This is a genomic window from Helicobacter pylori SA37A (assembly GCF_000476015.1).
Lineage (GTDB): Bacteria > Campylobacterota > Campylobacteria > Campylobacterales > Helicobacteraceae > Helicobacter > Helicobacter pylori_DB.
On the sequence record NZ_CBOO010000009.1, the window covers coordinates 1 to 57671 of the forward strand.

Annotated in this window: 60 protein-coding genes and 1 pseudogene (1 of these 61 running past the window's edge); 32 read left to right on the forward strand and 29 right to left on the reverse strand. The window is 39.2% G+C overall.

Features of this window, described 5'->3' with window-relative positions; translation table 11 throughout:
* From QT76_RS08400 to QT76_RS05325, 7 genes are all read left to right on the forward strand, one after another.
* Positions 1-300: DUF5675 family protein (locus QT76_RS08400; protein WP_033616884.1), on the forward strand; the 300-nt coding region annotated here is incomplete at its 5' end.
* A 2-nt stretch (positions 301-302) separates the two neighbouring features.
* A complete protein-coding gene (locus QT76_RS05300; protein WP_033616886.1) occupies positions 303-1100 on the forward strand; it encodes a hypothetical protein in 798 nt (265 codons plus the stop codon).
* Positions 1100-1675, forward strand: coding sequence for a hypothetical protein (locus QT76_RS05305; RefSeq protein ID WP_033616887.1), 576 nt, complete (start codon positions 1100-1102; stop codon positions 1673-1675). Before QT76_RS05300 ends, QT76_RS05305 begins: the two co-directional genes overlap by 1 nt.
* Positions 1676-1678: 3 nt before the next feature.
* Positions 1679-2005: a hypothetical protein gene (locus QT76_RS05310; protein ID WP_033616888.1), complete on the forward strand. Its 327-nt coding sequence runs from the start codon at positions 1679-1681 to the stop codon at positions 2003-2005.
* A gap of 55 nt (positions 2006-2060) precedes the next feature.
* Positions 2061-2942, forward strand: a complete 882-nt coding sequence (locus tag QT76_RS05315; protein WP_033616890.1) for a hypothetical protein — start codon at positions 2061-2063, stop codon at positions 2940-2942.
* Between the two features lie 15 nt (positions 2943-2957).
* Positions 2958-3782 carry a hypothetical protein gene (locus tag QT76_RS05320; RefSeq protein WP_033616891.1) on the forward strand — a complete coding sequence of 275 codons (825 nt, stop codon included), beginning with the start codon at positions 2958-2960 and terminating at the stop codon, positions 3780-3782.
* Positions 3782-4597 (forward strand): hypothetical protein, encoded by an 816-nt coding sequence (locus QT76_RS05325; protein WP_033616892.1) that lies wholly within the window; start codon positions 3782-3784, stop codon positions 4595-4597. The genes QT76_RS05320 and QT76_RS05325 overlap by 1 nt, the downstream gene beginning before the upstream one ends.
* A 660-nt stretch (positions 4598-5257) precedes the next feature.
* On the opposite strand, the gene lpxD is transcribed toward QT76_RS05325, so the two are convergent.
* From lpxD to QT76_RS05340, 3 genes are read right to left on the reverse strand one after another with little or no spacing between them, the layout of a single operon-like run.
* Entirely contained in the window at positions 5258-6268 is a 1011-nt protein-coding gene (gene lpxD / locus QT76_RS05330) for a UDP-3-O-(3-hydroxymyristoyl)glucosamine N-acyltransferase (RefSeq protein ID WP_033616894.1), read from the reverse strand.
* Between the two features lie 9 nt (positions 6269-6277).
* Positions 6278-7105 (reverse strand): enoyl-ACP reductase FabI, encoded by an 828-nt coding sequence (gene fabI, locus QT76_RS05335; RefSeq protein WP_033616895.1) that lies wholly within the window; start codon positions 7103-7105, stop codon positions 6278-6280.
* A 9-nt stretch (positions 7106-7114) separates the two neighbouring features.
* The gene (locus QT76_RS05340) at positions 7115-7819 is read right to left on the reverse strand and encodes a triose-phosphate isomerase (RefSeq protein WP_033616896.1); all 705 of its coding nucleotides are present in this window, start codon (positions 7817-7819) and stop codon (positions 7115-7117) included.
* Between the two features lie 214 nt (positions 7820-8033).
* On the opposite strand from QT76_RS05340, the gene QT76_RS05345 reads away from it, so the two are divergent.
* Genes QT76_RS05345 through clsC form a run of 4 tightly spaced genes read left to right on the forward strand, consistent with a single transcriptional unit; the run spans position 8034 to position 13214 of the window.
* Complete coding sequence (locus QT76_RS05345; protein WP_001183651.1) at positions 8034-8801, forward strand: fumarate reductase cytochrome b subunit; 768 nt, start codon at positions 8034-8036, stop codon at positions 8799-8801.
* 9 nt (positions 8802-8810) lie between these two features.
* Complete coding sequence (locus tag QT76_RS05350) at positions 8811-10955, forward strand: fumarate reductase flavoprotein subunit (RefSeq protein ID WP_033616897.1); 2145 nt, start codon at positions 8811-8813, stop codon at positions 10953-10955.
* Positions 10948-11685: a fumarate reductase iron-sulfur subunit gene (locus QT76_RS05355; protein WP_001282432.1), complete on the forward strand. Its 738-nt coding sequence runs from the start codon at positions 10948-10950 to the stop codon at positions 11683-11685. The genes QT76_RS05350 and QT76_RS05355 overlap by 8 nt, the downstream gene beginning before the upstream one ends.
* Positions 11686-11705: 20 nt before the next feature.
* Positions 11706-13214 (forward strand): cardiolipin synthase ClsC, encoded by a 1509-nt coding sequence (gene clsC, locus QT76_RS05360; RefSeq protein WP_033616898.1) that lies wholly within the window; start codon positions 11706-11708, stop codon positions 13212-13214.
* Positions 13215-13219: 5 nt separating this feature from the next.
* On the opposite strand, the gene QT76_RS05365 is transcribed toward clsC, so the two are convergent.
* Positions 13220-13753, reverse strand: coding sequence for a TIGR00645 family protein (locus tag QT76_RS05365; protein ID WP_000890445.1), 534 nt, complete (start codon positions 13751-13753; stop codon positions 13220-13222).
* Between the two features lie 156 nt (positions 13754-13909).
* Here QT76_RS05365 and QT76_RS05370 point away from each other — a divergent pair.
* Positions 13910-15613, forward strand: a pseudogene (locus QT76_RS05370) (DUF262 domain-containing protein).
* A gap of 688 nt (positions 15614-16301) precedes the next feature.
* Here QT76_RS05370 and QT76_RS05375 read toward each other — a convergent pair.
* Genes QT76_RS05375 through QT76_RS05395 form a run of 5 tightly spaced genes read right to left on the reverse strand, consistent with a single transcriptional unit; the run spans position 16302 to position 21146 of the window.
* Complete coding sequence (locus QT76_RS05375) at positions 16302-17105, reverse strand: SPOR domain-containing protein (RefSeq protein ID WP_033616900.1); 804 nt, start codon at positions 17103-17105, stop codon at positions 16302-16304.
* 21 nt (positions 17106-17126) lie between these two features.
* Complete coding sequence (locus tag QT76_RS05380; protein WP_000138071.1) at positions 17127-17669, reverse strand: DUF1882 domain-containing protein; 543 nt, start codon at positions 17667-17669, stop codon at positions 17127-17129.
* A 10-nt stretch (positions 17670-17679) separates the two neighbouring features.
* The gene (locus tag QT76_RS05385; RefSeq protein WP_033616901.1) at positions 17680-18930 is read right to left on the reverse strand and encodes a serine hydroxymethyltransferase; all 1251 of its coding nucleotides are present in this window, start codon (positions 18928-18930) and stop codon (positions 17680-17682) included.
* Positions 18930-20435, reverse strand: coding sequence for a lysine--tRNA ligase (lysS, locus tag QT76_RS05390; protein WP_033616902.1), 1506 nt, complete (start codon positions 20433-20435; stop codon positions 18930-18932). Before lysS ends, QT76_RS05385 begins: the two co-directional genes overlap by 1 nt.
* Positions 20436-20444: 9 nt before the next feature.
* Positions 20445-21146: a CvpA family protein gene (locus tag QT76_RS05395; RefSeq protein ID WP_033616903.1), complete on the reverse strand. Its 702-nt coding sequence runs from the start codon at positions 21144-21146 to the stop codon at positions 20445-20447.
* Between the two features lie 229 nt (positions 21147-21375).
* Between QT76_RS05395 and QT76_RS05400 the strand changes: the two genes are divergently transcribed.
* Genes QT76_RS05400 through pseI form a run of 3 tightly spaced genes read left to right on the forward strand, consistent with a single transcriptional unit; the run spans position 21376 to position 24317 of the window.
* On the forward strand, positions 21376-22653 hold the full coding sequence (locus tag QT76_RS05400) for an apolipoprotein N-acyltransferase (RefSeq protein ID WP_033616948.1): 1278 nt from the start codon (positions 21376-21378) through the stop codon (positions 22651-22653).
* Positions 22650-23291 (forward strand): ABC transporter ATP-binding protein, encoded by a 642-nt coding sequence (locus tag QT76_RS05405; RefSeq protein WP_033616905.1) that lies wholly within the window; start codon positions 22650-22652, stop codon positions 23289-23291. Before QT76_RS05400 ends, QT76_RS05405 begins: the two co-directional genes overlap by 4 nt.
* 3 nt (positions 23292-23294) lie before the next feature.
* The gene (gene pseI / locus QT76_RS05410; RefSeq protein ID WP_033616906.1) at positions 23295-24317 is read left to right on the forward strand and encodes a pseudaminic acid synthase; all 1023 of its coding nucleotides are present in this window, start codon (positions 23295-23297) and stop codon (positions 24315-24317) included.
* Between the two features lie 534 nt (positions 24318-24851).
* On the opposite strand, the gene efp is transcribed toward pseI, so the two are convergent.
* The 3 genes from efp to cbf2 are packed head-to-tail and all read right to left on the reverse strand — an operon-like array spanning position 24852 to position 27272.
* A complete protein-coding gene (gene efp / locus QT76_RS05415; protein ID WP_000974267.1) occupies positions 24852-25415 on the reverse strand; it encodes an elongation factor P in 564 nt (187 codons plus the stop codon).
* 21 nt (positions 25416-25436) lie between these two features.
* Positions 25437-26360, reverse strand: a complete 924-nt coding sequence (locus tag QT76_RS05420; RefSeq protein ID WP_000960451.1) for a class II fructose-bisphosphate aldolase — start codon at positions 26358-26360, stop codon at positions 25437-25439.
* 12 nt (positions 26361-26372) lie between these two features.
* Complete coding sequence (cbf2, locus tag QT76_RS05425; RefSeq protein ID WP_033614570.1) at positions 26373-27272, reverse strand: peptidylprolyl isomerase CBF2; 900 nt, start codon at positions 27270-27272, stop codon at positions 26373-26375.
* A gap of 144 nt (positions 27273-27416) precedes the next feature.
* Here cbf2 and QT76_RS08540 point away from each other — a divergent pair, with 144 nt between their 5' ends.
* The 13 genes from QT76_RS08540 (at position 27417) to QT76_RS05490 (ending at position 38565) form a co-directional block, all read left to right on the forward strand.
* Complete coding sequence (locus QT76_RS08540; RefSeq protein ID WP_033616907.1) at positions 27417-27635, forward strand: hypothetical protein; 219 nt, start codon at positions 27417-27419, stop codon at positions 27633-27635.
* 107 nt (positions 27636-27742) lie between these two features.
* A complete protein-coding gene (locus QT76_RS05435; protein ID WP_033616908.1) occupies positions 27743-28471 on the forward strand; it encodes an EI24 domain-containing protein in 729 nt (242 codons plus the stop codon).
* Positions 28465-29232 carry a flagellar biosynthetic protein FliR gene (fliR, locus tag QT76_RS05440; RefSeq protein ID WP_033616909.1) on the forward strand — a complete coding sequence of 256 codons (768 nt, stop codon included), beginning with the start codon at positions 28465-28467 and terminating at the stop codon, positions 29230-29232. The genes QT76_RS05435 and fliR overlap by 7 nt, the downstream gene beginning before the upstream one ends.
* Before the next feature lie 9 nt (positions 29233-29241).
* A complete protein-coding gene (locus QT76_RS05445) occupies positions 29242-30417 on the forward strand; it encodes a molybdopterin molybdotransferase MoeA (protein WP_033616910.1) in 1176 nt (391 codons plus the stop codon).
* 60 nt (positions 30418-30477) lie between these two features.
* Positions 30478-31569: a peptide chain release factor 2 gene (gene prfB / locus QT76_RS05450; RefSeq protein ID WP_033616911.1), complete on the forward strand. Its 1092-nt coding sequence runs from the start codon at positions 30478-30480 to the stop codon at positions 31567-31569.
* Positions 31570-31638: 69 nt separating this feature from the next.
* Positions 31639-32370, forward strand: coding sequence for a protein phosphatase CheZ (cheZ, locus tag QT76_RS05455; RefSeq protein WP_033616912.1), 732 nt, complete (start codon positions 31639-31641; stop codon positions 32368-32370).
* Positions 32371-32372: 2 nt separating this feature from the next.
* Positions 32373-33641 (forward strand): peptidase U32 family protein, encoded by a 1269-nt coding sequence (locus QT76_RS05460; protein WP_033616913.1) that lies wholly within the window; start codon positions 32373-32375, stop codon positions 33639-33641.
* Between the two features lie 46 nt (positions 33642-33687).
* Positions 33688-33951: a tetratricopeptide repeat protein gene (locus tag QT76_RS05465; RefSeq protein ID WP_024368841.1), complete on the forward strand. Its 264-nt coding sequence runs from the start codon at positions 33688-33690 to the stop codon at positions 33949-33951.
* Positions 33942-34412 (forward strand): CiaD-like domain-containing protein, encoded by a 471-nt coding sequence (locus tag QT76_RS05470; protein ID WP_033616914.1) that lies wholly within the window; start codon positions 33942-33944, stop codon positions 34410-34412. The genes QT76_RS05465 and QT76_RS05470 overlap by 10 nt, the downstream gene beginning before the upstream one ends.
* Before the next feature lie 404 nt (positions 34413-34816).
* Positions 34817-35494 (forward strand): acid response regulator transcription factor ArsR, encoded by a 678-nt coding sequence (gene arsR / locus QT76_RS05475; protein WP_033616915.1) that lies wholly within the window; start codon positions 34817-34819, stop codon positions 35492-35494.
* Positions 35495-35517: 23 nt separating this feature from the next.
* Positions 35518-36849, forward strand: coding sequence for an acid-sensing histidine kinase ArsS (gene arsS, locus QT76_RS05480; protein WP_033616916.1), 1332 nt, complete (start codon positions 35518-35520; stop codon positions 36847-36849).
* Between the two features lie 21 nt (positions 36850-36870).
* Positions 36871-37842: a porphobilinogen synthase gene (hemB, locus tag QT76_RS05485; protein WP_033616917.1), complete on the forward strand. Its 972-nt coding sequence runs from the start codon at positions 36871-36873 to the stop codon at positions 37840-37842.
* A complete protein-coding gene (locus QT76_RS05490; protein WP_033616918.1) occupies positions 37843-38565 on the forward strand; it encodes a YebC/PmpR family DNA-binding transcriptional regulator in 723 nt (240 codons plus the stop codon).
* 767 nt (positions 38566-39332) lie between these two features.
* Here QT76_RS05490 and QT76_RS05500 read toward each other — a convergent pair.
* The gene (locus QT76_RS05500) at positions 39333-40250 is read right to left on the reverse strand and encodes a tetratricopeptide repeat protein (RefSeq protein ID WP_033616920.1); all 918 of its coding nucleotides are present in this window, start codon (positions 40248-40250) and stop codon (positions 39333-39335) included.
* Between the two features lie 154 nt (positions 40251-40404).
* On the opposite strand from QT76_RS05500, the gene rfaJ reads away from it, so the two are divergent.
* Positions 40405-41508 (forward strand): HP0159 family lipopolysaccharide 1,6-glucosyltransferase, encoded by a 1104-nt coding sequence (gene rfaJ / locus QT76_RS05505; RefSeq protein WP_033616922.1) that lies wholly within the window; start codon positions 40405-40407, stop codon positions 41506-41508.
* Here the strand turns inward: rfaJ and QT76_RS05510 are convergent.
* Genes QT76_RS05510 through recA form a run of 6 tightly spaced genes read right to left on the reverse strand, consistent with a single transcriptional unit; the run spans position 41505 to position 46192 of the window.
* Positions 41505-42461: a PDC sensor domain-containing protein gene (locus tag QT76_RS05510; protein ID WP_033616923.1), complete on the reverse strand. Its 957-nt coding sequence runs from the start codon at positions 42459-42461 to the stop codon at positions 41505-41507. The two genes, rfaJ and QT76_RS05510, sit on opposite strands and share 4 nt — an antisense overlap.
* A gap of 21 nt (positions 42462-42482) precedes the next feature.
* Complete coding sequence (locus tag QT76_RS05515; protein ID WP_001164289.1) at positions 42483-42971, reverse strand: shikimate kinase; 489 nt, start codon at positions 42969-42971, stop codon at positions 42483-42485.
* A 4-nt stretch (positions 42972-42975) separates the two neighbouring features.
* Positions 42976-43572 carry an AMIN domain-containing protein gene (locus QT76_RS05520; protein WP_001901258.1) on the reverse strand — a complete coding sequence of 199 codons (597 nt, stop codon included), beginning with the start codon at positions 43570-43572 and terminating at the stop codon, positions 42976-42978.
* 17 nt (positions 43573-43589) lie between these two features.
* Positions 43590-43865, reverse strand: a complete 276-nt coding sequence (locus QT76_RS05525; protein WP_033616924.1) for a hypothetical protein — start codon at positions 43863-43865, stop codon at positions 43590-43592.
* Positions 43858-45138 (reverse strand): phosphopyruvate hydratase, encoded by a 1281-nt coding sequence (eno, locus tag QT76_RS05530; RefSeq protein ID WP_033616925.1) that lies wholly within the window; start codon positions 45136-45138, stop codon positions 43858-43860. The genes QT76_RS05525 and eno overlap by 8 nt, the downstream gene beginning before the upstream one ends.
* 10 nt (positions 45139-45148) lie before the next feature.
* Positions 45149-46192, reverse strand: a complete 1044-nt coding sequence (gene recA / locus QT76_RS05535) for a recombinase RecA (RefSeq protein WP_000963112.1) — start codon at positions 46190-46192, stop codon at positions 45149-45151.
* Positions 46193-46290: 98 nt separating this feature from the next.
* Between recA and QT76_RS05540 the strand changes: the two genes are divergently transcribed.
* Positions 46291-47154: a menaquinone biosynthesis family protein gene (locus tag QT76_RS05540; RefSeq protein WP_033616926.1), complete on the forward strand. Its 864-nt coding sequence runs from the start codon at positions 46291-46293 to the stop codon at positions 47152-47154.
* On the opposite strand, the gene QT76_RS05545 is transcribed toward QT76_RS05540, so the two are convergent.
* From QT76_RS05545 to ccoN, 8 genes are all read right to left on the reverse strand, one after another.
* Complete coding sequence (locus QT76_RS05545; protein WP_033616927.1) at positions 47151-47918, reverse strand: hypothetical protein; 768 nt, start codon at positions 47916-47918, stop codon at positions 47151-47153. The genes QT76_RS05540 and QT76_RS05545 overlap by 4 nt on opposite strands.
* 87 nt (positions 47919-48005) lie before the next feature.
* The gene (locus QT76_RS05550; protein ID WP_033616929.1) at positions 48006-48587 is read right to left on the reverse strand and encodes a hypothetical protein; all 582 of its coding nucleotides are present in this window, start codon (positions 48585-48587) and stop codon (positions 48006-48008) included.
* Positions 48588-48599: 12 nt separating this feature from the next.
* Positions 48600-49187 (reverse strand): hypothetical protein, encoded by a 588-nt coding sequence (locus tag QT76_RS05555; RefSeq protein ID WP_033616930.1) that lies wholly within the window; start codon positions 49185-49187, stop codon positions 48600-48602.
* A 100-nt stretch (positions 49188-49287) separates the two neighbouring features.
* Positions 49288-49494: a DUF4006 family protein gene (locus QT76_RS05560; protein WP_000670499.1), complete on the reverse strand. Its 207-nt coding sequence runs from the start codon at positions 49492-49494 to the stop codon at positions 49288-49290.
* A 10-nt stretch (positions 49495-49504) separates the two neighbouring features.
* Positions 49505-50383, reverse strand: coding sequence for a cytochrome-c oxidase, cbb3-type subunit III (gene ccoP / locus QT76_RS05565; protein ID WP_000346895.1), 879 nt, complete (start codon positions 50381-50383; stop codon positions 49505-49507).
* A 1-nt stretch (position 50384) separates the two neighbouring features.
* Positions 50385-50603: a cytochrome c oxidase, cbb3-type, CcoQ subunit gene (locus tag QT76_RS05570; RefSeq protein WP_001864632.1), complete on the reverse strand. Its 219-nt coding sequence runs from the start codon at positions 50601-50603 to the stop codon at positions 50385-50387.
* A 10-nt stretch (positions 50604-50613) separates the two neighbouring features.
* Positions 50614-51312: a cytochrome-c oxidase, cbb3-type subunit II gene (gene ccoO / locus QT76_RS05575; RefSeq protein ID WP_000490777.1), complete on the reverse strand. Its 699-nt coding sequence runs from the start codon at positions 51310-51312 to the stop codon at positions 50614-50616.
* A 12-nt stretch (positions 51313-51324) separates the two neighbouring features.
* A complete protein-coding gene (gene ccoN, locus QT76_RS05580) occupies positions 51325-52791 on the reverse strand; it encodes a cytochrome-c oxidase, cbb3-type subunit I (protein ID WP_001157672.1) in 1467 nt (488 codons plus the stop codon).
* A gap of 169 nt (positions 52792-52960) precedes the next feature.
* On the opposite strand from ccoN, the gene QT76_RS05585 reads away from it, so the two are divergent.
* Both QT76_RS05585 and QT76_RS05590 read left to right on the forward strand, forming a co-directional pair.
* Positions 52961-54409 carry a DASS family sodium-coupled anion symporter gene (locus QT76_RS05585; RefSeq protein ID WP_033616931.1) on the forward strand — a complete coding sequence of 483 codons (1449 nt, stop codon included), beginning with the start codon at positions 52961-52963 and terminating at the stop codon, positions 54407-54409.
* On the forward strand, positions 54410-55396 hold the full coding sequence (locus tag QT76_RS05590) for an adenine-specific DNA glycosylase (RefSeq protein WP_080242444.1): 987 nt from the start codon (positions 54410-54412) through the stop codon (positions 55394-55396).
* A gap of 23 nt (positions 55397-55419) precedes the next feature.
* On the opposite strand, the gene QT76_RS05595 is transcribed toward QT76_RS05590, so the two are convergent.
* Together QT76_RS05595 and QT76_RS05600 are read right to left on the reverse strand one after the other, a co-directional pair.
* Complete coding sequence (locus QT76_RS05595) at positions 55420-57075, reverse strand: L-lactate permease (RefSeq protein ID WP_033616932.1); 1656 nt, start codon at positions 57073-57075, stop codon at positions 55420-55422.
* A 48-nt stretch (positions 57076-57123) separates the two neighbouring features.
* Positions 57124-57671: the 3' end of an L-lactate permease gene (locus tag QT76_RS05600; RefSeq protein ID WP_033616933.1), read on the reverse strand. Its footprint extends 1102 nt past the window's final position; only the last 548 of its 1650 coding nucleotides appear in the window; the start codon falls outside the window, past its right edge; its stop codon occupies positions 57124-57126.

The following is a 57671-nucleotide window of genomic DNA, read 5'->3' on the forward strand; positions in this document are numbered from 1 at the left end:
GAATTAGCATGGAGCGATACGAGTTGCACGGTGCCTAAAGAATACCAAAACAAAAAATGCGATAATAAACGCCATGAAGTGTTGCAGCTAATCGATCCCAATAACAAGGATTTCACAAACCGAAAAATCTTAATCCATGTAGGAAATAGCGCGCATGACACTTTAGGGTGTGTTTTGTTAGGTATGCAACACGATGAGGAGATGATTTATAAAAGCAGCGAAGCGGTCAAAAAGTTTTTTGATTTAGTCAAAGATAAAGGCGTTAATAACTTTTTGTTTAAAATCATTGATAGGGTTTAGAAATGGATACGACACGATTTATACGAAATTTTGTTTTATTCAAAGAAGCCTTACAGAGGCAAAATTTCAATAACAAAGAATTGAACACCACGAGCATGCAAGCGGCCTTACAAAGCGAGCAGTTAGCTTTAAATGAGCAAGCGCAAGACTTGCAAAGCGAGCAGTTAAGGGCAAAAATGCAAATAGACTTTTTAGGAATGCAAGCGAACTTACAGAGCGCAAAAGCCGACACCTTAAACAAGCTTATCCAGTGCCAAGCGATGCTAAAAAGCCTAAAAGATAACGCCATGATCAACCGAGCGAACGCATTAGTAAGCTTATTGCAGGTGCAAGCGAACGCAGCTAATGGGATCACGCCGGCGAATTTTGAAGCAGCTTTTAAAATCATTAGCCAGATCGGATCTGAATACAACCAAATCACATTAAACAACGGGAGCGTGAGCGTGCAAGAAAAAGAGCAAACGAACGAGTTAAAAACGCTACTAAACGAGCTAGGTAAGGAATTAGAGAAACTCAACGAACAAAGCGAGGTTAATTCCATACAGGTTTTTAGCGACAAATTAGAAGTTTTAAAAGACGCGCCAACAAGGTTATGGGGTTTTAGCACTTTATCTAACGCTAACGAAGGCTTTTATAATGAAACTAACGAACTATTAGCGAGCGGTAGCGTGTTTTTGTTTAGAAGCGGTGAAGTAGGAAAGCACACGATCACCTTTAAAGCGAGCAACGCTAAAATGAGCTTAGCTAAAAACATCACTATCAGCGTGATAGCGAACAAATTGAAAGAAAGGATTAACTAATGGCTTATTTTGAAAGCATCACAGCGGGCAGAGGTGGATTAGATAGTTTTAATCAGGCGTTGAATAACCAACGATACGCTAACCTAATTCTAAATGAAAGCATGGGCAATTTTGCCAACACGATCGCTAATGCAGGAAGCCTTTTTGATAACGCTAAGATAAGAGAGGAAGCGTTAAAGTATCAAAGAATGCGAGATTTAGCTAATGATAAGAAACAAGCCGAAGCGTTTGAGCTGCAAAAAAGACAAGCCGAACAAAGCATGGATTTTGCTAAAAGACAACAAGCCATGAATGAAGAAATGCACAAGCAAAACAAACGCTTGAACGATCTCAAAACGCAAGGCTTAGAGCAAGACATTATAATGAACGAACTGCAATACAAGTGGATAATGCAAGCCAAACCCAGCGTTAAAGCGAGCGTGAGCGTGGATAATAATACACCTATGAAAACGCCAACCACAACGCCAACAACGCCAACCACAAACGCATTAAGCACGCAAGGCACACCAAAACCTAAAACGATAACTAAGGAAGAGTTTAAGGCGATTTATGCTAATCCCATGTTTAGACTTTAGATAATGCCTTATGGCTTGATTTTTAGAGTGTTTAGGGGGATTGTGCCTTATATAGTCATCGTTTTTTTGCTGATTTTGAACGCTAATCTAAAGACTAAATTAGCGTTAGCAAACGTTAGGCTAGAAACCAATCAAGCGCATCTGATCAAGCAAAACGAAGTTATCCAAAAGTTAGAATTAGAAAGTGAGCAATACAAGGCTAACAAGCTTTTAGAAGCAACTAAAATCAAAGACAAATACCATAAAATCACCATCAAAGACAACACATGCGAAGCAAAGATACAAAGCTATGAATCTTTAATTAACGCTTTTAAAAAACATAACCCTTAAAATATTTTTTAAACTTTTTGTAGAATGCTTGCTAAAGATAGCAAGGAGTTAAAAAATGAAACTCTACAACAAGATACAAGAACTCATTAACGAAAGCGAAACGCTCAAACAAAAAAATAATGAAGTATTAGGATTAGCGAGAAACGAATTAAGCGAGCTAGTCAAAAATAAATCTAATGAAAACTTAGAAAGCTTAAAAAACACCTTTCAAGGCTATTTAAACGATCAATTAGTAGAGATGCCTTTAATTATAAAAAAAAATGTTAAGGAGCTTGTGAATAAGCAAGAACTGAGCGAAGAAGTTAGAAACGAACTTTTAAGACAATTTGACAAGCAAGCAATAACTAACGCTGTGAAGCAAGAAATTAAAAACGAGATTAAAAGCAAATTGGATAACCTTTTAAGCGATACAGAATTACGAAGCGAATTAGAACAAGCTAAAAAGGATATTATAACTGAAACCACGAGCGAAACGATAAACGCCTTAACAAGTAAGATTTTAGGGATTTTAGAAAGCAAACTAAACGCTATCACTGAAAGCGTGATTAAGAATTTAGATTTTAGTTTTTTGAGAGCGCAACCGAAAGCCTTTTACAGCGTGATCAATCAAAATTTAAAAGAAATGTTTTTAAAAGAGCTTGAAAGCGAGTTTTTAAAAAAGTTCATTAAAGAAAGCATTGATAACGCTTTAAAAGAAGATGAGAGATTTAAAACTTTAAAATTAGCGGAATTAAAAGCGTTAACCTACTTGCAAGTAACGATAGAAAGCCAAAAGACGCAATTATTACAGGAATCTTTAATGCTGGAAGCCCAGAATTTAAACAATAAAATGAAAATAGAAAACGAGATCGCTTATAATTTGAAGCGAAAAGAATTGATCGCTGAGGGCAAGCTAGAAGATGAAGCGTTTAAAAAAAACATTTTCAAAGTGATTTGAAAGAAAGGAAAAACCATGGACGAAAAATTAGAAAGCGAAATTTTTGAAGAGCAATTGAATAGCCTTTACAAACCGATTAAACAAGCACCAAAAACTCCAGAAAGCGAGAATAAAAATAATGAAGCTAATCAAAATTTAGCTAATGATAGCGTTAAGGATTTAGAAGCTGAGCCGTCTTATCTCTCTACCGGGATCGCTTATTTGGATAATAAGATCAAAAATAGAAGCATCACGGCGTTTGATTACTACATGGCTAAAAAGTTTTTAGGAATGGATTTAAATGTTAATTTAAACGGGAATTTACAGATAAAAAGCGAGAATAAAACCAGGTTAGCGAGCATTAACAAAGCTACGCAGGATATTTTTGATGACATTAAGGCGCTTGATTTAGGAGATGATTTAATTAAAAAAGCGCAAGAACATAGCGGACTGATTAACCAGGTGAAGCTATGGATCAACCACAAGACAAGAGGGTTAAAGGGCGTTGATTACGATTTAGCAAAAACCGATAACGCTAGGATTAGTTACGCCAACAGAGTTGCAAAGACCATGTCGCAAGGCGGGCAAGTAACGCAGAAATTAAGAGATGAAGCAAAAGCCATGACAATGTGGGGAGCAAGAAGCAAGGAAGAAAACACTGCAAGAATTTCACAAACGCAAGAAACGCTATTGAACTCATTGAAGAAAAACATGCAAATGTTGGAGAGTTTGGGCGGGAATGTATCGCCGTTAATGTTAGTTAAAATGAAAGCATACCAAGACAAAACCGATTACATTAACGAAACGAGCGGAAAAATTGATCTCAAAAAATACCAAAGCTTAGCGAATGGAGGATCATGATGGAAGAAGAAGAAAAAGACAACGAACTTATTTCAAGGATTGATCTTAAAAGAGCGGTTAGGGAAGCTTATGAGGACACTTTAGCCACGCAAGGCGAGATCGCCGTAAAATTTAATATAAGCCGACAAACACTGAACCAATGGGCCAAAAAAGGTGAATGGACGAGCCGAAAAATTTTCAATGAAATAAGAGCCATGTATGAAACGCTAGGCATGAGTATAAAAGAACTAGCTAAAAAATACAAAATGGACGAGAATTATTTACGATATATAAAAGCACGCCAAAATTGGATAAAGCGCAGGATCACGAAAGATTTAGAAGAAAAAGAGATAAAAGAGATTTTAGGCGATAAGCTGACCGAAAAAAACATGGATTTGTTTTTAGACACGAAGAAAGAAGAAGTTAAAGAAGTGTTAAAACAAAGCTTAGATCATTTAAATTTAGATCCGATCGTTTTAGAAGCGATCACCGAAAGCACGAGCGACGAACTACTATTGAAAGCGATGAATACCGCTTACATTAAAAAACAGATCTTATTTTGCGCGGTAGTGGCTAGAGGCGAGCTGATTAAGATGATTAAAAAAGCGAGCTTGACGAATAACGAAAAGGATAGCGCTAATATTATCGTAGCGGCCGAAAAGGTTTCTAAACTTTTCATTGATGCGGGCGTTAGCTTGTTTGGTAAAGAGCAGATCCAAGTAATAGAGACTAACAATAATAACAATGTAGCGCAGATGAACATGAGCGATTTATTAGAGTTAGCAAATAGTAGCGTTGGGAGCGGTGTAGATAATCCTAGCGTTGGGAGCGAGTGAGATTGAAGCCTCCCTATAGCTAAAACGGAGAGCGTGGGTGCCTTGCTACGCTATACCTTGCTACGCTATAAAAGATTTTGTGAAGCCTCCCTATAGCTAAAACGGAGAGCGTGGGTGCCTTGCTGCGCTATACCTTGCTACGCTATAAAAGATTTTGTGAAGCCTCCCTATAGCTAAAACGGAGAGCGTGGGTGCCTTGCTACGCTATACCTTGCTACGCTATAAAAGATTTTGTGAAGCCTTTTATATTTCATTTCTATTTCACGTTTTTGTTGTGTTTTGTGGAATGTTTTTAACTTTAATTAGTGTTTTTTAATTTATCAAACGATTAAAAAATAAATGTAGTTTTTTGTGTATATTTTAAATTTATGTTACATTTTTTAAATGTTTTCAATATTTTTAAATATTAAAAAATTTAAGTAATATGTATAAAAATATACAGAAAGAAACACAAAACCACGCTATAACACGCATTAGCCTTTATTTGTGCGGTTTAAAAGCACTTGACAACCAGACAAAAAAATAACTATAATTCAAGCATTCTTTTAAAAATGTTATTTGAGACACACAAAAAGCTAAAAACTTAAAAAAGACAGATGCGAGTTTTAGGGGTTTATAGCGTTTTTTTGGTGATGGCGTGGTTATAGCTTATTTCATTCTTTAAGACTTAAAAAACCCTTTAGCTTTTTGCAACAAACTCGTTTTTTGCTGTTTCCTGAAATTCGTTCGTAAATGAGCCAGGAAATGGTGCCATTCATGGATTTCCATAGCAGGGATCGCTCCGGCAAAATTAGTGTTAGGGGGTAAGTCCTTACCCACCGCGCTTTTACCCCCAATTTGAGTGAATTCACCCACATGCAAATGCCCTCCAATGCCCACTTGACCGCCAAAAACCACATTACGGCCAGTGGTTGTAGAACCGCTCAAGCCCACTTGAGAAACGACGATGCTGTGCTCGCCTAAAACGCAATTATGCCCGATTTGAACCAGGTTATCAATCTTAACGCCCTCTTTAATCAAAGTCTCGCCAAACACCGCCCTATCAATCGCCGTGTTAGCGCCAATTTCTACATTTTTTTGAATCCTAACAATCCCCACATGCTCAATTTTGACATGCTCTCCTAAAGCGGTGTGTGCATAACCAAAGCCATCACCTCCGATCACACTGCCTGCATGGATGATGACATTGTCTTCTAAAATCGTGTTTTGATACAAAATCACACGAGGATACAAAACGCAATTTTTACCGATTTTGACCCCATCAGCGATCACCACGCCCGGATAAATCAAAGAGTTTTCGCCAATTTCTACGCCCTCTCCAATCGCAACATTAGGCATGATCGTTACTTTTTCAAAATGTTTAGGCTCATTCACGCTTTCTGGGTTTTTAAAAAAAGGGATTTTAAAGGCATGCGAAGCTTTGGCAAAGGCTAAATGCGGGTTATCCACGATTAAAGCTTGCATGTGTTTTGGCACTTTAGAAGATTCTTTTTTACGGATAAACACCGCCCCGGCTTTTGAGTCTTTTAAAAGTTTAAGGTAACGCGCTTGGTCAATATAGCTAATATCATTAGGCGTAGCCTTATCTAATTCTGCTAAGGCATGCACTTCAAAATCGTTTGAAAATTCCGTTTCAATAGAATAGGCGCTCAACAATTCGCTTAATTTCATCAATACCCCTTATTGTTCTTTATGCAAATCCCACAATAGCGTAGCTTTATTATCTTTTTCTTCCACAGCCCCCATGCCCATGACATGATAGCCAGCATCTACAAAATGCACTTCCCCACTCACGCCACTAGACAAGCTAGAAAGCAAATACATCCCGGCATTGCCCACTTCTTCTAAACTCACATTTTTCCTTAAAGGAGCGTTGATTTCATTCCATTTTAAAATCATCCTAAAATCAGCGATCCCGCTAGAAGCGAGCGTCCTGATAGGCCCAGCTGATAGGGCATTCACTCTTATATGGTGCTTGCCTAAATCCACCGCTAAATAACGCACCGCGCTCTCTAGGGCCGCTTTAGCCAACCCCATCACGTTGTAATGCGCCATGTATTTGGTGCTGCCCAAATAGCTTAAAGTCAAAACAGACGCCCCATTATTCAATAAGGGTTTTAGGGTGTTTGTCAGCTCTATTAAAGAATAAACAGAAATTTCCATAGCGGTGTTAAACGCGCTTTTAGAAGTTTCTAACAAGCTCCCTTCTAAAGCCTCTTTAGGGGCAAAGGCCACGCTATGAACGATAAAGTCCAATGAGCCTAAATCCTGCTTAATATTATTGTATAGCGGCTTGAAATGCTCTTCTTTGCTCACATCCAATTCATACACATAGGGGCTATTCAATTCCTGTGCGATAGGCCTCACGCGCTTTTCTAAGCTCTCATTCAAATAAGTGAAAGCCAGAGTAGCCCCTTGATTGAAGCAAGATTGAGCGATCCCATAAGCGATGGATTTATTGTTTGCCACCCCCACAATAAGCCCTTTTTTACCTTTTAAAAATCCCATGATTTTCCTTTATAAAAATGAAATGATTGTTTTAAAATTTTCTAATTCCCAAGACGCGCTCCCGATCAATAAGCCATCCACGCTATCAATCCCTAAAATTTCTTTAGCGTTTTGCGCATTCACGCTCCCCCCATACAATAAGGGCGTTTTTTGATTTAAGATTTGTTTTAAAAAACCATGCGTGAGGTAAATGTCTTCTAAAGAAGCGCTTTTTTTGGTGCCAATCGCCCAAATAGGCTCATACGCCACAATTAAATTGGAATAATTAAGATCAATATTTTCTAATTGCTCATTTAAAAATTCCTTTACAGCCTTAAAACCCTTTTCTCTGGTCGTTAAATCTTCGCCAATACAATAAATAATTTTAAAATTTTTATCTTTAAAAAAATCAAACTTTTCTTTCAAAAAGCTAGGGCTTTCTTTTAAAAGCGTTCGCCTCTCGCTATGCCCTATTAAAAGCGTGTGGATTTTGAGTTCTTCTAAATGCTTTGAAGTGATTTCACCGGTAAAAGCCCCACAATCTCTAGGGTAAGCGTTTTGCGCTCCTAAAGTGAAATGCAAAAACGAATTAGGCAATAACCCCAAAAAATCAGGGAATACAAACACCCTATCAAAATGCTGCGGTTTTAAAGTTTTTTCTAATTCTTTTAAATACGCATGGCTTTTAAAAATAGGCATAGCGGATTTAAAATTGGCCATGGCAATTTTTGTCATTGAATGATCCTTATTTTATAGGTGGTAACTATCCCTTATTATATCTAATAGCGTTTAAAAAATGTAAATTTTAAACAATAGCCCCCTTGAATTGAATTTTTTCCCAATTTAGGTTTTGTTTATAAGAAAAATTATTTCAAATGTAGTAAAATTAAGGCAGTGTTTTTGCGTCAAGCGATTTTAGGTTAATTTTGAGTTTTTAGGAGCAGTTTTTATGCAACAAGAAGAGATTATAGAGGGTTATTATGGCGCTAGCAAAGGGCTTAAAAAGAGCGGTATTTATGCCAAGCTGGATTTTTTACAGAGCGCTACGGGTTTGATTTTAGCGCTCTTTATGATAGCACACATGTTTTTGGTCTCAAGCATCTTGATTAGCGATGAAGCCATGTATAAAGTGGCGAAATTTTTTGAAGGGAGCTTGTTTTTAAAAGCGGGCGAGCCGGCTATTGTGAGCGTGGTTGCAGCAGGGGTGATTCTTATTTTAGTCGTGCATGCTTTTTTGGCGTTAAGGAAATTCCCTATCAATTACAGGCAATACAAGGTTTTTAAAACCCACAAGCATTTGATGAAACATGGCGATACGAGTTTGTGGTTTATCCAGGCTTTAACCGGATTTGCGATGTTTTTCTTAGCGAGTATCCACCTATTTGTCATGCTCACAGAGCCTGAAAGTATTGGGCCTCATGGCTCAAGCTATCGTTTTGTAACGCAAAACTTTTGGCTTTTGTATATTTTCTTATTGTTTGCCGTAGAATTGCATGGCTCTATTGGGTTGTATCGCTTAGCGATTAAATGGGGGTGGTTTAAGAATGTAAGCATTCAAGGCTTGAGAAAAGTCAAATGGGCGATGAGCGTGTTTTTTATTGTTTTAGGGCTTTGCACCTATGGGGCTTACATTAAAAAAGGTTTAGAAAATAAGGACAATGGCATTAAAACCATGCAAGAAGCCATAGAAGCTGATGGGAAATTCCACAAAGAATAAAGGTAGAAAATGAAAATAACATATTGTGATGCACTAATTATTGGAGGCGGATTGGCCGGGTTAAGGGCTAGTATCGCATGCAAACAAAAGGGTTTAAACACCATCGTTTTAAGCCTAGTGCCTGTCAGGCGTTCGCACTCTGCAGCCGCTCAAGGGGGCATGCAAGCGAGTCTTGCGAACGCTAAAAAAAGCGAGGGCGATAATGAAGATTTACACTTTTTAGACACGGTTAAGGGGAGCGATTGGGGGTGCGATCAGCAAGTGGCTAGAATGTTTGTAACCACTGCTCCTAAAGCCATTAGGGAATTGGCCAGTTGGGGGGTGCCTTGGACTAGGATTAAAAAGGGCGATAGGCCTGCGGTTGTCAATGGTGAGCATGTAACTATCACCGAAAGAGACGACAGGCATGGTTATATTCTAAGCCGTGATTTTGGCGGCACTAAAAAATGGCGCACATGCTTTACGGCTGATGCCACAGGGCATACCATGCTTTATGCGGTCGCTAATGAAGCCTTACACCACAAAGTGGATATTCAAGACAGAAAGGACATGCTCGCTTTCATTCATCATGATAATAAATGCTACGGGGCGGTGGTAAGGGATTTGATCACAGGCGAAGTTTCAGCGTATGTTTCTAAAGGCACGCTTTTAGCTACCGGAGGTTATGGGCGCGTGTATAAACACACCACTAACGCTGTGATTTGCGATGGAGCCGGGGCGGCAAGCGCTTTAGAAACCGGCGTGGCTAAATTAGGCAACATGGAAGCGGTGCAATTCCACCCTACCGCTTTAGTGCCAAGCGGGATTTTAATGACTGAAGGTTGTAGGGGCGATGGCGGCGTTTTAAGAGACAAGTTTGGCAGACGCTTCATGCCCGCTTATGAGCCGGAGAAAAAAGAGCTTGCGAGCAGAGATGTGGTCTCAAGGCGGATTTTAGAGCATATCCAAAAAGGCTATGGAGCCAAATCGCCTTATGGGGATCATGTGTGGCTGGATATTGCTATTTTAGGGCGTAACCATGTGGAAAAAAATCTAAGAGATGTGCGCGATATTGCCATGACTTTTGCGGGAATTGACCCGGCTGATAGCGAAGAGCAAACCAAAGACAACATGCAAGGAGTGCCTACCAATGAACCCGAATACGGGCAAGCGATGGCTAAACAAAAAGGCTGGATCCCCATAAAACCCATGCAACACTATTCTATGGGTGGGGTTAGGACAAACCCTAAAGGCGAAACCCATTTGAAAGGCTTGTTCTGTGCAGGCGAAGCGGCATGCTGGGATTTGCATGGGTTTAACCGCTTGGGGGGAAATTCTGTGAGTGAAGCCGTGGTGGCTGGCATGATTATAGGGGATTATTTCGCCTCGCATTGTTTGGAAGCACAAATTGAAATCAACACGCAAAAAGTTGAAGCTTTCATTAAAGAAAGCCAAGATTACATGCACTTTTTATTGCACAATGAAGGCAAGGAAGACGTGTATGAAATCAGAGAACGCATGAAAGAAGTCATGGATGAAAAAGTGGGCGTTTTTAGAGAAGGCAAAAGGTTAGAAGAAGCCCTTAAAGAATTGCAAGAGCTTTATGCACGCTCCAAAAACATTTGCGTGAAAAACAAGGTTTTGCACAATAACCCTGAATTAGAGGACGCTTACCGCACCAAAAAAATGCTCAAACTCGCGCTTTGCATCACTCAAGGGGCGTTACTGCGCACTGAAAGCAGAGGGGCTCACACAAGGATTGATTACCCCAAAAGAGACGATGAAAAGTGGCTTAATCGGACTTTAGCGAGCTGGCCTAGCGCTGAGCAAGACATGCCCACGATTGAATACGAAGAATTAGATGTGATGAAAATGGAAATCAGCCCTGATTTTAGGGGCTATGGCAAAAAGGGTAATTTCATCCCCCACCCCAAAAAAGAAGAGCGCGACGCTGAGATTTTGAAAACGATTTTAGAATTAGAAAAGCTCGGGAAAGACAGGGTAGAAGTCCAACACGCGCTCATGCCTTTTGAATTGCAAGAAAAATACAAAGCCAGGAATATGCGTTTAGAAGATGAGGAAGTCAGGGCTAGGGGGGAACATTTGTATTCTTTCAATGTCCATGATTTATTAGACCAACACAACGCTAATTTAAAAGGAGAACACCATGAGTGATAATGAACGAACGATTGTAGTTAGAGTGTTAAAATTTGACCCTCAAAGTGCGGTGAGCAAGCCGCATTTTAAAGAGTATCAACTGAAAGAAACGCCATCCATGACGCTCTTTATCGCTTTAAACCTCATTAGAGAGCATCAAGATCCGGATTTGAGTTTTGATTTTGTGTGCCGCGCTGGGATTTGCGGCTCTTGCGCGATGATGGTTAATGGGAGACCGAGATTGGCTTGTAAAACCCTAACTTCTAGCTTTGAAAGCGGGGTGATTACGCTCATGCCCATGCCCAGTTTTACGCTCATTAAAGATTTGAGCGTGAATACAGGCGATTGGTTTTTGGACATGACTAAAAGGGTGGAGAGCTGGGCGCATTCTAAAGAAGAGGTGGATATTACTAAGCCGGAAAAAAGGATTGAACCTGATGAAGCCCAAGAAGTCTTTGAACTAGACAGGTGTATTGAATGCGGGTGCTGTATCGCTTCTTGCGGGACCAAACTCATGCGCCCTAATTTCATTGGAGCTGCTGGCATGAACAGAGCCATGCGTTTCATGATTGACAGCCACGATGAAAGAAGCGATGACGATTTTTATGAGTTAGTCGGCGATGATGATGGCGTTTTTGGGTGCATGAGCTTAATCGCTTGCCATGACACTTGCCCTAAAGAATTACCCTTGCAAAGCAGTATCGCTACTTTGCGCAACCGAATGTTGAAAGTGGGTAAAAGCCGCTAATTTCTTTTAGTGGGTCGTTTTTGAAAATTTTTTTAGTTCTTCTAAGCGTCTTTTTTTTTAATGGGTGTTTTGGGTTAGTCTATAAGACTCCCATTTCAAGCCCCCCTATCTCTTATGATCCCTACACTACCACCATTGGGAGTTTGTACGCCAAAAATTTAAAAGAAAACCCTAACCATAGTGCAGCCATTCTTTTAGAAGACGGCTTTGACGCTTTATTGCACAGAGTGGGTCTTATTAGAATGAGCCAAAAAAGCATTGACATGCAAACTTATATTTATAAGAACGATCTTTCTTCTCAAGTGATCGCTAAAGAACTTTTAAATGCGGCCAATCGTGGGGTAAAAGTGCGCATCCTTTTAGATGATAACGGATTGGATTCGGATTTTTCAGATATTATGCTCTTAAATTTCCATAAAAACATTGAAGTGAAAATTTTTAACCCCTACTATATCCGCAATAAAGGCTTGCGCTATTTTGAAATGCTTGCGGATTATGAGCGCATTAAAAAACGCATGCACAACAAACTTTTCATCGTGGATAATTTCGCTGTCATTATAGGAGGGCGCAATATTGGGGACAATTATTTTGATAACGATTTAGACACGAATTTTTTAGATTTAGACGCTTTGTTTTTTGGGGGGGTTGCTTCAAAAGCCAAAGAAAGCTTTGAACGCTATTGGAGGTTTCACCGCTCTATCCCTGTTTCATTATTAAGAACCCATAAAAGACTCAAAAACAACGCTAAAGAAATCGCTAAACTCCATGAAAAAATCCCTATCAGTGCTGAAGACAAAAACCAGTTTGAAAAAAAAATCAATGATTTTATCGATCGTTTCCAAAAATACCAATACCCCATTTATTATGGGAATGCCATTTTTTTAGCCGATTCACCCAAAAAAATTGACACGCCCTTGTATTCGCCTATCAAAATCGCTTTTGAGAAAGCCCTTAAAAACGCTAAGGACTCCGTTTTTATCGCTTCATCGTATTTTATTCCAGGCAAAAAGATGATGAAAATCTTTAAAAATCAAATTTCTAAGGGGATTGAATTGAATATTCTTACCAATTCCCTTTCATCTACTGATGCGATAGTGGTCTATGGGGCGTGGGAAAGGTATCGCAACCAATTAGTGCGAATGGGCGCGAATGTCTATGAAATACGAAACGATTTTTTCAACCGCCAGATTAAAGGGCGCTTTAGCACCAAACATTCCTTACATGGCAAGACGATTGTTTTTGATGACAATTTAACGCTTCTAGGGAGTTTCAATATTGATCCGCGCTCTGCATACATCAACACTGAAAGCGCGGTTTTGTTTGACAACCCGTCTTTTGCTAAAAGGGTGCGTTTGTCGCTTAAAGATCACGCCCAACAATCATGGCATTTGGTGGTGTATCGGCATAGAGTGATTTGGGAAGCAGTGGAAGAAGGCATTTTAATCCATGAAAAAACTTCGCCTGACACTTCCTTCTTTTTGCGCTTGATTAAAGAATGGTCTAAAGTCCTTCCTGAAAGAGAGCTTTAAAACTTTTAATGCCCTTTATTTTGCGAAAAAGCGATGTTATTGGTAACGGCGGCTAAAAGCGCTGAACACACAAATACCAAATGGATCACCACTTGCCAAAAAATGGGGTTATGCGATAGGGGCGTGTCCTTAGGGATACTGGATAGAACGTCTTCTAAACTCATGTAGCGTTTGAGCAAGAAAATCGCCGAAATCGCTACAATGGAGAGTGAAACCTTTAATTTTAAAGCGTTAAAATCCGTGTGTTTTAGCCAAGTGATTTCGCTGGCATCCACCTTGTCTAATTTGGAAACAAAGCTTTCATAACTGGCGAGCAACACCATCAAAACAAGCCCAGCCATAAACAACAAATCCACTAAACCTAAGGCTGATAAAACCAAATCCGTTTCACTAATGGTGTCTAAATGGCTGAGCATGTGCCACAACTCTTTCATGAACACATAGCCTAAAACCACCAACACTAACGACATGGCAATGCATAAAGGGGCTAGCAACCAACGAGTGGCAAACAACACTCTTTCAATCAATTTTTCTAGCATCTCAACTCTTTTAATTATGGCTTTTTGAAGCCTTGATTATAGCTAATAAAACGCCCCAAGTGGCTAACAGAACGCCTTGATGGAGTGAAACCTCAGATCATTCTTATGGTATTTATGGTATAAATTTGACTACTGCATGCAACAAAGGAGAAGTGAATGAAAACCACCCTAAAAGATGTCTTTTTAGAGAGTGGATACAGCATTCCTAATTATCAAAGGGATTACGCTTGGAAAGAAAAGAATTTTAAAGATTTATGGGAAGATCTAGAAGAAGCGATAGAATACAACAAAAAGGGTCAGGGGCATTTTATAGGCACCATGGTTGTCGCTAAGAATGAAGACAACAAAAAATTGTATGACATCATTGACGGCCAGCAGCGAACGACCACCATCTTCATGCTCTTGCATGTCTTGGCAAGCAAACAAAATGAGGAAGACAAGCAAGAGACAAGAAAATATCTATACCAAAAGGGGGAATTAAAATTAGAAGTCGCCCCTCAAAACCAAAGCTTCTTCAAAACGCTCTTGGAAGCGGCAGAAAAGGAGAATATCAGCCATTGTGAAAAAGATGCAGACACCGAGGGTAAGCAAAATCTTTTTGAAGTTTTGAAGGCCATCTTGGACAAAGTCAGCAAGTTGAATAAAGAAGAAGCGAATGAGCGTTTGGAAGCACTTTTGAAAATGGTTTTGATGCGGTTTGAAGAGCCCGATCCTAAAAAGAGCGATCAAAACATTTCAAAGCGTGAATGAGGGGAAGCGCCTCTTCTTTTACTAGACAAACTAAAATCCCTTCTCATCTATTACTCCAACACTTTTTGCGATGGGAAAATGGGGCTAGACCAATTCATCAACGATCATTTTGGGGAGATCTTTAAGATCTTTGCCAAGATCAAAAAGAGCGACCATATCTCCAGCGTTGGAGGCTCAAAGTTTGATGAAGGCGATATCTTCCGCTACCACGCAGGGAGCCAAAGATTTGATGGAATCGAGTTTTTAGGGCACTACGCAACAAGCACAGAAGACACCTACGAGAAACTCAAAGATGAACTAAAAGAAATCAAAAAAAGCAAATTGAAAAGTTTCATCCAATCCTATGTCAGCGATTTGAAAAATTTCTATCAGGCTTTCCTTGATCTATTGAGCGAGATTGACACCAACCCAACCACCCTTAAGGTCATGCTCATCAACACGATCAACCCGCTTTTTTTTAATTCGCTCATCCGCCTGAAAATCAACAACGAACTAGACGATGAAACGCTGAGACTCTTTGCCAAAACCGATATTGTGTTTTTCAAATCTAGTAAAAAGATGAGAACAACGGCCTACAACCTGATTGATGAGTATCTTGAAAAGGGCAAAGAGGAATTGAAGAGCAAGATGATCGATCAATGCAGAAATTATATAGAGCTGGCTTCTCGGGAGTTTGTAAACAACGCATCCAACTCATCATGCTTCCACTATGTCTTCTTTGAAAAGAACTGCCAGGAGATGGGTCTTGCCGATCTCAAAAAGTTGATCCCTGGGAAGCAATTCTCCCAACAAAAAGAACACATCATCCCCATCAATTTATTAGAATTGGACAATGAAATTGAGATCCAAAAACTTGGTTTTGAAGGCAAGAAAGATCTCGAAGATTATATTGACACATACGGCAACTTCATTTCCTTAGAAAAATCGCTCAATCTTAAAGCAAGCGATAAGGATCTGTATGGAAAAGATGCGATCTATAAGGAGAGTAGAATCCCTTTCAACAGACGCTTTAATGTAAAAGGTTTCAACAAAAAGGTCTTAATAAAAAGGAATGATGAAATGCGAGAATGGCTGATTGACACCTTTTTTAAGGATTTCATCGCCCGCTAAGCGTGAGATCAAAGAAGCGTGAGCACGCTCACTCTCTTGCTTCTAGCCCCACCATCACACCCATAAAGCTAGTTCCAAAACGCTCTCTTCTTTGGAGGGTTAGAGGGGATTAAACAACAAACAATAACTTCATAAAATTTAAACGCTCCGTAGTTTTCAAACAACAAACAAATACTTTTAACGAATGAATGCTCTTTAAGGCTGAATTCAAACGCAAGAATTATCTGAATTCCTCAAAGACCAAATAGGTATGAGGCGCTACTACTTATTGGAAAAATTGGGTTCAAAAAGAAACTCAAGAAGTAGTAAAAAAATAAAAGAAGTAATCAATAAATAAAAAAATTATCATAAGTAGAGTATATACTCTACTTATGTGTTTAGACTTCATCGTTATTTCTTATTTATTGTATTTTGTGAATAACAATATTGTGAAATAATCAATACTGTCACCACAATAAAATTAAACACCCACATATAACAGTAAGTAAGTAAATTACTTTTTCATCATTAGACATATGGTTAATATCATTAATATAATAAATTGATCAAAAAAATCTGATTATCTTCATTCTCTGTTAAAATTATCCGAGCCGATGGAGCAAGCTACCCCATCGTTTTAGCGCTTGGGCGATCCACTAAAAACGCCCAAGAAAGAAATAAGAATTTTAAGAATTTTTAGCCAAAACCCCTACCGCACTTCTATGACAACCGGTTTAGTCATCTTTTTGCTGACTTCATCAGCATGCATTAAGGCTTCTTGTTTGCTCTTATAAGGGCCTATGAGGTAGCGTTTAATAGCCCCCCTATCTTCAATCTTATGGGGGAATTGGTTAAACGCTTGCAAAAAGGCTTTATTGGGCGTGTGAGCAAAAACCCCCACTTGCAAATAATGCCCTTTAGTAAGAGTGGTTTTAGAATTGGCTTTTTTAGGGACTTCTTTATGAGCTTCTTTTTTGACTTTTAGCTCTTTAACCGCATGCTTATCTTTATCTTTATGAGCTTCCTTATCTTTAGGGGTTGCTTTAGGCTTTTTATGGGGGATTTCTTTTTTAGCCACAGCTTGAGATTCTTTTTGAGTGCTAGTGTGCTCAACAGCTTTTAATTCTTTTTGAGCTTCTTGGGTCTCTTCTGTTGTTTTCATCTCCGTTTGAGTTTGATTGGTTTGAATAGGCATGTTAAACGCATCATTTTCTTGTTTTTTAACATTATCCGCCACTTTGTCTAACTTGTCTTCTTGCTTGGAAGGATCCAAATTCAAGTTTTCAAACTCATCGTCTTTTTTCTCATCTTTAGTGTTACCTATTTTTTGCATCCCGCTATCGGTTTGTAAAAAAGTCTCTTTAGGAGCGACTCTCGTGCTTTTCCAAAACACCATTAAAAGCACCGCTAAAATGATAATGGCTATAGCCACGATCAAAAACACCTTTTTAGTGCCGCCCCCATTATTCTCTTCTTCTAAAATCACTTCATTCAGTCTTTCTTTTTCTGACATCAAAAATCCTTTCAAAAATGGTTATAAATGCTTCGCCCAAGAGCTCCCGCGCTCTTTTGCAAACACTTCATAAGGTAAAGCTAAAATATTAAATTCCTTAGGCCATTCATTGCTAGGGAAGACCTTCCATTCTTTCGGCAACCCTTGCGCTAATTTCATAGACAAAGTCTTAACCAACCTTTCACCCTCGCCTAACTCCGTATGCCCCTTATGCACATACAAATGCAAATGCCCTGGCGTTTTGGTGTTATAAGCGGTAAAATTCATAAAACCTTCCTCACGAAGCAATAACTGCGCCTTATGGTAAAAACGCTCCGGGTTCCTCCCGTTATAATCAAACACAATGTTTTCCACCTTATCGTTACGCAAGATGAGATTGTGCGCGATTTCTATTTCCCTTTTCAAATGCTTTTGAATGAGCGAGCTTGTGAGCATGGCATTCACTCTTTGGAATTTATTATAATAGCAACGCCCCGCATAATCCATTCTCTCCCCCAAGCCTGGTTTTTTTTCAAAATAATGGCTTGTGTCTATCTTAATGAGCTTTAATTCCATTTCTGTCATCTTGACTCCCTTAAAAAATGGGTTGGTGGTACACAGGGAATTGACTAGCCATGGCCTTCAATTCTTCTTTCACATGCAATTGCAAACTAACATTATTAATATCATTCAAAATATCTGATATTTTATTCCCTATGATTTCAAATTCCTTAGCTCCCATGCCCCTTGCACTCAATGCCGCTGAGCCAATCCTTATCCCGCTCGTTACAAAAGGGCTGCGCGTTTCGCCAGGAATGGTGTTTTTATTCACAGTGATTCCAGCATTCCCTAATGCAATATCAGCGTCTTTCCCGCTATAAGGCTTATCTAAGAAATCCATTAAAAGCAAATGGTTAGAAGTGCCACCGCTCACTAACTTATGGTTTTTTTCTTTTAATGTTTTAGCGAGAACTTGCATGTTAGATTTCACTAATTTTGCATAAGCTTTAAATTCTGGTTTTAGATTCTCTTTAAACCCCACCGCTTTAGCAGCAATTGCATGCATCAAAGGCCCGCCTTGAGTCCCTGGAAAAATCGCTTTATCAATCTTAGCCGCTATCTCTTCATCATTAGTTAAAATAATCCCCCCTCTAGGCCCTCTTAAGGTCTTATGAGTGGTGCTTGAAACCACATGGCAATGCGGGAAAGGATGGGCATGCTCATCAGCGACCACAAGCCCTGCCACATGGGCTATATCGCCTAGTAGTAACGCCCCCACTTCATCAGCGATTTCTCTAAATTTCTTAAAATCAATTTCCCTTGGATAGGCTGAAAACCCGCACACAATGATTTGAGGCTTAACGCTCTGAGCGATTTTTAGCACTTCTTCATAATCAATATAGCCATCCAAATTCACGCCATAAGAAAAGCTCTGATAATGCTTGCCGGTCAAGCTCACTTTAGCACCATGCGTTAAATGCCCTCCACAGCTTAAATCCATGCCTAAAATCTTGTCATAAGGCTTTAAAAGGGCGTGATAGACAGCGTTATTAGCTTGTGAGCCTGAATGCGCTTGCACATTAGCGAACTGGCAATTAAAAAGCTTTTTAGCCCTTTCTATGGCCAAGCTTTCTATTTTATCCACCACTTCACAACCTCCATAATAGCGCTTGTTAGGATAGCCCTCAGCGTATTTATTCGTTAAAATGCTTCCCATAGCTTCCATAACACTAGGAAAAGTGTAGTTCTCGCTCGCTATCATTTCTAAATGCTCATTTTGCCGCTTATATTCTTCAAAGATCAATTCAAAAATTTCACTATCCGTTTGTTCTAAAAAATACGCCATTATTCTCCACTCTCAATATTAAAATCGTTTTTAACAGGACGCATCGCTGGGAATAAAATCACATCTTTAATGCTTTTAGCTCCAGTGAGTAACATCACTAATCGGTCAATGCCTATGCCTTGCCCTGCAGTGGGGGGCATTCCATGGGCTAATGCCCACACGTAATCTTCATCCATGTATTGGGCTTCTTCATCGCCTTTTTCTTTCTCAGCCACTTGATTTTTAAAGCGTTCTAATTGATCTAAAGGGTCGTTCAACTCGCTAAAGCCATTAGCGATTTCTTTTCCTGCAATGAACAATTCAAACCTGTCAGCAATATTAGGGTTACTATCGTTGCGTCTGGCTAAAGGGCTAATCTCAATAGGGTATTGGGTTACAAAAGTGGGGTTAATGAGTTGGTGCTCTACAAAATGATCAAATGCTTCAGCGAGCAATTTGCCATGAGTGAGGTTTGGCTCTACTTTAATGCCCTGCTCTAACAAATAAGCCAAAAGCCTGTCTTCTTTTTCCAAAATATCCTTACTGATGCCCCCTATTGTTTCTAAAGCGTCCAAATAAGAAATCACGCTCGTTTGGTTGAAATCCACTTCCATATCGTTATAGATGATTTTTGAATCTAAATTTAAAGTCTTTAGCAAGTAGTCAAACAGCCTCTTACTGAGTTCAATCAAATCTTCATAAGTGTGATACGCCCAATAAAATTCAATCATCGTAAATTCGGGGTTATGGCTGTGATCCATGCCCTCATTTCTGAAATTACGATTGATTTCAAACACCGCCTCAAAACCCCCCACGATCAAGCGTTTAAGGTATAATTCTGGAGCGATTCTCAAATACCTTTCAACTTCTAAAGCGTTGTGATAAGTGATAAAAGGCCTTGCGTTCGCCCCGCCAGGAATGGGGTGCATCATGGGGGTTTCCACTTCCAAAAACCCTTCCATTTCAAAGAATTTCCGCACGCTAGAGACAATCAAACTGCGCTTTTTAAACACATCTTTAACGCTAGGATTGACGATCAAATCCAAGTAGCGCTGGCGGTAACGCAATTCTATATCGCTCAGTCCATGAAACTTTTCAGGTAAAGGCACAATGGTTTTGCTTAAAATATGAAATTCTAGGGCATGAATGCTCAATTCACCGGTTTTGGTAGCAAAAGGGAAGCCTTTCACCAACACAATATCGCCCACTTCTAAATGCTTTTTCAAGCTTTTAAATTCATCGTTCAATTCATTTTGCGAAACATAAGCTTGTAAAATCGCGCTTTCATCTTCAACTTTAATAAAACATGCCTTGCCCATTAAACGCAAAAGCTTGACCCTCCCTACAATACTCTCGCATTTTTCTTTGTCTTTAGGCTCTTCTAAACCCTTAACATAAGCGTATTTTTCTAAAAAAGCGGCGTTGGTGAGGCTTCGTTTCAAGCCATTTTGATAAGGGTTTTTCCCTTCTTCTCTCAAGCTATTGGCTTTATGGATGCGTTGTTGGATGTATTGGTTAGAAAACATGTGATGCCTTTATAGGGGTTCTTTATTAGATGGTATGGAGTTTGGTGGGGTTTGGTTAGCTTTTGGATCTAGCATGTTTTTAGGCAAGTCTTTAGCCTTTTCTTTTAGAGATTCCACGCCCTTATCCATCGCTTTATTAAAAGACTCTTTATTTTTATTAAAAGATTCTTTATTTTTGACTTCATCGCTCATTTCTTCAAGGTTGTCTTTAAGGTTTTGCTCCACATGTTTGACGCCATCAAGACGCATGATCTTACTAGCGACGCTTTTCATGGTAGAAAAAAAAGCGCTTTTTTCTTGCAAGTAGGCGTTAGCGTCTTTCATCACTTCCATTTTAGAGAGCGCATAAAGGATGAAAGAAAGCACTAAAAAAGTCTTTAAACATGAAAAAATAAACCCCAACGCTTTGTCTATAATGCCTAACCCGCTAAAGACTAACACCTTGCCTATCAACACTCCAAAAGCTAAAAAAAACACCCAAATAGACGCTAACACCAATAAAAAACCGATGAGATTCGTCATGGTTTCATTTCTTAAATCATACAAATGCTCTGAAAATAAATTCCCAACAGCCACAGAATAGCGAGACGCTAAATACACGCCAAGCACAATCCCTAAAGTCCCCGCCACTTCACTCACGAAGCCATGATAAAATCCTCTAATCCCAAAGGCTACCACCACCACAAGTAACGCCAAATCAATATAATTCAAACCCTAAACCCAAACCTTTCTCTCATATATCTCGCATAAAGATAGTCATAGCGTCTTAAAACAAACACCCATTACTCTTAAATCATGCCAATTCACGCTCTTTAGACTTGAAATTTGAAAATAATAACACAACTTAAAAAAAACTACCCTTAAAAAAATCAATCTAAAATTCTTAAATTAAAATATAGCTATAATACACTAAACAATCTCAAGGTTTCACCATTTAATGATGCGTCTTATTCTGTTCAATCAAAACGCTTTTTTATTGGCATGCATGTTTGTTTCAAGCGTGTATGTGAACGCTGTCTTAGACGCTTATGCAATTGAAAACCCCTATATCACTATCACACTCACAAGCCTATTAGCCCCTTTAAGCATGCTAGCGTTTTTAAAAACCCCTAGAAACAGCGCTTTTGCTTTGGGGTTTTTCGTGGGGGCGTTATTGTTTTATTGGTGTGCTTTAAGCTTTCGCTACTCGGATTTCACTTATTTATTGCCCTTAATTATTGTTTTAATAGCGTTAGTTTATGGGGTTTTATTTTATTTGTTGCTCTATTTTGAAAACCCCTACTTCAGGCTTTTGAGTTTTTTAGGCTCTGGTTTTATCCACCCCTTTGGATTTGATTGGTTAGTCCCGGATAGCTTTTTTTCTTATAGCGTGTTTAGAGTGGATAAGTTATCGCTGGGGCTTGTTTTTTTGGCTTGCATTTTTTTGAGCGCTCAAAATCTTAAAAAATATAGGATCATAGGGGTTTTATTGTTACTTGGCGCGTTGGATTTTAATGGTTTCAAAACAAGCGATTTAAAAAAGGTTGGAAATATTGAATTAGTCTCTACAAAAACGCCCCAAGATGTGAAATTTGACTCAAATTACCTTAATGATATTGAAAACAACATTCTTAAAGAAATCAAGCTCGCTCAAAGCAAGCAAAAAACCTTGATTGTTTTTCCAGAGACCGCTTATCCTATCGCTTTAGAAAATTCCCCCTTTAAAGCGAAGTTAGAAGATTTAAGCGATAATATTGCTATTTTAATAGGGACATTGCGCACCCAAGGCTATAACCTTTATAACAGCTCGTTTTTATTTTCTAAAGAAAGCGTTCAGATCGCTGATAAAGTGATCTTAGCCCCCTTTGGCGAAACCATGCCCTTACCCGAATTTCTTCAAAAACCCCTTGAAAAGCTCTTTTTTGGCGAGAGCGCTTATTTATACCGCAACGCTCCTCATTTCAGCGATTTTACATTAGACGATTTTACTTTCCGCCCCCTGATTTGTTATGAAGGCACTTCCAAAGCCGCTTATTCAAACAGCCCTTCAAAAATTTTTATCGTGATGAGCAATAACGCATGGTTTAGCCCAAGCATTGAACCCACCCTACAAAAAACGCTTTTAAAATACTATGCAAGGCGTTATGGTAAAATCATCTTGCACAGCGCGAACTTTTCAACTTCTTACATTCTAAACCCTAGTTTATTAGGCGATATTCTTTTTAGGAAACGATCATGATTAAAGCGACTGGTATTTCTCATGCTTTTGAAAAACCTCTTTATAATGGCGTGGATTTGCACATCAAGCCCAAAGAAAGCCTAGCGATTTTAGGCGTGAGCGGGAGCGGTAAAAGCACGCTTTTAAGCCATTTAGCCACCATGCTAAAACCCAATAGTGGGACGATTAGTTTGTTAGAACACCAAGATATTTATGCCTTAAATTCCAAAAAGCTTTTGGAACTACGGCGCTTAAAAGTGGGCATAATCTTCCAATCGCATTACCTTTTTAAGGGTTTTAGCGCTTTAGAAAACTTGCAAGTCGCTTCCATCCTAGCCAAGCAAGAAATAAATCATTCCCTTTTAGAACAATTAGGCATAGCCCACACCCTAAAACAAGGCGTGGGTGAATTGAGCGGCGGCCAGCAACAACGCTTGAGCGTCGCCAGAGTGCTTTCTAAAAAACCTAAAATCATTATCGCTGATGAACCCACCGGGAATTTAGACACCACTAGCGCTAATCAAGTCATCAGCATGCTGCAAAATTACATTACAGAAAAAGAAGGGGCGTTAGTTTTAGCCACGCATGATGAGCATTTGGCTTTCACTTGCTCTCAAGTCTATCGCTTAGAAAAAGAAGTTTTGATTAAGGAAAAATAAAAAATGTTACAACGCCCTAAAATTGTCGCTGAATTGAGCGCTAATCATAACCAGGATTTAAACCTAGCCAAAGAAAGCCTTCATGCCATTAAGGAAAGCGGTGCGGATTTTGTCAAGCTCCAAACCTACACGCCAAGCTGCATGACTTTAGATTCTAAAGAAGATCCTTTCATCATTCAAGGCACTTTATGGGATAAAGAAAATTTGTATGAATTGTATCAAAAGGCTTCTACCCCCCTAGAGTGGCATGCGGAATTGTTTGAGTTGGCTAGAAAGCTTGATTTAGGCATTTTTAGCTCGCCTTTTAGTTCACAAGCTTTAGAGCTTTTAGAGAGCTTGAATTGCCCCATGTATAAAATCGCTAGTTTTGAAATCGTTGATTTGGACTTGATTGAAAAGGCCGCTCGCACACAAAAGCCCATTATCCTTTCTAGCGGTATCGCTACACACACCGAATTGCAAGACGCTATTTCTTTATGCAAAGGCGTGAATAATTTTGACATCACCCTTTTAAAATGCGTGAGCGCTTATCCCAGCCAAATAGAAGACGCTAACCTATTAAGCATGGTTAAATTAGGCGAAACCTTTGGCGTTAAATTTGGCTTAAGCGATCACACGATTGGCTCTCTTTGCCCCATTTTAGCCACCACTTTAGGAGCGAGCATGATAGAAAAGCATTTCATTTTAAACAAATCCTTACAAACCCCAGACAGCGCTTTTAGCATGGATTTTAACGAATTTAAAAGCATGGTTGAAGCCATCAAGCAAAGCGTTTTAGCCTTAGGCGAAGAAGAGCCTAAAATCAATCCAAAGACTTTAGAGGAGCGAAGATTCTTTATGCGCTCTTTATTTGTCATTAAGGATATTCAAAAAGGCGAAGCATTGACTGAAAACAATATCAAAGCCTTACGCCCCAACCTTGGCTTACACCCTAAATTCTATAAAGAAATTTTAGGCCAAAAGGCATCAAAATTCTTAAAAGCCAACACCCCTTTAAACGCTGATGATATAGAACGCTCATTGTAGGTTTGTTTTGATTAAAAATGGGGGTTTTAATTTTGTTTTATGGTTTTAGATTTGATTTTAAACTCATTTTCTTTATTTTAAACTCTTAAGGGGATAGGGAATATCACTCTCATCACATATTGCAACTAGAGCCTTATTTGAATTCCAATCAACTTTAATTTTTAATAAAAACAAGATTACTTTGTTGTTATCGTTTTAAACCTTATAATAAATCCCATTTTTTAAGGGAATATTTTGCATTTAATCCCTAACCTCCAATCAAATCCCCTAACCCCCAAAAACTGCTTTTTAAGAGATTATTTGCTTGGTTAAATCAATCTCTTTTTAGATTGTAAAAAATACTAGAGCATTTTTTATATTTTATAATCAATTCCAAACGAGAACAGAGAGAAGAAATTCTAAATAATTTTTAATCACAGACTTCACGCACGCTTTAAATAAAGTTCATTAAGCAAAGCCCAAATAAGGGGGCTAATAACACCCCTTATGACAAAAAGGCTGTGTCTAAAGCGCTAACTCAATAAAAAGATAGCCTCACTTCACCTTTTCAAGATACTCTTCTGTTTCCGTATTGACTTTAATCACCTCGCCTTCTAAAACATGGAAAGGCACTTGCACGACCGCACCGGTTTCTAAAGTCGCTGGTTTTTTGCTCGCGCTGGAAGTATCGCCCTTAAAATTAGGAGCCGTTTCTACAATCTTTAAAGCCACAACTTGCGGCACATCCACTGAAATCGCCTTGTCATTATGCAATAAAACCTGCACTTGCATGCCATCTAGCATCCATTTAGAAGCCTCACCCACTTGAGAGTCGTTCAAAGCGATTTGCTCATAGCTCTCTATATCCATGAATTGGTATGTGTCGCCATCGTGATAAAGGTATTGCATCGTTTTTTCAACCAAATTAGGCTCTTCGCACTTATCCCCCGCATGGAAAGTCTTTTCAATCACCTTACCATCTAAAAACGACTTGATTTTCGCACGCACAAAAGCCGCACCCTTGCCGGGCTTGACATGCTGGTATTCTACGATCCTATAAGGCACACCGCCCAATTCAATTTTCAAGCCCTTTTTGAGCTCGCTCATCCCAATTGCCATGTTACACTCTTTCCTTGTTGATTAAATTTTATTAGCGCTGCCCAAAAGTTTCATGCGTTCTTTGACCACATTTTTAAGCGCTAATTGGGCCGGAGAAAAAAACTTCCTCAAATCAAATTGGCTCTTATCTTCATTAGCCACCTTGCGCACTTCTGCGATGAAAGCGATCCTTAAATCCGTGTCGGTATTGACCTTATTGATCCCCCCTTTCACGGATTCTTGTAAAAATTCAAAAGGTACACCCTTAGAGCCTTTCAAATCGCCTCCAGCGTCCAAATAAGATTTCCTCACATTATCTGGTATCGCGCTCGCTCCATGCAAAACTAAAGGGATATTAGTGAGTCTTTTGACTTCTTGCAAGCGTTCAAAATCCAATTTGGGCTCGCCCTTAAATTTAAACGCTCCGTGGCTTGTCCCAATAGCTGGGGCTAAGTAATCCACTTGAGATTCTTTGACAAACTGCTCCGCTTCTTTAGGATTCACTAACACCGCATCCTTTTCATCCACTGAAATATTGTCTTCAATCCCCATCAAACGCCCCAGCTCCGCTTCCACGCTCACTCCAGCGTTATGCGCCATTTTGACCACTTTAGAAGTCAATTCCAAATTCTCTTCAAAAGCATGATGAGACGCATCAATCATCACAGAAGTGAAACCCGCTTTCACGGCTTTTTCGCAGCTTTCAAAAGTCGTGCCATGATCTAGGTGTAAGGCTACAGGAATGTGCGGGTAGCGTTCGCACATGATTTTCACCATGCCCACTGCCATATCAATCCCCATGTATTTGATCGCTCCTTCACTCGCTTGAATGAAAAGCGGGGAATTTTCCTCATTTCCTGCTTCAAAAATAGCGTTTAGCATTTCAAAATTCACAAAATTAAACGCCCCTACCCCATAACCTTCTTTATGGGCTTTCAATAAAATTTCATTACCTTTAACTAGCATGACAACACCTCATCATTTATTGTTGATAACAATTTTAGCGTGCTTCCTCAATTCCTCAATTCTTTGATTCATGCGCTCTTGGAAAAGCTTTTCTTGCAACATCCCCTTAATGGTGGGTTTAGCTTGCTCATAAGTGTAAGTTACAGGGCTATCTTTAGAAATCAAATAGATAATATGATAACCAAACTCCGTTTTAACAGGGGTTTTAGTGTAAGTCCCAGGAGTTAAAGCGAAAGCGGCTTTAGAAAAATCCGGAGCCATTTGGTTTTTTTGGAATTTCCCTAAATCACCGCCATTTTGCGCGTTTTTGCTGTTAGGATCGATGGTATCACGATTGGCTAACTCAATGAATTTGGCTTCTTTTTTAGTCTTTGGCTGTTTGTCAATTTCAGAAATGATCCTTTTAGCCTCATCTTCGGTTTTCACTAAAATGTGTCTGGCATGCGCTTCTTGTTTGACAAAAAGTTGATCTTTATTAGCGTTATAAAAATCTTGCATTTCTTTTTCGGGAATTTGGATTTTTTTCACTTCTTCGGCTTGTTTTTTAGCCCAAAATTCCACTAAAGCCTGTCTTTTAACCGCTTCCATCATCGCTTTAAATTCTGGAGTTTGATCCAATTTTTCTGCCTTAGCTTCATTTTCTACAAGCGCGGTGCGAATCGCTTGCTCAATCAAGGCTTCTTTTTCTTTCTCTTTAAGCTTGTCAAAATCAAAATTGGGGTTTCGTTGCTTGATCATATCAAAATCGCTTTTGGTGATGGGCCTGCCATCCACTGTCGCTAACACGCCCGCTGAAGCGTCAGTCGTTTTCTTGGCGTTATGAGTAGCGTTCGCATTATGAGCTGGCTTAGCCATCAAAAACGACGCGCTCAACGCACCCACTAACGCTAAATTTAAGATATTTTTTTTCATTGTGTTCTCCACTCTAAACTAATTTTCATCATAAATCTACATTATAGCAAATTTAAAACAAAATCAGCTATTATGATTATAGAAAACTCACATTGATGGGTAAGAAATGCTTAAAGTTATTCATTCCATTCAAAGCGGGTAAAAATGTTCGCCTCAGATATTGTAATAATATTGATTATCTTTTTTGGTGTTAGTTTTATTCTTTTTGGAAAGGAAAAGAATGTTAAAAAGGATTCAGAAATCCTCGATGCAATTATGAATATAATATTCGTAATTATTGTTGCATGCATTTTCTTTCCTTGGTTACCAGGGTTATTATTCTATATGTTTGGTTTTTTAGCATTGCATGTTATTCCATATTAAGTAACTTCTACACTCCTTTAGTCAATCTCATGTTTATAAGCTTACTATATAAGATTAAGGGACTTTGCGCTTAAATTACCCTATCAAAGCGAGAAGGATTTCAAGTTATGGTTTTGTCTTTATCTATCCTTAAAAAAAGTTTTAATGATTTTTTAAGCGCTAGAATGCTTTTAATCAATCTTGGCCCTATCCTTTTGAGTTTGGCGTTTTTTGGAGCTGTTTTTTACTACAATGGCGGGAGTATTGTGGGTTATTGCCAAGCTTTATTACCGCAATCTTTGAATGACTATTCCCATTCTCAAGGCTTTTTTGCTGGTGTGTTTGTTTGGGTTTTTAAAGCGTTAGTGTATTTTCTTATTTTTTGGATTGCGATTCTTTTGAGTTTAGTCATCAATATTTTTGCGTCTATTTTTTACACCCCTTTGGTGGTCTCTTATTTGCACCAAAAATATTATCCCCATGTCGTTTTAGAAGAATTTGGCTCTATCCTTTTTTCTATTAAATATTTTTTAAAATCGCTCCTTTTCATGCTTTTATTCTTAGCGGTTTTAACGCCTTTTTATTTCATTCCCTTTATAGGGGTCTTTGGGGTCTTTTTTTCTATAATTGCACATTTTCTTTTTTTCAAAAACACCATGAGTTTGGATATAGCCAGCATGATTTTTAATCATCAAAGCTATCAAAACCTACTCAAACAGCACCGGTTAAAGTATTATCGTTTTTCGTTTTTTTGCTATCTTTTTTCCTTAATCCCTTTTTTTAATTTTTTTGCCACCTTATTGCAAACCCTTATGCTAACGCACTACTTTTTTATCCTTAAAGAGAAAGAATGCTAGATTTTATTCAAGAGCTTAGCACCCCCCATGTTAGGGATTTTTTCTTGTTGTTTTTAAGGGTTAGCGGCGTGCTGTCTTTTTTCCCTTTTTTTGAAAACCATTTAGTGCCTTTATCGGTGCGTGGGGCTTTGAGCTTGTATGTGAGCGCGATTTTTTACCCCACTTTAGAATTTTCAAGCGCTGCTTACACGCCAGAGGGTTTTATCATCGCTTGCTTGTGCGAGCTGTTTTTAGGGGTGTGCGCGTCTGTCTTTTTACAAATCGTTTTTGCGAGCTTAGTGTTTGCAACCGATAGCATCAGCTTTTCTATGGGGCTTACGATGGCGAGCGCGTATGATCCCATTTCAGGATCGCAAAAACCCATTGTAGGGCAAGCCCTTTTATTGTTAGCGATTTTAATTTTATTGGATTTATCGTTCCACCATCAAATCATTTTGTTTGTGGATCACAGCTTAAGAGCCGTCCCTTTAGGGCAATTTGTCTTTGAGCCAGCGTTAGCTAAAAACATTGTCAAAGCCTTTTCGCACTTGTTTGTCATAGGGTTTTCTATGGCGTTCCCTATTTTGTGCTTGGTGTTATTGAGCGATATTATTTTTGGCATGATCATGAAAACCCACCCTCAGTTCAACCTGCTCGCTATCGGGTTTCCGGTGAAAATTGCGATCGGGTTTGTGGGCATTATTTTAATCGCTTCGGCTATCATGGGGCGTTTTAAAGATGAAATCAGTTCAGCGTTTAGCGCGATTAGTAAAATCTTTTAAAGGATCAATATGATTAGTTTTAAAGAAGCTCTAAAAATCCATTCTAGCATTCCCCTAAAACCCTTAGGAATAGAGGTTGTCTCTTTGTTTGAAAGCATAGGGCGTGTTTTGGCAGAAGATATTATTTGCACTCACGCCTTGCCCAAATTCAATCAAAGCGCAATGGATGGCTATGGGTTTAAAATGCAGGATTTAGGCAAAAGAACTCAAGTCATCCAGCACATTTTCGCCGGAGATGATGTGAGCGCTTTAGAAGTTAAAGAAAATGAATGCGTTAAAATCATGACTGGAGCGATGGTGCCAAAGGGAATAGAAACGATTGTCCCTATAGAGTGCATGCTAGAAAGCCATGAAAATTTTGCCCTAGCTCCCAAAGATTTTAAAATAAACGCCAATATCCGTCAAAAGGGCGAAAACGCTTCTTTAAACAGCGTGTTAGTCCCTAAAAATACCCGTTTGAATTACGGGCATATCGCGCTCATTGCCTCTCAAGGGTTCAAAGAAATCAAAGCGTTTAGGAAATTAAAAATCGCTCTCTTTAGCAGCGGCGATGAATTAGTGCCTTTAGGGCAAAACGCCCTAGAATGCCAAGTTTATGATGTGAATTCAGTGGGTATTTTCAACATGCTTAAAAACTACAACACGCATTTTCTAGGGGTTTTAAAAGATGATAAAAATTTACAGCTTAAAATACTTGAATCACAAGACTATGATGTCATCCTTTCAAGCGCAGGGGTGAGCGTGGGGGATAAAGACTTTTTTAAAGACGCCTTGAAAGAAAGAAACGCCCTTTTTTATTATGAAAAAGTCAATCTCAAACCGGGAAAACCGGTAACTTTAGCCCAACTCAATCAAAGTATTATTATAGGCTTACCGGGTAATCCTTTAAGTTGCTTAGTCGTTTTACGAGTTTTGATTCTGCCTTTATTAGAGCGGTTATCCTTGAATAAAGACTTTAAACTAAAACCCTTTAAGGCTCAAATCAACGCCCCCTTAAAGCTTAAAGACAAACGCACGCATTTGATTTTAGGCAACTATTCAAACCACCAATTCATTCCTTACAACAACAACCGCTATGAATCAGGAGCGATTCAAACCCTTGCGCAAGTGGATTCTATCGCTTTAATTGATGAAGGAGTGGGATTAGTTCAGGGCGAAATTGAAATTTTAAGGTTTGAAAATTAAAATAGCCGCTAACAATGCTATAATGGCAAGTTCAAAACCCCACTCATAAAGGTTCTGTTTGTGGATAACTACACCTATAGCGAATTGTTAAAAAGCTTGCAAAACAAATGCGATAATATCGCCTTAATCATCAAGCCTGAAAAGATCAAGCAAGAATTAGAACGCATTGAAAAAGAGCAAGAAGACCCTAATTTTTGGCAAGATGTTTTAAAAGCCAGAGACACCAATAAAGAGAAAGTGCGTTTAAACCGCTTGCTAGAAACCTATCAAAAAACGAAAAATTCTTTAGATGAAAGCGTGGAATTGTTTGAGCTCGCTCAAAACGATAACGATGAGGTTACTTTATCCTTACTCTATGAAGAGGCTCCCATTTTAGAACACAGCGTGCAAAAAGTGGAAATTGAAATCATGCTAAGCGGTGAAAACGACGCTTCAAACGCTATTATCACCATTCAGCCTGGAGCGGGGGGGACTGAAAGCCAGGATTGGGCGAGTATTTTGTATCGCATGTATTTGAGGTGGGCAGAAAGAAAGGGCTTTAAAAGCGAGATTTTAGATTATCAAGATGGCGAAGAAGCGGGCATTAAAGGGGTCGCCTTTATCATTAAGGGCGAAAACGCTTATGGCTATTTGAAAAATGAAAACGGGGTGCATAGGCTTGTAAGGATTTCGCCCTTTGATGCGAACGCCAAACGGCACACGAGTTTTGCAAGCGTCCAAATTAGCCCTGAATTGGACGATGATATTGATATAGAAATTGATGAAAAAGATGTCCGTTATGATTATTATAGAGCCAGTGGGGCAGGCGGTCAGCATGTCAATAAAACAGAAAGCGCGGTTAGGATCACGCATTTTCCTACCGGCATTGTGGTGCAATGCCAAAACGACAGGAGCCAGCATAAAAACAAAGCGAGTGCGTTAAAAATGCTTAAATCCAAGCTTTATGAATTGGAATTAGAAAAACAACAAAATAGCGCCAAAAATGAAGAAAAAAGCGAGATCGGTTGGGGGCATCAAATAAGAAGCTATGTCCTAGCCCCCTACCAGCAAGTCAAAGACGCTCGCTCTAATATCGCTTATAGCAATGTGGAAGCGATTTTAGACGGCGATATTGATGCGATTTTAGAGGGCGTTTTGATCGCTAAAGCTTAAGTGCGCTAAAATAGTGGCTCATAAATTATGGTTGCTATAAAACGCTTTTAAAACGCATAAGGAACGACAATGACACAAGAAGAATTAGACGCTTTGATGAGTGGGGGCGATTTAGAAAATTTGGAAGCCCTAGAAACTAAAGAGGAGGCTAAAGAAGAGGTTAAAGAGAAAGAAGAGGTTAAAGAATCCAAAGAAAGCTCTAGCCAAAAAATGACCGTCAAAAAAGAAGACGCTGAAAAATACGGCAAGATTAGCCCTAATGAATGGCCTCCCCCTCCCCCCACTGAAGAGCATAAAGTCGTGCATCAATTAGACGATGTTACAAGAGATTCTGAAGTGAAAGCCACGCAAATTTTTGATCAATTGGATTTGATCGGATCTAGCGCTGAAAAAATCGCTAAAATGGTTAAAAAAATCCAAGAACCTTTGCAAAAACACCAAGAAATTTTTGACAATTTGCATGCGCATTTCCCCCATGTGGAATCTTTTAAAACCGCGCTCAACGAGCAACAAGAAATCTTAAACGCCCTTAAAAGCATTGAAGAAGAAGCCGCTAATTGCTCTGATAGCTCCATGCAAGCGATGGATATTATGCAATTTCAAGACATCCACCGCCAAAAAATTGAACGAGTGGTCAATGTTATGCGAGCGCTCAGCCAATACATGAATTCGCTTTTTGAAGGCAAAATTGATGATTCTAAGCGCGTGAGTTCAGCGACTTTTATCACCGGCGATGACGATAAAGATTTAGCCAGCGCTGATGATATTGAAGCCTTGATCGCTTCTTTTGGAGCCAAGTAGTTTTGAACCAAGTTGAATTACTTTCTCCAGCCGGTAATTTAAAAAAACTTAAAATCGCTCTCAACTATGGGGCTGATGCGGTTTATGGGGGAGTGAGCCATTTTTCTTTACGCAATCGCGCTAGCAAGGAATTCACTCTAGAGACCTTTAAAGAAGGGATTGACTACGCCCATGCTTTGAATAAAAAAGTCTATGCCACGATCAATGGTTTCCCTTTCAATTCACAGCTCAAACTTTTAGAAGAACATATTTATAAAATGGCAGAATTAGAGCCAGACGCTTTCATTATCGCTGCACCTGGTGTGGTGAAACTCGCTTTAAAAATCGCCCCGCATATTCCCATCCATTTATCCACGCAAGCGAATGTCTTAAATTTACTGGATGCGCAAGTGTTTTATGATTTAGGGGTTAAACGCATTGTGTGCGCTAGGGAATTGAGCCTGAATGATGCGATTGAGATTAAAAAAGCCTTACCCAATTTGGAATTAGAAATCTTTGTGCATGGGAGCATGTGCTTTGCTTTTTCAGGGCGTTGCTTGATTTCGGCTTTACAAAAGGGGCGCGTGCCTAATAGAGGGAGTTGCGCGAATGATTGCCGGTTTGATTATGAATATTACGTGAAAAACCCTGATAACGGCGTGATGATGAGGTTGGTTGAAGAAGAGGGCGTAGGCACGCATATTTTTAACGCTAAAGATTTGAACCTCTCTAGTCATATCGCTGAAATTTTAAGCTCCAACGCCATTAGCGCGCTTAAGATTGAAGGGCGCACTAAGTCCAGTTACTACGCCGCGCAAACCACGCGCATCTATCGTTTAGCGGTTGATGATTTTTACCATAACACCTTAAAGCCGAGTTTTTATGCTAGCGAATTGAACACGCTTAAAAACAGGGGTTTTACGGACGGCTATTTGATGCGAAGGCCTTTTGAAAGGCTGGATACTCAAAACCACCAAACAGCCATCAGCGAAGGGGATTTTCAAGTCAATGGCGAAATAACAGAAGACGGGCGTTTTTTTGCATGCAAATTCACCACTACCACTAACATAGCTTATGAAATCATCGCTCCCAAAAATGCGGCTATCACGCCCATAGTCAATGAAATTGGCAAAATTTATACCTTTGAAAAACGCTCTTATTTAGTGCTGTATAAAATCCTTTTAGAAAATAACACCGAGTTAGAAACTATCCATAGCGGGAATGTGAATTTAGTGCGACTGCCCGCACCTTTACCGGCTTTTAGTTTTTTACGCACCCAAGTCAGAGTCTAAAAATGGCGTTTAGAGATTAGGTATTACAAACAATTAAGAGAAACGCATGCCATTAGAAACTATCACGCTCGCTCGTATTTATGAAGAACAAGGGTTTTTTGAAGAAGCGTTGCAAATTTATACTAATATTTTAAAAAAAACCCCTGACCATGCAGAGGCGTTAAAACAAATAAAGCGTTTGGAAAAAATCCAAAAAAATGGCGCTCCTTTCAAGCACGACGCGCTATTAGAGCGACACTATTTGAATTTTATCAAAGGGGATTTTTTGAGCGTTGAAAATTTAGAACAATGGCTGGTAGAATGGAATTGAAAAACATTATTTCAGAAACTCTCAATGAAATTGAGAAAATGGCTAAAACCATTGATGATGGTTTTAATACGGCACAAAAAACGCCCTCTTTTTTCAAAACGCCTCCTCATTTGCAAAACACCCCAAACCCTCAAAACACCCCTTTAGAGCCAAAAAACGCTGCTAAAATAGAAACGCAAGAAAAAATCACAGAAGAAAATACAGAAGAAAAAGAAGAAGAAGCACAAGAAATCATTACAGAAGAAATCACGCCCAAAAACCCCACGCAAGCACCAATTTCAAACGAGAGGGTTTTTTTAAAAAACTTACTAGAGAGAACTTTAGTGTTGTTTCAAGGCATGCAGGCTTTAGAAGAAAAAGAAGCCATGAAGCGTTTGGATCTAGTGGCGCGTTTCTTGCAATACCAATTGAGCGTGCTTGAAAAACGATTAGAATCTTTGGAGCGAGAAAACACAAAGTAACATGCAAAAATAAAGTTTTGTTTTAATTAAATACTGACGCTGAAATTTTATTTTAATTTTAAAAATGTGGTTTTAGTTACTTTATTTTAAACCCATTTCCTTAAGGGGATAGAGGTATTTTGAAATCGTTCTCCCCCTTTTAACCCCTTAAGATAAGAAATTATCGCTTCCTTACGCAGGCTCTTTTGAGGGTAAAAAACACTCAAAGCGCTTTTTAATTTTCAATATTCCATGAAAACAAAGCCTTAAATTCCATTAATAACTATGATAATGTTTTGAATTTTTATTTTTAAGATATTTTCAAGGTATCTTTAATAATAAAATGCTAGAATTAGTTCCCTAAAACATTAACAGAGTTAATCGTTTTTAAAGTTGTAAAAATCATTGAAGGAGTTAATTGAAGTATGATAGAAGTTTTAATGATAGAAGATGATATAGAATTAGCCGAGTTTTTGAGCGAGTTTTTGCTCCAACATGGCATTCATGTAACCAATTACGATGAGCCATACACCGGCATCAGTGCGGCTAACACACAAAATTATGATTTGTTGTTATTGGATTTGACTTTGCCTAATTTAGACGGGCTTGAAGTGTGTAGGCGCGTTTCCAAACAAAAACATATCCCTATTATTATTTCTTCAGCAAGAAGCGATGTGGAAGATAAGATTAAAGCGCTAGATTATGGGGCTGATGATTACCTCCCTAAACCCTATGATCCTAAGGAATTATTAGCTCGTATCCAATCGCTACTCAGGCGTTCTCACAAGAAAGAAGAAGTGAGTGAGCCAAGCGATGCGAATATCTTTAGGGTGGATAAGGATAGCCGAGAAGTGTATATGCATGAAAAAAAGCTAGACTTAACCAGGGCTGAATACGAAATCCTTTCGCTCCTTATTAGCAAAAAAGGTTATGTGTTTAGCCGTGAAAGCATTGCAATTGAGAGCGAGAGCATCAACCCTGAAAGCTCTAATAAAAGCATTGATGTGATTATTGGCCGTTTGCGATCTAAAATTGAAAAAAACCCTAAGCAACCGCAATACATCATCTCTGTTAGAGGGATTGGCTATAAATTAGAATACTGATTCTAATAAGGAGTTAAGGGGTTTTGCGTTTCTCTATCTTTTTTAAAGTTGTCGCTTTGTTTATGATAACGCTCTTCAGTTTTGGAGCGTTCGCTTACTATTTCGTGTCTTCTCAAATCAGTCATGAAAACTATCAAAACGAAATGCGCCATTACCAGTTTGTTACCACTATCAATGAAATTTTAAACAACTACTCTGACTATACAGCTGTGGAAGATTACCTCTATAAAATTGGTTTTAGAGAAACCACAATAGAAAATTTAGAAAAGGTTTTGGCCAAAAGACGCCACCAGTTGCACCATAGAAATATTGGGTATGCGGAAGTGTTTAAATTCAGCGACATGGTTTTTATCCTTTTAAAAAAGAATGAGCATTTTGTGCTTTATAAAGATTTGCATTCGGTTTCTTACAGGAATTATTTCTTGGCTATCACAGTGGGTTTGTTGTTGATTTTATTCCTCTTTTTGTTTGTTTTTCAAAGTTTGTTGCCCTTAAGGGAGTTGCGCTCTCAAGTCAATCGCTTCGCTCAAGGGGATAAAAGCGTGAGTTGCAAGAGCAAACAAAAAGATGAAATAGGGGATCTGGCTAACGAATTTGATAATTGCATCCAAAAAATCAATGCAATGAATGAATCTCGGATCTTATTCTTGCGCTCCATCATGCATGAATTGCGCACCCCTATCACTAAAGGTAAAATACTAAGCTCTATGCTCAAAGAAGAATTGTCTCAAAAACGCTTCATTTCTATTTTTGATCACTTGAACACGCTGATTGAGCAATTTGCCCGCATTGAGCAACTCGCTTCCAAAAATTATGGGAGCAATAAAGAAAAATTTCTAATGAGCGATTTGATCGATAAAATTGAAAAAATGCTTTTGATTGATGAGGATAAAAAAAGCCCTATCCATGTGTCCTCTTCGCATTACATTATTGAAGCGGATTTTGAATTGTTTGCTATAGCGTTAAAAAACATGGTGGATAATGCGATCAAATACAGCGATGACAAACAGGTGTTTTTGGATTTCGTAGGGAATAATTTGGTGGTGTCTAATAAAAGCAAGCCTTTAAAAGAAGATTTTGAAAAGTATTTGCAACCTTATTTTAAGTCTTCTAACCCCAGTCAAGCCCATGGCTTTGGGTTAGGCATGTATATCATTAAAAACGCTTTAGAGGCTATGGAGTTGAAATTGAGCTATCATTATAGCAATGGAAGGATTTGTTTCACTATCCATGATTGCGTTTTTAATAGTTTTTACGATTTAGAAGATGATGAAGAAGAGCTACCCCCCCCCCGAAAAAAACTTGAAAGAGATGAAAGAGATGGAAGAAACAAAAAAAGCCAATTGTGGGGTTAAAGAAAAACAAAAAGAGAGAACATGTTCAAACGATTGAGAAGATTACGAAGCAGCGAAAATTTAAGAGCGATGCTAAGAGAAACGCGTTTAAATATTAATGATTTCATCGCTCCCTTATTTGTCATAGAAAGCGATAGCGGTATTAAAAACGAAATCAGCTCCATGCCTGGCGTGTATCAAATGAGTATAAAGCCTCTTTTAAAAGAGTGCGAAGAATTAGTGGGTTTAGGCATAAAAGCCGTTTTATTGTTTGGCATTCCTAAACATAAGGACGCTACAGGAAGCCATGCGTTAAATAAGGATCACATTGTCGCAAAAGCTACGAGAGAAATTAAACAACGATTTAAGGATTTAATCGTTATAGCGGATTTGTGTTTTTGCGAATACACCGACCATGGGCATTGCGGGATTTTAGAAAACGCTTCTGTGTCTAACGATAAAACGCTAGAGATTTTAAATCTTCAAGGGCTTATTTTGGCTGAAAGCGGTGTGGATATTCTAGCCCCAAGCAACATGATGGATGGGAATGTTTTAAGCTTGAGAAACGCGCTGGATAAGGCCGGGTATTTTTACACGCCCATCATGAGCTATTCCACTAAATTTGCGAGCAGCTATTATGGGCCTTTTAGAGATGTGGCCAACTCTGCACCGAGTTTTGGCGATCGCAAAAGCTATCAAATGGATTACGCTAATCAAAAAGAAGCGCTTTTAGAAAGTTTAGAAGATGAAAAACAGGGCGCGGATATTTTAATGGTCAAACCGGCTTTAGCGTATTTGGATATTGTTAAAGAAATTAGAGATCACACTTTGCTCCCTTTAGCGATCTATAACGTGAGTGGGGAATACGCCATGCTCAAACTCGCTCAAAAACACAACTTGATCAACTATGAAAGCGTTCTGCTAGAAACGATGACTTGTTTTAAAAGAGCGGGAGCGGATATGATTATTAGCTATCATGCTAAAGAAGTGGCTAACTTATTACAAAGGAATTGAATGGGACGAGCGTTTGAATACAGAAGAGCGGCTAAAGAAAAACGATGGGATAAGATGAGTAAGGTTTTCCCCAAACTCGCCAAAGCGATCACTCTGGCGGCAAAAGATGGCGGGGGCGATCCGGACACGAACGCCAAGCTACGAACAGCGATTTTAAACGCTAAAGCGCAAAACATGCCCAAAGACAACATTGATGCGGCGATTAAAAGAGCGAGCAGTAAAGAGGGGAATTTGAGTGAAATCACTTATGAGGGTAAGGCGAATTTTGGCGTGCTAATCATCATGGAATGCATGACTGATAACCCCACAAGAACCATTGCTAACCTTAAAAGCTATTTCAATAAAACGCAAGGGGCGAGCATCGTGCCTAATGGCTCTTTGGAGTTTATGTTCAACCGAAAAAGCGTGTTTGAATGCTTAAAAGATGAAGTAAAAAACTTAAAATTGAGTTTAGAAGATTTGGAATTGGCCCTCATTGATTATGGCTTGGAAGAATTAGAAGAAGTGGAGGATAAAATCATTATTAGAGGGGATTATAATAGCTTTAAACTTTTAAATGAGGGGTTTGAGAGCTTGAAATTACCCATTCTAAAAGCGAGTTTGCAACGCATTGCTACAACGCCCATTGAATTGAATGACGAACAAATGGAGTTCACTGAAAAATTACTGGATAGAATTGAAGACGATGATGATGTGGTCGCGCTTTATACGAATATTGAGTGAAATGCAAAAAGGCTCAAAGTATTTTTTTAACCACCCAAGCAGAAATCCCAAACATCTTTGTAGTATAATACACCCATACATTTGTATCTAGCGCAGGAAGTGCACAAAGTTACGCCTTTGGAGATATGATGTGTGAGACCTGTAGGGAATGCGTTGGAGCTCAAACTCTGTAAAATCCCTATGATTAGGGACACAGAGTGAAAACCAAACTTTCCCCCAACATCAGCCGAGGAAGCCCAATCGTCTTTAGCGTTTGGGTGCTTTAACAATGAAACCAACAAAAAATTTTGTTGCTATAAGCTTGTAAAATCCTATAAAGAGTTATAAAACTCCTTTTTTATTGGATTTTAACCTTATTTTGATTGAATAAAGGTTTTTGTTTTTTTCAAATATGAATAGCTTTTTCAATATTCTTTTTTAAAAAACTTGTTTTTAAGCTTTCTTATAGTTAATTTTTATTTTGTGGTGGAGTTATTTTTCAAAGCGGATAGGAGGATTTTAAAATAACGCCCCCTTTTTAACCCCATTAAACCCCCTAAAGAAGCGCTTTAAAAAATTATCGCTTGTGTCTTGTGTGAGCTCTTTTATATTTGTTTTAAAATGCCTTTGAGTATTTTTATTATCAATATGGGAATAAATCCAAACCCTAGATTTGCAGATTTTAGTCTCAATACCCATCAATAGAGACGCTCAATCCCTATTTGATAATAGGAGAATAGAAAGATTTCTATAAGATGAGTTTTAATCATTAGCCCCTAAACTCTGGCTTATTGCGTATCATCTTGCATGTCGTTTTGTGCATCATCTTGCAAACCATCAGACTTCTTGCCAATCACTTCTAATACTTTACAACTACCGCTAAAGCCTAAAGCACACCCTTTCTTATAATATAAAGTGGCTTTTTCTAAATCCTTTGGAGCGCCCTTACCCGTGTAATACATCACCGCCACATTATGACAGCCACTCCCCTCTTTTAAAGAACAACCCTTTTTATAGAAAGACATAGCCTGCTCTTCATTTTGGCTAACATTCATACCGGCTTCATACATGTATCCCAAACTCACGCAACTCGCCCCATCTTTCAAATGGCACCCTCTTTTAAAATTCGCAAGGGCTTTTTTCAAATCCTGTTCCACACCTTTGGCGTTCCTATACATATACCCTGCAAAGTTACAACTAATCCCGTAATTCAAACTGCAAGCGTATTTAGAAAGAGAAAGGGCTTTGGCGTAATTTTGTTTAACGCCCGTACCATTAAAATACATAAAACCCAAACTACCGCAACTCACCCCACCTTTTAAGTGACACCCTCTCCTATAATAATAGATAGCCTTTGGAAGGTCTTTTTGAACGCCGTCGCCATCTTCATACATAGAGCCTAGACTCGCACAAGCCAAATGATTCCTCAAATTGCACCCTCTTCTGTAATAAAAAACGGCTTTTGAAATATTCTGATCCACGCCATCGCCATATTCATACATAGAGCCTAAACTCGTGCAACTCACCCCCACTCTCAAGTTACAGCTCCTCTTATAAAACGCCACCGCTTTATGGTAATTCCCTTTCTTAAGGGCTTGATTGGCCATCTTAAAATATTTCTCACCGGTTTGAGCCACCAAATGACTAAGACAGCCTGCCATTAAAAACAAAATAAAAAACCACTTTTTAATCCAACTCTTTATCATCTCATTCCTTACAAAACTAAGCCAAAGCTCACTTAAAGAAAAATCAGTAAAACCCCAATCTAATTGGTTATTATAGTATAATATTCAAAAAAATAAATTCAACTTTGAGATTAAATTTGATTAAAAAGTCTATTCTCTAGGGAAACAGCTTAAAATGAGTATCACTATTCCTATCGTCATCGCTTTTGACAACAATTACGCTATCCCGGCTGGCGTGAGCTTGTATTCCATGCTAACTTGCGCTAAAACAGAAAATTATAACAAAAAATTATTTTATAAAATCTATTGTTTAGTGGATAACTTAAGCCTTGAAAACCAACGCCAATTAAAAGAGACTCTAGCCCCCTTTAGCGCTTTTGCGAGCGTGGATTTTTTAGACATTTCAACCCCTAATCTTTGCACCACTTCAATAGAACCATCTGCGATTGATAAAATCCATGAAGCTTTTTTGCAACTCAACATTTACGCTAAAACGCGCTTTTCTAAAATGGTCATGTGCCGCTTGTTTCTGGCTTCTTTATTCCCGCAATACGATAAAATCATCATGTTTGATGCGGACACTTTGTTTTTAAACGATGTGAGCGAGAGTTTTTTTATCCCGCTAGATGGTTATTATTTTGGAGCGGTTAAAGATTTTGCTTCCGATAAAAGCCCTAAACATTTTCAAATAGCGCGAGAAAAAGACCCTCGTCAAGCCTTTTCCCTTTATGAGCATTACCTTAATGAAAGCGATATGCAAATCATCTATGAAAGCAATTATAACGCCGGGTTTTTAATCGTGAATTTAAAGCTGTGGCGTGCTGATCATTTAGAAGAGCGCTTACTCAATTTAACCCATCAAAAAGGCCAGTGCGTGTTTTACCCTGAACAGGACCTTTTAACGCTCGCATGCTATCCAAAAGTTTTAATCTTACCCTATATTTATAACACCCACCCTTTCATGGCCAATCAAAAACGCTTCATCCCTAACAAAAAAGAAATCGTCATGCTGCATTTTTATTTTACAGGGAAACCTTGGGTTTTACCTACCTTTTCATATTCTAAAGAATGGCATGAGACTCTTTTAAAAACCCCTTTTTACGCTGAATATTCCGTGAAATTCCTTAAACAAATGACAGAATGTTTAAGCCTTAAAGACAAACAAAAAACCTTTGAATTTCTTGCCCCCCTACTCAATAAAAAAACCCTTTTAGAATATGTCTTTTTCAGATTGAATAGGATTTTCAAACGCTTAAAAGAAAAATTCTTTAACTCTTAGCGTTCTCGTTTGGGCAACACGCTATAGGCGAATTTAACATAAATCGCTAAACTGATCAAAAGCACCGCCACGCCAACAGCCAAATACACCGCATAAGTGATTTTATCCGGTTCGCTCACGCTGAATTTAAACACTAACATTAACGCTTCAATGGCTAATGCGATAATGATAGAGCCTAAAAACCTGATCATCGTGCGGTGGATCGCATGGTGGTTGTCCCCGCTATTTTTACCCAAAACTTCCTCTTCAAAAATCGCCTTGACTAGATCAAAGGTGGCTAAGGCTAGGGTTAAAAGCACAATGGGGTGGAACACTTCTTTAATGTCAAAACTGCTAAAATTGACAATCGCTGTCCAAAAGCTAGAAATGCATTTCACAAATAAAAGCAACGACACTAAAGTGAGCATGATAGAAATCATAAAATACATAACCATGCTCCCTTCGCTAAAGGTCCTGAAATACTTTGAAGGCGAGCTGATTTCAATCGCCACCCTCAAAGGGATTTGCAAGCACACCACAAACGCTAGATCGTTATTTTGATCATACACCGGGTAAGACGCGCTCACTACCAAATGGTTTCCTTTTTTAGAAGGATAGGGGTCGGTTAAAATGCAACGCTTTTCACTCACGGCTTGATAAAAATAATATTTATCGCTAAAACTGGCATGCGATTCTAGTTCAATCCCTTCTGTTAAATCATGCTCTAATATCCCCTCCTTATGCCCCTGCTCTTTAAGTTGGCTTGGCTTAAGAATTAGCATGCCCTTAGTGTCTAACACAAAAAAACTTTTTGCCATTTTGATTTCAGCTTGCATTTTTCTGATCTGTTTGTTTAAATAATCCAAAGTGATTTCAGGGAGGTGGTTGCGGATATTGTGCGAAAACAAATAGGTAAGATAAGCATATAACTCGGTGCGGATCTTGGAATATTGGACAATGTCTCTACTTAACATCAAAAGGCCTTTAAAAAAAATTTATGCGATGAATTGTAGCACTTGTTTTAAAGAATTATTTAAACCACCCCTTGCATCAATGATAAAGGAGGCGTTTTTTTCATAGAGGGCTTGGCGTTTTTCAAAAAGCTCTTTGGCTTGAGTGAGATCATTCAAAAGGGGGCGTTTTTCCCTTTCTTTTTGATTCAAACGCTTAATCAAGGTCTCAAAATCCATTTTGAGATAAAAAGTTGTGCCTAAACCCTTAAGATTTTCATGCATCACAATACCCCCACCGGTAGAAATAACATGGGGGGTTTTGAGCGTTTTTAATTCATCAATCAAATTTTTTTCAAACATCCTGAAATTGTCTTCGCCAAGCTCTTCAAAAATCTCCCTCACGCTCAAGCCCACCCTCTCGCTAATGATCATATCCGTATCCAACACTTCTAATTTCAAAGCAAGCCCCAATTCTTGCGCTAAAGAGCTTTTACCGCTCCCCATAAAACCGATTAAGACTAAATGCTGCATGCTTTTATTTCAATTTTAATTCATACGCCCCGTTTTTTTCTTCCAAAAGATAGCGGTATTTCCCGTCTAAAATGAGCGTGATGCGGTAATAATCTTTGTGCGTGCCGACTTTAATGTGAGAAAAAAACTTCTGGTTTAAATCCCTATTTTGATAAATATCCAAAGGGCCTTTTTGCGTGTCTAACACGATTCTATAAGGATTGACTAGCACAAAAGAGCGCAAAATTTTATAAGGGGAACGCAAAATCATCGTGTTGTTTGCCATTAAAAAATCAAAATCTTGGATCTGGTAGCGTTTTTCAAAGGCGGCTTGATTAAGGGTGTGTTGGGAGAGTTTTAAAGGGTAATGCCAATCAATGCTTTTATCAATGCCCACGACTTTAGAATGGATAGAGCCATCAATATCCTGGTAAGTGAGCGTGATTTGTTTTAAAATCCTAGCGCTCGTGGGCAAATCCACATGGATTTCTTTAAAATAGCTGTCATAGATCCCATTAAAGCCTCCTTGCAAATTCTTGGAATTGATTTCAGGCTCAAAAGGGTTGTCTCTAGCCAATAAAACGCTTAAAACCACCACCAAACCTATCATCTTTTTTAACACTACCATTTTCCTTAAATCTAATCTCTAGGCCGCAATTCCTTCAACTCAAACAAACGCTTTTGCAAGCGTTCATTCTTGCTTTGCAATTCGGTGATTTCTTGTTGCAATCGTTCATGCTTGTCCCTTAAATCCAAATAAACTTCTAAAGAAGAACCCCCAAAAAGCAACTTCCCTAAATAATACCCAAACCCAAGCAGTAAGAGGAAAAAGACAATAAGGGAGCTATGGCTATAAAAAAAATCTCGCGCTTTGTTGTCTTTGATTTCATCGTTTTCAAAAAGGCCACTAGCCATGCTTAAACAACTCTTTACCGATATAAATCCCCCCTTTTAATTCATGCTCAATCTCTAAAAGGCGGTTGTATTTGGCGATCCTTTCACTCCTTGCGGTGGATCCGGTTTTGATTTCTCCCGTATTCAATGCGACCGCAAAATCAGCGATAAAGCTGTCCTCACTCTCCCCGCTTCTATGGCTCATCACGCATTGATAGGCATGGTGTTTGGCTAATCTTATGGTCTCTAAAGTCTCACTAATGGTGCCGATTTGATTGGGTTTGATCAAAATGGCGTTCGCAATGTTTTTTTCAATGCCTTTTTGCAAGATGCTTGCGTTCGTTACAAACAAATCATCGCCCACTAACTGGATTTGACGCCCTAATTCCTTGCTCAAAAACGCCCACCCCTCCCAATCGTCTTCGCTCAAACCATCTTCAATGGACACGATCGGGTATTTTGCTACCAACTCTTTATAATAAGCCACTAATTCATGCGAATCTAAAATCTTATTTTCACCCTTTAAATGGTAATTGAAATGTTCATCCACCAATTCGCTGCTCGCTACATCTAAAGCGAGCGCTATTTCTTCGCCTAATTTATAGCCGGCTTTTTCAATGGCTTGAGAAATGATTTCAAGGGGTTCTACATTGTTGTTAAAATTAGGCGCAAAGCCCCCCTCATCGCCCACGCTTGTGAGCTGATTCTTTCCATCTAAAAGTTTTTTAAGAGTGTGATAGACTTCTGCGCTCGCTCTTAAAGCTTCTTTAAAACTCTCAAACCCTAAAGGCATGATCATGTATTCTTGGAAGTCTATGGAATTGTTCGCATGCGTTCCGCCGTTGATAATATTGAGCATCGGCACCGGCAAAGTCAGAGCGTTAGCCCCCCCTAAATAGCGGTATAATGGCAGATTTAAAGCCTTCGCGCTAGCCCTTGCTAACGCCATAGAAACGCCCAAAACAGCGTTCGCCCCTAAATTAGCGTAATTAGGCGTGCCGTCTAAAGCCCTTAACCTCTCATCCACAAAGGCTTGATTGATCGCTTCAAGCCCTATTAAATGGTGTTTGATCACGCTATTGACATTTTCGCATGCCCTTAAGACCCCTTTACCCAAAAAACGGGTTTTGTCATTATCCCTTAATTCTAACGCTTCTCTTTTACCAGTGCTCGCTCCGCTAGGCACAATCGCGTTCGCCTTAGTGTTATCGCTCAAAATCACGCTGGCTTGAATGGTAGGATTGCCCCTACTATCCATCACTTCTAAAGCATGAATATCTTTAATGGTTAGCATCAAAATCCTTTTATTCCATTTCTTCTAAAGGCTCATCGGGTAAGGGCATGATCTCTTCATTAGAGCCAATACTCTCTTTAATCTTAAGAGTGATTTCATTCGCTAGGGCTTTATCTTCTTTCAATAGGGCTTTAGCGTTTTCTCGGCCTTGCCCTAGCTTTTTATCCTGGTAGCTAAGCCATGCCCCGCTCTTATCCACAATGTCTAACTTCACGCCATAATCAATGATTTCGCCCTCTTTAGAAATCCCTTCCCCAAACATGATGTCAAATTCCGCTTCTCTAAAGGGCGGAGCGACTTTATTTTTAACCACTTTGGCTTTAGCCCTGTTACCGATATGCTGCTCGTTTTGCTTGAGGGAGGCGATTCTTCTAATATCAATCCTAACGCTCGCATAGAATTTTAAAGCGTTACCTCCGGTTGTGGTCTCTGGACTCCCATAACCCATCATGCCAATCTTCATCCTGATTTGATTGATAAAAATGAGAGTAGTGTTCATCTTATGCAAAACACCGGTGATTTTTCTTAACGCATGGCTCATAAGCCTTGCTTGCAAGCCCACATGCTGATCGCCCATATCCCCATCAATCTCCGCTTTAGGCGTAAGGGCCGCCACCGAATCCACCACCACTAAATCAATCCCTCCGCTTCTGGTGATCGTTTCTAAAATCTCTAAGGCTTCTTCGCCCGTGCTTGGTTGGGAAACGAGTAGATTTTCCGTATCCACGCCTAATCTCTTGGCATAATACACATCTAAGGCATGTTCAGCGTCAATGAACGCGCACACGCCGCCATTTTTTTGGCATTCTGCAATAATATGCAAGCTTAAAGTGGTCTTCCCGCTTGACTCTGGCCCATAAATTTCAATGATCCTACCCTTTGGAACGCCCCCAATCCCTAAAGCCAGATCCAACCCTAACGAGCCTGTAGAAATAGCGTCAATCTTTTCTACTTGCTTATCCCCAAGGCGCACCAACGCCCCCTTACCAAAAACCTTATCAATTTGTTTGATCGCTAAAGAAATCGCTTTTTGTTTGTCTTCATCTATTGCCATTAAATTACCTTATTGAATTTGATTTGTTTATTCTATCAAATCCTAGCCTAAAATCTATTATAATAAAAGGACTTACCCTATCACAAAAGGATTTTACTTTGATTAGTGTCGCTCATAGCCCTGATGCTGATGATATTTTCATGTATTATGCGATTAAGTTTGGTTGGATAGATTGCCCCATTAAAAATAAAACATTCCACAACATTGCCCTTGATATTGAAACCCTAAACCAAGAAGCCCTAAAAAACACTTATGATGTGAGCGCGATAAGCTTTGGGCTATACCCTAAGATTGCAAACGATTACGCTTTGCTCCCTACAGCGACAAGCTTTGGGAATGGCTATGGGCCTAAATTAGTGAAAAAAAAGGGCGTGAAATTGAAAAAAGATTTTAGAGTCGCATTAAGTGGGGAACACACCACCAACGCCCTCTTGTTTAAGATCTATTACAAACACGCGCGCATCGCTTACATGAATTTTTTAGACATTGAAAAAGCGGTTTTGGAAGAAAAAGTGCATGCAGGCGTGCTCATTCATGAAAATATCTTGGATTTCCATAGTGAATTAGAAGTGGAAAAAGAATTGTGGGATGTTTGGAAAGAACTCATTAAAGTGGATTTACCCTTGCCTTTAGGGGGCATGGCGATTAGGCGATCCATCCCTTTGTATCGCGCGATTTTGATTAAAAAGGCTTTGATTAAAGCGGTTGAAGCCGCTTTAAAACACCAAAATTTGCTCTCTAGCATGCTATTAGAGCGCTCGCTCATTCGTGTCAATAAAGAGCGCTTACGAACTTATTTAAGCCTGTATGCGAATGAAACTTCAACGCGCTTAAGCGAGGTTCAAATTCTCGCCATAGACAAGCTTTTTGAATTAGGCTATCAGCACGGATTTTATGCTAACTTGTTAAAGACTAAAGATTGCTTGCTCACTGATGAATATTTAAAATACCGCTTTTCTTAATCCAATTCTAGTTTATGCATAAGCAAGTAACGAATCACCCCATACAATAAAAGGATTTTTAAAAAATCCACCCCCCATAAAAGATAGTATTTATTTTCTTGCAATTCTTGTTGTTGCAAGAAATAATAAAATCCCTCATTGATGCTTAAACTAGAGCTCATTAAGGGCAGTAACGAATTAAACGCTAATTCTAAAACAATCCCCACCAAAATGAATAACAGCCCCCCTAGTAAAAAACGCGCTTTTTTGATCCTAGCAGCGTTTAAAACGCTCAAAACAAATAAAAATTTCATTAAAACAAGCCCTAAAAACAGCGCAACGCCTATAGTTTTAGTGGGTTTTAACACAAAGGTTTTTAAAGCGGTGTGCAAGATAAACAGTACGCTGGATTGCGCGTTAAAAAGAGAATAGCCCAAACGCACGCTCGCTACAAACCAGAACAAACTGAAGATAAAAAACACCATGGGGAGCAAGATTTTAGGGAGCAATAAAGACTCTAAACTAATGGGTAAAGAAAAGCTTAAAACCCCCCTTTTAGAAAAAAGCGCGTTGAGGTTTTTGATCGCTCCCACACTGATTGCAATCAGTAAAAACGCCCCTAAGACAAAAAAGAGCGTGTAGCTTAAAGTGAGCATGGTCGTTTCTTCAGCGCTTTGAGAGGAAAAACAAACCGCTAAAATAGTGAGCGTTATTAAGAAATTCCCCACAACAACATTCCCTAATTGCCCCAAGGCATCATGTTTAAAAACTTTTAAAAAACCCATGCGATTATTATACCCATTTGGATAGAAAATTCAGGCTTTTCATCATCAAGTGCCAACAAAAAACGCTAAAGGCATTTTTTAAACGCGCTACTTAAAAAAAGCCAGTTGCTCTAAAATCAATTCTTCTTTGTTTTTAAAAGTGAATTTAAAAAGGATCTTATAGCGCCCCACTTTATCGCTCTCTAACAAATCAAATTTTAAAGGCTCGCATGCGTTTGTGCAATCAAGCGTTCCTAATAATCTGGGCTGTGATGGGCTGGGATAGAAAGCTAAATACACTTGAATATTTGGCGAATCTAAAGCGGGTTTGAGCGGTTGCAATCGCGCATAAAGCGTGTTGGACTTTTCTAAAATCAAAGCGTTGTTTAAAAGGTTTTCTTGGATTTTTTTATCCCCATGCGTGCCTTTAGAAAAATAGGGCAAAATGGGGGTTTTAGGGCTTTTAGTAAGGGGTTTTAAACCCACTAAAAAACGATAATTAGCTTTAAAATCTTCATAGGTTTTAAGCATGGCGTTAAAGTTTAAATCCACTTCGTTATGACCCTTGAAATACACTAAATCGTTTTTAGGCGAATTTTTTAAGGCAAACACCACCAAAAACACCACGATCCCAAGCCCAAAAATAAGCACGCTCATGATCCCTAAAGGCCAAAAGTTTTTTTCTTTCATTGATTTTCCCTCTTAAGATTTTTTAAAAAAATAAAGCCCCAAAAACGCCCCTAAAAGCGTCAATAATAAAATATAGATGATGACTTTTACAAAAGTCGCTCCCTTAGGGGCGTTAAAATTTTGCGCGATATTCACACGATATTTTTCCGCTAAAGCGTCTACTGCGACCGAATAGCCATTAATGAGCATGGCTGAAATCCTTTGGGGCGTGTATTCTTTAGCGTTTGTAGGGAGTAAGGGAGCGATTTTTTCAAAAAAGATTTTATCAGTGTCTAACAAATCTTTAGGGTTAGCCACTAATTCTATTTTTTGAGCGTCATGGTAAAAAAAGAATACCACAAAAGGGGGTTTGAGCTGCTTTAAAAAGCCCTCTTGATACTTTTGGCGTTCATTTTTATCCGCCAAAGCGATAGGATTTTTTTCAAAATCCGTCATATCAATCGCAAAACGCACGCCTGTTTTAAGATAAAGCTCTTTAGAAACACCCTCCACAAACACAACGCTTTTTTCTACCAAACGCCCTTTAGCGTTATTAAAAACATAGGACTCATTAGCCCCCAAACAACAAACAAAGGCTATTACAAGCCATAAGATCCTCATGTGCTAAACAAAAACAAGTTAGGCACAAAAGAAATAACAATTGTCATTAAAATGGTCGCTACTACCATTAAAGCTAAGATTTTTTCTAAAGTCGTGAATTTCATTTTTTACTCCCTTGATTGACTAATTCATAATTGGCCCGGTTTTGGGTGTTTTTTGTCTCTAAAGCGTTAATATCCTTATAGCGGTAATAATTGGTGGCTTGCTCTTTTTGGATATGGATCGCTTTGAATGTAAAAAAAACGGCCACACACAATAAAATAACCACAATCAGTAAATTCCCTGCTAATCCGTTTAAAAATTTCATCTCTTTTCCTTTAATCTTCTAAGGGTTTTAGCGATTGGATAAATTCGGCTAACGCTTTAACTTGCAAATCGCTAAAGTTTTTATACTTGAATGATGGCATATGCCCTATATTGCCCTTTTTGCCATGCGTTAAGATATTTCTCAAAAAATTCTCTGTGCCGTAAGCGGTCAAATCGGCTGCAAACACTTGATTTTCTTGCAAGCCCTTACCATCATTGCCATGACAACCTGTGCAGCCCATGCTTTCAAACAATTCCTTGCCCTTATCAATGAGTTGAGGGTTTTTGGTTTTTTTAACGCTAGAAATTTCTGCCATCACATAGCTCGCAATCGCTTTAGCGTCCTTTTCGTCCAATTCCATAGCAGGCATTTCCCCAGCGAGATAATCCATGCCTTTAGAGCCATGCTTAATGGTGTCCATAATGCCCTCTTCTTTACCCCAACGCACCAGATTTTGAGCGCTCCCATGCAAGCCCTCAGCGGTGATGCCATGGCATTGCGAACAATGGACTAAAAAGATGCCTTGACCCATATCCACCAATTCCTTTTGACCCAAATGCTTCCATTTGGCTTCAAATTTTTGGTTGTGCACTTTAACCTCTTCATTGTATTGCCCGATTTGAGAAAAGCTATTCAGCGGATACCCAAAGAAAAAATACCAAAAAGCCCACACAATCGTGCACATAAAGCTTGCGATCCAGCCTACTGGCACATTATTGGCAAACTCCCCTATCCCATCAATCAAATGCCCATTTTCTACAAGCTCACCTTGGGATTTGCTGTCGCGCATTTCTTTAATGAGCGAACTGGATTCATAGATGGTTAAAACTAAAATCACAAGCGCTGCAATCAAGCCAAAAACATTTATATGGTCGTTTAAAAAATCCATTTCAACTTTCCTTTATGCCATTATCATGAACTTTTTTATGGCGTGGTTCAATCAACTCATCTTCTAAAGCATCATTTAACGCTAAATACCCGTATCGCTCATAATCCACGACGCCCTTTTTTTGCTTTCTATACATGCTAAAAATATATGCATACAAAAAGAGCGTAAAAAGAATGGTGAAAAACGCATACGCAAAACCTCTCAAACTTTCTAAATCCATCATTCACCCCTTATTTAGCGTTTTGATTAGCGTTGATCCTGGAATTACCCAAGCTATTCAAATAAGCGATCAAAGCCACGATTTCTAACACTTCGCCTCTTTGAATGGCGTCTAGCACTCGTTTGTCTTTCATGTCGGCTGTGATTTTTTTCGCTTCTTCTAAATAGGCTTTTTTCGCTTCTTCTACGCTCCCTAATTTCACGCCGTTTTCGGTGTCATAAGGCACGCCAAAAACCTTTTTTTGCGTCAAAGCTTCCGCATAAGCGGTGTCAAAGTCGCTCTTTTTTATAAATAAATGCTTATAGGCTGGCATGATGCTGTGCGGCACAACGCTTTTAGGATCAAACATGTGTTTTTCATGCCAATCGGTTGTGCGATAATCCCCCACCCTGTGTAAATCAGGGCCAATCCTTTTAGAACCCCACAAAAATGGCCTGTCATACGCATATTCCCCACTCAAACTATACGCGCCATATCGATCCACCTCAGCTTGGAAAGGGCGAATAAGCTGGGAATGGCAATGATAGCAACCTTCTTGGATATAAATTTGCCTCCCTGCTGTCTCTAAAACCGTATAAGGCCGTAAGCCTTCAATGGGGCGAGCGGATTTAAAGAAATTGGGCAAAATCTCCACCAAGCCTGCAATCGCAAACACAAAAATAAACGCAAGAGTGAAAAAGAACGGGTTTTTCTCTAAAAAACTAAACATTTCCAACCTCCCCTATCGAGACATAGGCGTGGCGTAATTGGGCTCACGCTCTAATTTTTTGCCTGCCGTGATTGTCATAAAAATATTGTAAGCAAAAATAATAAATCCAATAAAATACATAAGACCCCCAACGCCTCTAATATTGTAATAAGGGATTAGCACCTTAACCGTGTCAATGAACTGGTAAGTGAGGTTCCCATACTGATCCACATCTCTCCACATCATCCCTTGCGTGATCCCTGCAATCCACATGGACGAAAAGTAAAGCACAATCCCTAAAGTCATGATCCAAAATTGGAAATCCACAAGCCTGCCTGAATAAATCTCTCTTTTGAAAAGCCTAGGCGTCATGTGATACATGCTCGCAATCAAAGTGAAGCCTACCCAACCAAGCACGCCGTCATGCACATGCCCTATAATCCAATCGGTAAAATGTGCTAAAGCGTTCACGCTCTTAATGGCTTGAATAGAGCCTTCTAGCGTGGAAAGCATGTAGAAAGTTGAGGCTAAAACTAAGAATTTAATCAAAGGGCTTTCTTTGAGCTGGTGCCATTGGCCTCTCATCGTTAAAAGCATGTTAATCGCTGTCCCCCACGAAGGTAAGATCAACACCACTGAAAACACGCTAGAAAGGGTTTGTACCCAATCAGGCACGGTGGAATAAATCAAATGGTGCCCGCCCGCCCAAATATAAACAAACATCAAACTCCAAAAAGAAAACAAAGTGAGTTTGTAAGAAAAAATAGGCTGGCCGCTCTCTTTAGGCAAGAAATAATAAATCGTGCCAATCACCCCACTCGTAAAGACAAAAGCGACCGCATTATGCCCCCACCACCATTGAATGAGCGCATCATTACTGCCTGAATACATAGAAATAGAATGCCAAACACTCCCCATATCAGCGACAAAATAGGTGGGGACAGAAAGGTTATTGAAAATATACATCACCGCTATGCCCACATAAGTAGCGATGTAATACCATAAAGACACATAAATGGTATTTTCCCTCCTAACGCTCATGCTCCCAAACATATTAACCCCCCATAGCACCCATGCCACAACCACGATAATATCTAAGGGCCACATCAATTCAGCGTATTCTTTAGATTGAGTAAGACCAGCAAACAAGCTAATAACCCCTAGAATTAAAAGAATAATCCAAAGCCAAAAATGCAATAACCCTACAATTTTCAAAAAGGGGTGTTGGTAATAAGTGATTTTAAGCACCCTTTGACCGATATAATACCAACTCGCCCAAATCCCTCCAAGAGTGAAACCATAGATCACCGCATTGGTGTGTAAGGGGCGTAAGCGGCCAAAAACGCCATACTCCCCTGCAATGTAATTCAAGTTAGGGAAAGACAATTCAAAGGCTAACACGATCCCTATTAACATGCCTATTATCCCAAAGCCAACCATCGCATAAAGAAACAATTTGCTAATAGAATAATCATAACTCAAAGGCACATTTTCTTGCATGCAATACTCCTATTTGTAGTAAATTCAACAAAGATAAACATAATTATAAAGTTTTATCTTTTTCAAAAAGCTTAATTTTTAATCTTTTTCTGTAACATTGTAATAACTCAATCCCATTTGAATGGCATTTTTAAGCTAAATTGCTACTATCTTTGGCTAAAGGTTAAACATGACTAAACAAATTCTCTCAATCCTTGCCCCTTTTTTTATTGCAACGCTGTTGTATTTTTTAGGCGCACCGGATGGGTTAAACCCTAACGCATGGCTTTATTTTTGTATTTTCATGGGCATGATTATAGGGCTGATTTTAGAGCCGGTACCATCAGGTTTGATAGCGTTGAGCGCGTTGGTGTTGTGTATAGCGTTAAAAATTGGGGCGAGCAGTGAGGTAGCGAGCGCTAATAAGGCCATTTCGTGGGGTTTGAGCGGGTATGCGAATAAAACGGTGTGGCTTGTGTTTGTCGCTTTCATTTTGGGTTTAGGGTATGAAAAAAGCTTGTTAGGGAAACGGATCGCTCTTTTATTGATTAGGTTTTTAGGGCAAACCCCTTTAGGTTTAGGCTATGCAATTGGTTTGAGCGAATTGTGTCTAGCCCCCTTTATCCCTAGCAATTCCGCTAGAAGTGGGGGTATACTCTATCCCATCGTTTCTTCTATCCCACCTTTAATGGGTTCGACTCCCAATAATAACCCTGACAAAATCGGCGCGTATTTGATGTGGGTCGCTTTGGCTTCAACTTGCATCACTTCGTCCATGTTTTTAACCGCGCTCGCTCCTAACCCCCTAGCAATGGAAATCGCTGCCAAAATGGGGGTGAATGAAATTTCATGGTTTTCGTGGTTTTTAGCGTTCTTGCCTTGTGGGGTGGTTTTGATCTTACTCGTGCCTTTATTGGCGTATAAAACCTGCAAACCCACCTTAAAAGGCTCAAAAGAAGTGAGTTTGTGGGCCAAAAAAGAATTAGAGGGCATGGGGAGGTTTTCTTTAAAAGAAATTTTAATGCTCAGCCTCACTTTATTGGCTTTATTGGGTTGGATTTTTGGCAAACCTTTAGGCTTGCATGCGAGCGCGACGGCTTTGATTACCATGGTGTTAATGGCGTTTTGTAAGATTGTAAGCTATGAAGACATCATTAAAAACAAGAGCGCATTTAACATTTTTTTATTGCTAGGATCGCTACTCACGATGGCTGGCGGGCTTAAAAATGTAGGGTTTTTAAATTTTATCGGCAATGCGGCTCAAAATTTTTTAGAGCATGCTCACTTGGATCCGTTAATAGCGGTATTGTTTATTGTAGCTTTATTCTATCTGTCGCACTATTTTTTCGCTAGCATCACCGCTCATGTGAGCGCGTTATTCGCGCTTTTTGTAGGGATTGGTTCACACCTTCAAGGGGTCAATTTGCAAGAATTGAGCTTGTTTTTAATGCTTTCTTTAGGGATTATGGGGATTTTAACTCCCTATGGCACAGGCCCATCCACCATTTATTACGGGAGCGGGTATATTCAAAGCAAAGATTTTTGGAAATGGGGGTTTATTTTTGGCTTTTTGTATTTAATCGTGTTTTTAAGCGTGTGTGCACCTTGGGTCAAATTCATCGCTTATAGGTGGTTGTAGCTGGAAACTTTACACAACGCCCTTTTAAAATGGTATGAAGAATGTGGGCGAAAGGATTTACCTTTTAGGAATTTAAAGGGCATTAACGCTCCTTATGAAGTCTATATCAGTGAAGTGATGAGCCAACAAACCCAAATCAACACGGTGGTTGAGCGTTTTTATTCCCCTTTTTTAGAAGCTTTCCCCACTTTAAAAGACTTAGCGAACGCTCCATTAGAAGAGGTTTTATTGTTATGGAGAGGGCTTGGTTATTATTCAAGGGCTAAAAATTTAAAAAAAAGTGCTGAAATTTGCGTGAAAGAACACCACTCACAGCTACCCAATGACTATCAAAGCCTGTTAAAACTCCCTGGGATTGGTGCATACACGGCTAATGCGATCTTGTGTTTTGGTTTTAGGGAAAAGAGTGCATGCGTGGATGCTAATATCAAGCGCGTGCTTTTAAGGCTTTTTGGATTAGATCCCAACATTCACGCTAAAGACTTACAAATTAAAGCGAATGACTTCCTCAATCTTAATGAAAGCTTTAATCACAACCAAGCCCTAATTGATCTAGGGGCTTTAATCTGCTCCCCTAAACCCAAATGCACGATTTGCCCTTTCAATCCTTATTGTTTAGGTAAAAACCACCTAGAAAAACACACGCTTAAGAAAAAACAAGCAATCATTCAAGAAGAGCGTTATTTAGGCGTTGTGATCCAAAATAACCAAATCGCTTTAGAAAAAATAGAGCAAAAACTCTATTTGGGGATGCACCATTTCCCTAATTTAAAAGAAAATTTAGAATGTAAACTCCCCTTTTTAGGCACCATCAAACACAGCCACACTAAATTCAAGCTCAATTTAAACCTCTATTCAGCTGCAATAAAGGATCTAAAAAATCCCATTCGTTTTTATAGCCTTAAAGACTTAGAAACCTTACCCATAAGCTCTATGACGCTTAAAATCTTGAATTTTTTAAAACAAAAAAATTTATTTGGGGGTTAAACCCTACCAAATCTAAAATGGCTCTACTTTATCGCAGGCACCACTTCAGGGATCAAATACGCAATCGCGCTAATCACGACTCCCATAATCGCTACAAAAATAAGGGAATATTTAACCGTGAATTTGAACAAATCGCTCTCTTTCCCGGCTAATCCCACCGCCGCACAAGCGATAGCGATACTTTGAGGGCTTATCATCTTGCCCAAAGTGCCTCCCACGGTATTAGCCGTTAGGGTTAAAACCTCAGGGAGGTGCAATCGTTGGGCGGTGAGTTGCTGTAAAGAGCCAAATAAAAGATTAGAACTCGTATCGCTCCCGGTTAAAAACACGCCCACCCACCCAATCAAAGGCGAGAAAAAGGTGAAAGCTAAGCCCGTATGGGTGAGCGCTAAGGCTAGAGTGGAAGAAATCCCGCTGTAATTAGACACATAGGCAAAGCTTAAGACTAAACCAATGGTAAGAATGGGATAGCGCATTTCTTTTAAAGTCTCGCCAAAAACGCTCAGCGCATCGCTCACTCGCACCCTTAAAACAAGCATGCTAATAAGAGCGGCCAAAAAAATGGAAGTGCCAACCGTGTTGATTAAGAAGAATTTAAACACCACCGGAAAACTCACGCTTTGATTGGCTTCTACAAAGGGCGGGCTTTTAAAGATGTGGTTACTGATGTTATTGAATTCAAAATAAAAATTAGAAAAAGCTAACAAGCCGTCTTTTTCAAATAAAGCTTTAAAAAAAGGCTGTATCCATAGCACAATGACTAAAACCAAAATCACAAAAGGAGACCAAGCGACATAGATTTTACAGATATGATGGTTAGTTTTAGTGAATGAGATCGTTTTGCCGTCGCTTCTAAAAATCGTTTTAGGCTGCCAAAATTTCAAAAAGAGCGCTGTTGCAACGAGTGAAACGAGGGCTGAAATAATGCCGGGCAATTCTGGCCCTAAATAATTAGAGCTTAAAAATTGCGCGCCAGCGAAAGAAAAAGCTGCGATAAAAACGGCCGGAAAAGTTTCTTTAATCCCTTTAAAACCATCCATTAAAAACACAATGAAAAACGGCACTAACAAGCTCACAAAAAAGAGGATTTTACCCGTCATGGCTGAAATTAAGATCGCTGGCACTCCTACCGCGCTCGCCATCGCGCTTATAGGGATACCCACTGCGCCAAAAGCTACAGGAGCGGTGTTAGCGATTAGGCACAATCCGGCAGAATATAAAGGGCTTAACCCCAAGCCCACTAAAATCGCCGCTGTAATAGCAATAGGCCCTCCAAAACCAATCGCCCCTTCTAAAAACGAGCCAAAACAAAAGCCAATCAAAATCACTAAAATGCGGTGATCTAAAGTGATGGACTGAACGCTTTCTTTTAAGATTTCAAAATAGCCGGATTTAACGCTGAGTTTGTATAAAAAAATCGCCGCAATAATGATCCAAGCGATCGGCCATAAGCCATAAAGAAAGCCATAAAGAAAACTTGAACCCACCATGCTAACAGGCATTTTATACACTAAAACCGCAATAATGGCTGATAAGGCCACGCTCAAAAAGGCCGCTGCATAACCTTTGAGCTTAAAAACCATTAAAGATAAGAAAAATAACAAAATCGGCAATAAGGCCACAAGAGCGCTCAGCCAAATGTTACCCAAAGGGTCATAAACTTGATGAAATTCTGACACTAAAAATCCCTTTAAAAAATATTCTCTTACTCCCCTAAACCCCCTCCATTAAGTAGGAGTAATTGGAATAATAAAGGGGAAGACATAAGCAATAAGAGTGAAGACAATCCCCATAATGATTGCCAAAGCGATGGAGTATTTTACTGTAAATCTGAACAATTCGCTCTCTTTCCCCACTAACCCCACCGCCGCGCAAGCGATAGCGATACTTTGAGGGCTTATCATTTTACCCACAACACCCCCTGAAGTGTTTGCCGCTAAGAAAAGCACTTCAGGCAAGCCAAGCTGTGTAGCGATGAGCATTTGCAAAGAGCCAAATAAAAGATTAGAACTCGTATCGCTTCCGGTTAAAAACACCCCAAGCCAGCCTACAACAGGCGAAAAGAAAGTGAAAACATGCCCGGTATCCGCTAACGCTAAAGCGAGCGTGGCGCTCATGCCGCTATAATTAGCCACATACGCAAACGCTAAAACCACGCCAATGGTTAAAATCGGCAAACGCATTTCTTTTAAAGTGGCCCCAAACACCCCTATCGCATCGCTGATTTTCACGCGCAACAAAAACACGCTTAAAAGAGCGGCTAAAAAAATGGAAG

Coding starts and splice junctions, on each gene's coding strand:
- QT76_RS05400 (WP_033616948.1), top strand. CDS start 21,376: ATGCGTCTTATTCTGTTCAATCAAAACGCTTTTTTATTGGCATGCATG.
- cbf2 (WP_033614570.1), bottom strand. CDS start 27,272: ATGAAAAAAAATATCTTAAATTTAGCGTTAGTGGGTGCGTTGAGCGCG.
- QT76_RS05445 (WP_033616910.1), top strand. CDS start 29,242: ATGATTAGTTTTAAAGAAGCTCTAAAAATCCATTCTAGCATTCCCCTA.
- QT76_RS05570 (WP_001864632.1), bottom strand. CDS start 50,603: ATGGATTTAGAAAGTTTGAGAGGTTTTGCGTATGCGTTTTTCACCATT.
- QT76_RS05310 (WP_033616888.1), top strand. CDS start 1,679: ATGCCTTATGGCTTGATTTTTAGAGTGTTTAGGGGGATTGTGCCTTAT.
- QT76_RS05500 (WP_033616920.1), bottom strand. CDS start 40,250: ATGATAAAGAGTTGGATTAAAAAGTGGTTTTTTATTTTGTTTTTAATG.
- QT76_RS05375 (WP_033616900.1), bottom strand. CDS start 17,105: ATGTCAGAAAAAGAAAGACTGAATGAAGTGATTTTAGAAGAAGAGAAT.
- QT76_RS08540 (WP_033616907.1), top strand. CDS start 27,417: ATGTTCGCCTCAGATATTGTAATAATATTGATTATCTTTTTTGGTGTT.
- recA (WP_000963112.1), bottom strand. CDS start 46,192: ATGGCAATAGATGAAGACAAACAAAAAGCGATTTCTTTAGCGATCAAA.
- QT76_RS05365 (WP_000890445.1), bottom strand. CDS start 13,753: ATGCTAGAAAAATTGATTGAAAGAGTGTTGTTTGCCACTCGTTGGTTG.
- QT76_RS05315 (WP_033616890.1), top strand. CDS start 2,061: ATGAAACTCTACAACAAGATACAAGAACTCATTAACGAAAGCGAAACG.
- ccoN (WP_001157672.1), bottom strand. CDS start 52,791: ATGCAAGAAAATGTGCCTTTGAGTTATGATTATTCTATTAGCAAATTG.
- QT76_RS05345 (WP_001183651.1), top strand. CDS start 8,034: ATGCAACAAGAAGAGATTATAGAGGGTTATTATGGCGCTAGCAAAGGG.
- QT76_RS05405 (WP_033616905.1), top strand. CDS start 22,650: ATGATTAAAGCGACTGGTATTTCTCATGCTTTTGAAAAACCTCTTTAT.
- efp (WP_000974267.1), bottom strand. CDS start 25,415: ATGGCAATTGGGATGAGCGAGCTCAAAAAGGGCTTGAAAATTGAATTG.
- QT76_RS05525 (WP_033616924.1), bottom strand. CDS start 43,865: ATGGCTAGTGGCCTTTTTGAAAACGATGAAATCAAAGACAACAAAGCG.
- cheZ (WP_033616912.1), top strand. CDS start 31,639: ATGACACAAGAAGAATTAGACGCTTTGATGAGTGGGGGCGATTTAGAA.
- QT76_RS05545 (WP_033616927.1), bottom strand. CDS start 47,918: ATGGGTTTTTTAAAAGTTTTTAAACATGATGCCTTGGGGCAATTAGGG.
- pseI (WP_033616906.1), top strand. CDS start 23,295: ATGTTACAACGCCCTAAAATTGTCGCTGAATTGAGCGCTAATCATAAC.
- QT76_RS05420 (WP_000960451.1), bottom strand. CDS start 26,360: ATGCTAGTTAAAGGTAATGAAATTTTATTGAAAGCCCATAAAGAAGGT.
- QT76_RS05465 (WP_024368841.1), top strand. CDS start 33,688: ATGCCATTAGAAACTATCACGCTCGCTCGTATTTATGAAGAACAAGGG.
- QT76_RS05305 (WP_033616887.1), top strand. CDS start 1,100: ATGGCTTATTTTGAAAGCATCACAGCGGGCAGAGGTGGATTAGATAGT.
- lysS (WP_033616902.1), bottom strand. CDS start 20,435: ATGTTTTCTAACCAATACATCCAACAACGCATCCATAAAGCCAATAGC.
- fabI (WP_033616895.1), bottom strand. CDS start 7,105: ATGGGATTTTTAAAAGGTAAAAAAGGGCTTATTGTGGGGGTGGCAAAC.
- rfaJ (WP_033616922.1), top strand. CDS start 40,405: ATGAGTATCACTATTCCTATCGTCATCGCTTTTGACAACAATTACGCT.
- eno (WP_033616925.1), bottom strand. CDS start 45,138: ATGCTAACCATTAAAGATATTCATGCTTTAGAAGTGATGGATAGTAGG.
- fliR (WP_033616909.1), top strand. CDS start 28,465: ATGCTAGATTTTATTCAAGAGCTTAGCACCCCCCATGTTAGGGATTTT.
- QT76_RS05470 (WP_033616914.1), top strand. CDS start 33,942: ATGGAATTGAAAAACATTATTTCAGAAACTCTCAATGAAATTGAGAAA.
- ccoO (WP_000490777.1), bottom strand. CDS start 51,312: ATGTTTAGTTTTTTAGAGAAAAACCCGTTCTTTTTCACTCTTGCGTTT.
- lpxD (WP_033616894.1), bottom strand. CDS start 6,268: ATGAAATTAAGCGAATTGTTGAGCGCCTATTCTATTGAAACGGAATTT.
- QT76_RS05510 (WP_033616923.1), bottom strand. CDS start 42,461: ATGTTAAGTAGAGACATTGTCCAATATTCCAAGATCCGCACCGAGTTA.
- QT76_RS05355 (WP_001282432.1), top strand. CDS start 10,948: ATGAGTGATAATGAACGAACGATTGTAGTTAGAGTGTTAAAATTTGAC.
- QT76_RS05380 (WP_000138071.1), bottom strand. CDS start 17,669: ATGACAGAAATGGAATTAAAGCTCATTAAGATAGACACAAGCCATTAT.
- QT76_RS05300 (WP_033616886.1), top strand. CDS start 303: ATGGATACGACACGATTTATACGAAATTTTGTTTTATTCAAAGAAGCC.
- hemB (WP_033616917.1), top strand. CDS start 36,871: ATGTTCAAACGATTGAGAAGATTACGAAGCAGCGAAAATTTAAGAGCG.
- QT76_RS05320 (WP_033616891.1), top strand. CDS start 2,958: ATGGACGAAAAATTAGAAAGCGAAATTTTTGAAGAGCAATTGAATAGC.
- QT76_RS05435 (WP_033616908.1), top strand. CDS start 27,743: ATGGTTTTGTCTTTATCTATCCTTAAAAAAAGTTTTAATGATTTTTTA.
- QT76_RS05350 (WP_033616897.1), top strand. CDS start 8,811: ATGAAAATAACATATTGTGATGCACTAATTATTGGAGGCGGATTGGCC.
- QT76_RS05385 (WP_033616901.1), bottom strand. CDS start 18,930: ATGGCGTATTTTTTAGAACAAACGGATAGTGAAATTTTTGAATTGATC.
- QT76_RS05340 (WP_033616896.1), bottom strand. CDS start 7,819: ATGACAAAAATTGCCATGGCCAATTTTAAATCCGCTATGCCTATTTTT.
- QT76_RS05550 (WP_033616929.1), bottom strand. CDS start 48,587: ATGAAAGAAAAAAACTTTTGGCCTTTAGGGATCATGAGCGTGCTTATT.
- arsR (WP_033616915.1), top strand. CDS start 34,817: ATGATAGAAGTTTTAATGATAGAAGATGATATAGAATTAGCCGAGTTT.
- QT76_RS05515 (WP_001164289.1), bottom strand. CDS start 42,971: ATGCAGCATTTAGTCTTAATCGGTTTTATGGGGAGCGGTAAAAGCTCT.
- QT76_RS05555 (WP_033616930.1), bottom strand. CDS start 49,187: ATGAGGATCTTATGGCTTGTAATAGCCTTTGTTTGTTGTTTGGGGGCT.
- QT76_RS05585 (WP_033616931.1), top strand. CDS start 52,961: ATGACTAAACAAATTCTCTCAATCCTTGCCCCTTTTTTTATTGCAACG.
- QT76_RS05560 (WP_000670499.1), bottom strand. CDS start 49,494: ATGAAATTTTTAAACGGATTAGCAGGGAATTTACTGATTGTGGTTATT.
- QT76_RS05490 (WP_033616918.1), top strand. CDS start 37,843: ATGGGACGAGCGTTTGAATACAGAAGAGCGGCTAAAGAAAAACGATGG.
- ccoP (WP_000346895.1), bottom strand. CDS start 50,383: ATGGATTTTTTAAACGACCATATAAATGTTTTTGGCTTGATTGCAGCG.
- QT76_RS05325 (WP_033616892.1), top strand. CDS start 3,782: ATGGAAGAAGAAGAAAAAGACAACGAACTTATTTCAAGGATTGATCTT.